Origin of the sequence: Arthrobacter cryoconiti (assembly GCF_020905375.1) — a bacterium.
Taxonomy (GTDB): domain Bacteria; phylum Actinomycetota; class Actinomycetes; order Actinomycetales; family Micrococcaceae; genus Specibacter; species Specibacter cryoconiti.
Genome location: NZ_JAJJBU010000015.1, coordinates 1 through 56,946, shown reverse-complemented (window position 1 = coordinate 56,946; position 56,946 = coordinate 1). Strand labels below are relative to the sequence as shown.

The window sequence follows — 56,946 nt, the reverse complement described above, 5'->3', positions numbered from 1 at the left end:
TCCCCACTCCAGACTTTTACGGCCGACGGCGGCGCCCCGAGCGAACATCTGCGCGCTGGGTGGAAGAAGCATCGCTTTTGGATGATCGTCGGGATGCTTTTCGTCACCGTGACGGTCACTGGTTTGGTGCTCGGGTCCTTGGGGGGACGCTCTGGCGGAGTTCTATCCATCACTAATCCAGCACCTTCAGGGGCTCAAGCCGCCGCCACCATCTTGTCCCGTGAGGGCGTGGACGTTCTCGCCACCGACTCACTGAGCGCAACCTTGGACGCCGCGGCCGCCAACGGCAGCGATGCCAGCACGATTCTTGTCTTCGACCCTAAGGGGCTTCTGGCACCTGCCCAGTTGTCAGCGCTTGCCGAAGCAGCCAAGAAGACAAAGTCTCCGATCGTGGCCATCAGGCCCGGTCCTTTGGCGGTTAAGGCCCTCAGCTCTGAACTGTCCGCCGCCGGAACCACCACTGCTGGCCAAACGCTGGAGGCCCAGTGCACCGCACCAGACGCCGCGGCGGCTGGATCCATTCTCGCCGGTACCGCCGGTGACTCTAGCGGCTCTGGCGGGACACCCCCAGCTGGCGACGGAAGTGTAAATCTGTATTCGGGCACCGTGCACTGTTTCTCGCCGGTCGGGAAATCCGGGGTTTCGGGAATCTTGGCCAGCAACGCCATGGCAGAAGTGACAGTGCTAGGAAGTAGCGCAGTCGTTAGTAATAGCGGTTTGGCTTCAGCGGGTAACGCGGCGCTAACCTTCAGGCTATTGGGTAGCAAGTCACATCTGCTCTGGTATACGGCGTCCCTGAAGGATGTACCTGTCGCGGCGCATCCACCGAGCCTGGCCGAACTCACTCCGGAGTGGATTTTTCCGGCCTCAGCCTGGCTGCTATTGGTGGCGCTGGTGGGTATGTTCTGGCGTGGCCGTCGCAATGGCCCGCTCGTCACCGAGCCATTGCCCGTCATCGTCAAATCTTCCGAGACCGTCAGCGGACGGGCCAGGCTCTACCAGGATGCCCGCGCCTTCGGCACAGCCGCACGTACCCTGCAGCATGCTACTTTGACGCGGCTGGCCCGTGCTCTCCGGCTAGGCGCAGGCGTTGAGAGTTCCACCATTGTCCGCTCCCTTGCCGAACACACAGGACGAAACCATGCGGAATTATCCGCGCTGTTAGTGGACACAGTTCCGCGCAATGACAGAGAATTTCTAACCATGGCAGCCCAACTGTCCGCCCTAGAGGAAGAAGTCGCCCACAGATGAGCACACAGCACCCCGAAGCGCAGAACGCCCAATCCCAGCCGTCGCGCCATAATGACCCGGCCGAGTCTTTGTTGGCGGTCCGCGCGGAAGTGGCCAAGGCCGTCGTGGGGCAGGAAGCAACAGTGACGGGTCTGATCATCGCACTGCTCGCTGGCGGGCACGTTCTATTAGAAGGTGTGCCAGGAGTGGCAAAGACCTTGCTGGTGCGCGCCCTGTCTACGGCGCTGAGTCTAGATACCAAGCGCGTACAGTTCACACCCGACCTCATGCCCGGGGATATCACCGGTTCCCTCGTCTACGACGCCCACACTTCTGAGTTCACCTTCCGTGCGGGTCCGGTGTTCACCAACATCCTCCTGGCAGATGAGATCAATAGGACTCCGCCCAAGACCCAAGCGGCTCTTCTGGAAGCCATGGAAGAGCACCAAGTCTCCGCCGACGGCATATCCCGGAGCCTGCCCGCGCCGTTCATGGTCGCCGCTACGCAGAACCCGATCGAATATGAAGGGACCTATCCCTTACCCGAGGCTCAATTGGATAGATTTCTGCTCAAACTGACCATGGAGCTGCCCCAACGCATGGAGGAAATTGAGGTCATACGCCGTCACAGCCTCGGCTTTGACCCGCAGAATCTTGCGGCGGCGGGAGTGCAGGCGGTAGCCGGCGCCGCAGATTTAGCACGTGCCCGCGAGGCCGTGGCCCACGTAAATGTCTCGGCTGAGGTCTTGGCCTACATTGTTGATCTAGCGCGGGCCACCCGCGCCACACCGTCTTTCCAGCTTGGTGTTTCGCCGCGTGGAGCAACGGCGCTGCTCAAATGTGCACGCGCTTATGCTTGGTTATGTGGCCGCGGCTTCATCACCCCTGACGACGTCAAGGCGCTCGCCCTACCAGCTCTGCGTCACCGTGTGGCATTGCGCCCCGAAGCGGAAATGGACGGGGTGTCAGTGGACGGAATCCTGCAATCAATTTTGGCCACTGTCCCGGTGCCGCGCTAAACGGTGGCAATTTCGGGGAGGTTTTTTCTGGTGGCACTGCTGGCTGTGGTGCCTATCATTGCGTTCCCGGGAATCACCACCTGGCTGGCCGCGGTGGGTTTTCTACTGTTGCTGGCGGTAATCGATCTGTCCTTGGCAGCCTCGCCGCGACGGGTCTCATTGCGCCGTGATATCCCAACCGGTGTACGTTACGGCGTGGGAACGACGGCGGTGCTGCGGCTGGCGAACGGCTCCTCCCGAACGTTGCGGGGCCGGGTACGTGACGGCTGGCAGCCGTCGGCGGGGGCCGCTAACCCTGTGCAAAGTGTGCGTATCAGGCCCGGCGAACGCGCCATCCTCACGGTGGCACTCCAACCCACCCGCCGAGGTGATCTGCACGCAAACCACGTCACCATCCGGTCGTTTGGACCCTTAGGCGTTGCGGCTTGGCAAACGACTATTCTGGCCCCGGGCATCTTACGGGTACTGCCGCCCTTCAACGCGAAACGTCATCTGCCGTCCAAGCTGCGCAAATTACGCGAGCTTGATGGGCGTGCTGCCGTTCAAATCCGCGGTGCTGGCACCGAATTTGATTCACTGCGCGACTACGTGCGCGGGGACGACGTACGCTCCATTGACTGGCGTGCCACTGCCCGGCGCCAGGATTTAGTAGTGCGCACTTGGCGTCCCGAACGCGATCGCCGAGTAGTCATTGTGCTCGATACCTCCCGGACGTCGGCGGCGCGGATCGGCGATGAACCCCGATTAGACTCCGGTATTGAGGCATCACTGTTGCTGGCTGTTCTGGCTGAGCGTGGCGGGGACCGAGTCAGCCTGCTCGCCTATGACCGCAGGGTACGTGCGCGGGTTTCCTCTTCCAGTAAGACGAATATGTTGAATGCCATGGTTCAAGCGCTGGCACCGCTTGCACCGGTTCTCATTGAGCTAGATGGCGCAAGCGTCCCCGGCGAGGTTCGCCGCCTCACCTCACACCGGGCGCTGGTGGTGCTGGTGACATCCCTGGACGCTGGAGCAGCCGAGGAAGGGCTGATCCCACTGGTGGCCCAATTGGCATTGAAGCATGTAGTGGTTGTGGCTTCGGTCCGGGATCCAGAGCTGGATTCGGTCCGATTGATGCGCGCCACGGCAACTCAGGCGTACCGCGCCGCTGCCGCTGAACACGAACTCAATCGACGTTCGGCCATCACCGCTCTTATCAAAGAACTCGGAGCCGAAGTAGTGGATGCCCCGCCCCATGAGCTACCGCCGGAGCTGGCCGATGCCTACATTCGTCTCAAAGCCGCCGGCTGTCTCTGAAGCCAGACAAGCTCCAAAGTGCTCCAGACTTTATGGACTCTAGCTGGTGAAGGTTTAGGCGTGGGAGATTTCAGTCAGGGCCATGGCCACTTCCAAAGTCCGATCCACCAGAATGCGAGCCTCCGTTGGCGAGAGTGTCGCCAACGAGGTTTCGGGGGTGATGCGCAGTTGGTTCAGCAACGACGCCGACAATCCCAGTCCCTTCCACGGCCGCATGATCCGCTCTACCAAGACGGAATAGGCCGCGGGTGGATGGCCGGCGCGAACGGGAACCGTGCCAGCCCACACGCCGATGCCGGATTCGATGGCGGCGGCTAGGGTTTCCCAGCGCCTCGCATCGAGGCCACTGAGTGGGACGGCGACGGCATCAACGCCACACTCCAGTGCCAGCTCAAGCGCCTTGTTCCATGATGCGTCTTGGGCCTTCTGCGTGTCGGCGCTGCCCGCTTCTTGTGAGTCTTCCGGCGAGGCAGCCGAGGATCCAAAGTTGGTCGCTAAGTTGATCGCGACTTTGGCGAAACCTGCAGTGCGTGCCGCACTCACCAGCTCCGTCCAGGTGTGCCGCAGCTCGGAGGCAGGGATTGAGCGCAATGTCCGGTAGCCGGACACCGTGGGGATGGTGCCAGCCAGCGCCCGTGCCACCTCCGGCTCGTCTAATTGGAGCGTCAGCTTAGCCCCGGGGGCGGCGGCATGGACGCGCTCTGCGTGAAGGGCCAAACCCGCGGCCAGCGACTGCGCCACATCCCGACGTGCTCCGTAGTCACGCAAGGCCCGCTCACCGTAGTGCAGATGGATGGCGGAGGCCAAAGATACCGGCCCTACAATTTGCAGTTTTAGTTCAGGGAGCACAAGTTCAGCACTCCCTGCAACGTCGGCGAGCACGTTGATGTCCGTTGAGAGCGCTGATACGGCCCGCCGGTGATCGTTCCCTGGGCGGTCCACGAATCGCCAACCGTAGGGTTGAACGTCCACTGAGAGTTCCACGAGGAGTCCTGCGGTGCGGCCAATTGGATCTGAGCCGATTCCACGGGCCGGCAGTTCCACCAAAAACGGCAGGTGTGGGGGCGTAAAAAGCCCCAATACCGTCTTTGTTGCTTCAACGGGGTCGCTACCCGGCCACGATCCCAAGGTGGTGGCCGTGACAAACGGAGTGCTCTCCGGCTCAACGGGCGCTCTGGTGTCCGGGTTAGGTGAAGGGGTCACTTCTGGTGCGCGCCGGCGTCGTCCGCGGGAGGGAACTCCGTGGAAGAGAGATCCGTGCGTGCCGGTGATGCCACAAAGCCTTGCCCGTCCAGACTCACCATTGGCAACACACCTGTGGCCGCCACCTCGGAATGACTCTGCGAGATTGCTTGGTGGTGGTGGATGACCTCGCTGATGATGAAGTTCATGAACTTCTCTGCAAAGGCCGGATCGAGATGTGCCGACTCCGCGAGAGCCCGCAAACGATGGATCTGAGCTTTCTCGCGATTGGGATCCGCCGGCGGGAGTTGGTGCGCGGCCTTGAGAATCCCCACTCGTTGAGTTGCCTTGAAACGCTCTGCCAGCAGATAGACCAAGGTTGCATCAAAGTTATCAATGCTGGAACGGATGGAAAGCAACTCCGCCAGGACGAGAGGGTCCACCTGCCCCGTGAGGGAACTGGCAGCCGGGTCAAAGTCTTCAACGGAGAGGTGGTCGTTGCCAGGTTCGCTCATGTGACCAGCTTAGGCGGTGTACAGGGCGGACGAAAACTTGTGTCCACCCTGTACACCTCAGCCCTATTTACCCGCCAGTAACGCTTGGTGCATGGCTCTGCGTTCGGCCTGCTCTGCGGGGTTCGGCACGGGCAGAGACGCCAAGAGGCGCTTGGTGTAGTCCATCTGCGGGTTACCCATAATCTGGTTGCCGATGCCCTGTTCCACCATCTGGCCCTTGTAGAGCACGCCAACCCATTCGGCCAGAATGTCCACCACAGCTAGGTCATGGCTGATAAACAGTGCCGCGAAGCCCATTTCAACTTGGATCTCGCGGAACAGCTCCAACACCTTGGCCTGGACGGAGACGTCAAGGGCCGACGTCGGCTCATCCGCGACCAGCAGCTTTGGCTTGAGCGCCAACCCTCGGGCTAGGGACGCACGCTGACGCTGACCGCCGGAGAGTTCATGCGGGAAGCGCCTGGCGTAGGTAGCTGGAAGTTGCACGGATTCCAACAGCTCTCCAACTTTCTTCGTCACGGCTGAGCCGGAGAGATCAGTATGAATAAGCAGTGGCTCGGCAACACATTCACCAATGGTCAGGTGCGGATTGAAGGACGCGGCAGGGTCTTGGAAGACAAACCCAATGTCCTTGCGCAACGGCCGGAAAGTGCGTTCCTTGTAGTCCCGCATCTCATAGCCGAGCACTTTTAGGGAACCACCCGTGGTGCGGTTCAGGCCGGCGATGGCCCGACCAATTGTGGTCTTCCCCGAGCCGGATTCCCCCACCAGCCCAAAGACTTCACCCGCGCTGATCGTGAAGGAGACCTTGTCAACAGCCCTGAATGCGGGGCTGCCCAACCGTCCCGGATACTCGATCTCCAGGTCGGTAGCACGTACCAATACTTCTTTGTCCTGAAACGCCCGCTCAGTAAAGCCCTCAGACGCTGAATTACGGCCCAAATGAGGCACCGCAGCCAGGAGTTTTTGCGTGTACTCTTCCCGGGGATTGGCAAAGAGCACTTGCGCAGTTGCCTCTTCCACCACATCGCCTTGGAACATGACCACTACACGGTCCGCTAGGTCCGCCACCACACCCATATTGTGTGTAATCAGCACAATGGAGGTGCCGTACTGGTCCCTCAAATCTCGCAGCAGCTCCAAGATTTCTGCCTGAACTGTCACATCAAGGGCGGTGGTGGGTTCATCAGCTACGATCAGCCCAGGATTCAGGGCCAGGGCAGCCGCTATGACAACGCGCTGCTTCTGGCCACCAGAGAACTGGTGAGGATAATAGTCCACCCGTTTTTCCGGTTCCGGAATCCCCACTTTGCCCAAGGCCTCAATGGCGAGTAAACGAGCAGCCTTCCGGCCTACCCGTTTGCCTTCTGGCCGGTGAGCCCGCAGACCTTCGGCGATCTGCCATCCCACCGTGTAAACAGGATTCAGTGCCGTGGAAGGCTCCTGAAACACCATTGCGACATCGCGGCCACGAATCTGACGCAACTGGTGCGCGCTGACGGCCAAGATGTCATTGCCGCTGATGATCACGGCCCCGCTGCTTTGCGCTGTCTCCGGAAGCAGCCCCAGGATGGCCTTGGCTGTGACGGTCTTGCCTGAGCCAGACTCGCCCACGATCGCCACGATCTCGCCCGGCGCCACGGTGAAGGACACGTCCTTCACCGCCAAGACGTCTGCGGAGTCGGTGGCGAACGTAACCTTCAATTTTTCGATGTCCAGTACCGCAGCGCCCGTGGCCTGCCCCTTCGGGGCTTGATGAGTGGAGTGACTCATACGTCCACCAACTCCTTCTTCTTGGCGCGGGCGTTCTTCTTACCGGCGCGCTTGCGCCCACGCAGCCGCGGATCGTTGAGGTCGTTCATGGACTCACCTAGCAAGGTCAAGCCCAGCACTGTCAGCACAATCGCCGCACCCGGGAACACACCTGTCCACCAGATACCACTCGTGGCATCTGACTGGGCATGGTTCAAGTCATAGCCCCATTCCGCCGCTGAAGACGGTTCGATCCCGAAGCCCAAAAAGCCGAGACCGGCCAACGTCAAGATGGCCTCGGAAGCATTGAGTGTGAAAATCAGTGGCAGGGTCCGGGTGGCATTCTTGTAAATGTGCCGTGCCATAATGCGTACGCTGGAGGCTCCCACCACAATTGCGGATTCCACGAACGGCTCCGCCTTCAGCCGGATAGTCTCGGCTCGGATCACCCGGAAATATTGCGGGATGAATACCACCGTGATGGAGATGGCCGCAGAAAAAATTCCCGACCACATGTTTGAACGGCCCTGACTAATGGCAATAGACATGACCATGGCCAGCAGCAACGTCGGGAACGCATAGATGGCGTCAGCCACCACCACCAAAATACGGTCCAGCCAGCCACCTAGGTAACCGGAGAGCAGACCCAAGATCACGCCGATAAAGATGGAAAGCGCGACGGCCACCACGATCACCAGGAAGGCTGTCTGGGCACCCCAGATGGTGCGTGAGAACACATCGTAGCCACCCGCCGTCGTGCCCCAAATGTGGACAGAAGACGGCGGTGCCTGGGTCTCATCAAAGCGCTGCGTTGCACCGTAGGGGGAAATCAATGGTGCCAGTGCGGCTGTCAGCAAGAAGATGGCAGTCATCACGATGCCGGCAATCAGCATTCCGCGTTGCAGGCCAACGCTTTTTTTCAGCTGCGACACAATGGGCAGGCGGGAGAAAAGTGATTTTTTATTCTCCATTATTTTTAGTACCTCACCCTCGGGTCGATCAGCGCGGCGATAACGTCCACGATGAAGTTGGTGAAGGCCACAATCACGGCGAGGAGGGCCACGATGCCCTGCACGGCGACGAAGTCGCGAGCCGTTAGATAATGAGCCAGCTGGAAGCCTAGGCCCTTCCACTCAAAGGTGGTCTCTGTCAGCACAGCACCACCGAGCAACAGCGCGATCTGCAGACCCATCACCGTGATGATGGGGATCAGCGCCGGTTTGAAGGCATGCTTGGTGAGAAGACGGTATTCGCTGACACCGCGCGAGCGCCCGGCCTCAACATAGTCCTTGCTCAAGGTGCCAATGATATTTGTGCGTACCAGACGCAAGAAGATGCCTGCTGTTAGCAGACCAAGGGCGACGGCGGGGAGCACGGAGTGCTGGGCAACATCCCAGAACGCGTCCATGTTGCCGCTACGCAGCGAATCAAGCCAGTAAATACCAGTAGGAGCGGCGAGGGAAGCCATGGCGATCTCAGTCGAGGTTCCGCCACGTCCGGCTACCGGGAACCAGCCCAGCCAGATGGAAAAAACAAGCTTAAGCAACAGACCTGCGAAGAACACCGGAGTGGCGTAGAACGCGATGGCCAGTACACGCAAGATTGCGTCTTGGTACCTATCACGCTTAGAGGCGGAAAGCATGCCAAAGGGAATACCGATGGCCAATGCTACGACCAGGGAGTTGACAGCCAGTTCAAGTGTGGCCGTGCCGTAAGTGGCGAGCATGTCCGAAATAAGCAAGTTATCAGAGATGGTGCGGCCAAAGTTGCCGGTGGCAATCTGACCCAAGTATTCAAAATATTGGATGAAGATGGGGCGGTCATAACCGGCCGCATGGATGCGCTGGGCCAGCTGGTCCGGTGCAAGCCGACCACCCAGAGCAGCCGTAATGGGGTCTCCTGTTAGGCGCATCAAGAAGAAAACCATAGTGACGAGGATAAGGATAGTGGGGAAGATCAAGGCGAAGCGGATGAGTAGATACTTACCCAGGCTGCCTCCCGCCTTCTTTTTACGAATGGGATCCTGTGCAGCGGGTTCCGCCGCTGGCAGGTCAACTAGTGCTGTCATCAATTCCTGTTTCTAGGGTGGAAATTTTTTTCAAAGTCCAAGAAGTCTGGACGGCCAAGAAGGCGGGGCATCCATGGGAGGCCCCGCCTTATTGATAGTCATGCGATCAAGTACACGCGTTACTTGGAGAGAACTCCCAAGCGGAACTTGAAGGAAGCATCCAAGGTGTCCTTGGTGCCCTTGACCTTGACGTTGGAAACAGCGACCTGCGCGCCCTGGAGCAGCGGCAGCGTGGAAAGGTCCTTGGCTTCAGCAGCCTGGATATCTTCGATCAGCTTGGTGCGCTTGGCAGGATCGTTGGTGACCAACTGCTCGCTGATCATTTTCTGAACTTCCGGGTTGCTGTAATGGTTCTTCAGGAAGTTATCCGTGGAGAAGAACGGGGTCAGGTAGTTATCAGCATCCGAGTAGTCCGGGAACCAGCCCAGCTGGTACATCGGGTAAGCATCCGCACTACGCTGCTTAGAGTAGGAGACCCACTCAGTGGACTGCAAGTTCACAGTAAACAGGCCAGTCTTTTCCAACTGTGCCTTGATGGCCGCGTACTCATCTCCTGAAGAGGAACCGTAGTGATCCGGGTTGTACTGCAGATCCAGTGTGACCGGTGTCGGTACGCCAGCGTCTGCGAGGGCCTTCTTCGCCTTCTCCACGTCCGGAGCACCGTTACCGTCGCCATAATCAGCCTTCAACGGCTCAGTGGCGCCGGTGAAACCGGCCGGGACGAACGAGTACAACGGCAGATAGGTGCCCTTGTAGACCTGGTCAGCGAGGGCCTTGCGGTCCACGGTGTCAGCCATTGCCGCACGGATTGCCAATGCCTTGCTGGCATCCGGGGTTGCCGTCTTGGCACCGAAAGGCATGGTGTCAAAGTTGAAGACGATGTAGCGAATTTCTCCACCAGGACCAATGTCCACCTTGACGTTCTTGTCGGCCTTCAGGCTCTCAATGTCAGTGGCAGTCAGGCTGCGCCAGGCAACGTCAATGCTGCCCTTTTGGACTTCCAGCTTCATGTTGTTGGAGTCGGCGTAGTACTTCATGGTCACCGAATCCGACTTGGCCGGGCCCAACAGGCCCTTGTAGTCAGCGTACTTCTTGAACGAGATGAGCTCGTTCTTCTTGTACGTGTCAATAGTGAACTGTCCGGCGAAAGCCTTGCCCTTGATGATGGTGTCATCATCGGTGACCTTGTCGGCACTGAAAACGGTGTCATCCACGATCGGACCGGCCGGGCTGGTCAACACCTGCGGGAACGTCTGGTCATTGCCGAGTTTGAGCTTGAAGACCACGGTGGTGGCATCCGGAGCGCTGACGCTTTCCAGGTTCCCCAAAAGGGTGGCCGGACCGTTGGCGTCGTTGATCTTTAGCTGGCGGTCGAAGGAGAACTTCACATCCTTGGAATCCAGATCGGAGCCGTTGGCCCATTTCAGGCCTGGCTTGAGCTTGACCGTGTACTCGGTGGGAGAGGTGAAGGAGGCAGATTCTGCAATATCCGGCTTGGGGTCAGCACTTCCCGGTGCAGAGTTGAGCAGGAACGGGTAAATCTGGTTCATCACCATGAACGAGCCATTGTCGTAGGAGCCAGCCGGATCAAGGAAAGTGACCTTGTCCGTTGTCCCCAAAACAATCGGTCCACCCGAAGAGCCAGAGCCTTCGGTGGTGTTACCACCGGTCGGGCCTGTGCATGCGGTCAGTGCCAGAAGGGAGACACCGGCAACGGCGATCACCGACCGGAATCCAAACATGTTCTTTGTCATTGGCAAACTTTCTATAGCTTCCACACATGGAACGGGTCACACATCATTGTGTGACCCGAACCACTTGTCTTATGAGACATTTCTATCAGAGTTGTTGACGGGGACCTGCATGGATTCACAAGTTGCAACCAGATGGTTATCTTAGGACTCACTCATAGGGTCCGGGTTGGAACTTTGGGTTGCGACCGAACCATCCGGCCAGCCGCGCATAGCTATCAGAGTTCACCGGCACGCGCACCTCGTGGCCGAAGGGTTTGCCGGATCCCCGGTACTCGGCTTTCATCACGCGCTGGGACCATGCCAATGATTGATCGGCTAGAGCGGGATCGAGAGATACAGGCACGCTAGTGGCTTTTGCTAGATCCCAAGAGTGGACGGTGAACTCGGCGATCTGCAGCCCAATGCGACTGCGCAGGGGCGCTTCCCCTCCCCCCGGCAAGGCGACCTGATGGCTCAGATCTGCCGCTGCCCAAGCCCGCAAAAGCACCGCAGCCCCGTCGCTGAAACGGGTGGACCAATCCGCGCCTACTGTGGCGTGCGCGTCCGCCTGGTCCACGTGGCTGCCGCGCGCCATTAGCGTAAAATTATGCAAGTCCGCAACCACCAAGTGGTGCAGCAGGTCCTGAACGTTCCATTGTGAACACGGGGTGGGCCACTGCGCCTGATTGGCGGCGATGGCGGCAATCACCTCGGCACATTGCGTCAGGGAACGGTTGAGTAGATGCAGCGGATTCGGAATTGAGTGCGGGGGCATAGCGTACCTTCCGTGGTTCAAGTCACCTTGTATGGAATCCTACGCCGTATGGAATCCTACGCCAGCCCCGTCTCTGCCCGTATGCTCAGGCCAGCTCGGGACGGGCCAGCGACCTCGCAGTATCGATCGTAGCCTGACCCAAAACGCGGGTCCCTTGGTACAGGACCACGGTTTGTCCGGGGGCAACACCGCGCAACGGCTCACCCAGCGTGACCGTGAGAGTCTGGCAGGGTCCGACGTCGTCCATCACCTCGGTGACGAAGGCGCGGGCGGGCACGGGGTCCCCATGCGCTCGAACCTGCGCGTAACAATCGAATTCGGCACCCGTGGCAACCTCGTCGATGGGCAGCCCAGCCCAGGAAACCTTGATGCCCTTGAGCTCGTCGATGGCCAAAAGTGCGTGCGAACCGACAACGACTTTGTTTTCTTTGGGCCGGATTTCCAGCACGAAGCGGGGCTTGCCATCCGCGGCAGGCGTCCCCAGTTTCAGGCCGCGACGCTGTCCCACAGTGAATTGGTTGGCACCGGTGTGATCGCCGACTTTCGCGCCATTTTCATCCACAATCTCGCCGTCCTGCATGGTGATTCTCTCTGCGAGCCAACCAGCCGTGTCACCATCTGGAATAAAGCAGATGTCGTGGCTGTCGGGCTTTTTCGCCACTGACAAACCTCGGCGCTCAGCTTCTGCACGGACTTCGGCTTTGGAGGGTGTTTCGGCAAGCGGGAACATGGAGTGCTTGAGCTGCTCATACGTCAAGACGCCCAGAACGTAGCTCTGATCCTTCGCCCAATCGGCGGCACGGTGTAACTGAGGGTTGCCGTCGGCGTCGTTGATGACCTTGGCGTAGTGTCCCGTGCACACGGCGTCGAAGCCCAGCGCGATGGCCTTTTCCAGCAGTGCCGCGAATTTGATGCGCTCATTACAGCGCATGCAAGGATTAGGTGTCCGCCCGGCCGCGTATTCGTCGATGAAGTCCTGGACCACGTCCTCCTTGAACCGTTCGGAGAAATCCCAGACATAGTACGGGATGCCGAGAAGATCACAGGCGCGCCAGGCGTCATTGGAGTCCTCCACGGTGCAGCAGCCGCGGCTTCCAGTGCGCAGGGTCCCGGGCATGCGTGAGAGCGCTAAGTGGACCCCCACGACGTCGTGCCCGGCATCAACTGCACGTGCCGCGGCGACGGCGGAGTCAACTCCGCCACTCATGGCTGCCAATACTCGCATTACTTACCTTTCATTTGGTACAAAAAATCAGTGGCTCATGGCCTACATTGTTCAAATTCCGCAACGACGGCAGGCCCCATTCACTTGCGATAGTCACCCCGGCGATTACCGCGTGCTGGCGGTTTGGATGGAGGATTGGTGCCCGGCCATCCCTGCCTGTTTAGCGCGCATGTGCGCTTGCGGCAACGCGGCCACAAAGGCGTCAACATCACTTTGGTCAGATGTATGCCCGAGGCTGAAGCGTTGCGCACCACGCGCCGTTTCCTCATCAAGACCCATCGCCAGCAAAACATGGGAGGGGCGTGGGACCCCGGCGGTGCAGGCCGAACCTGTTGAGGACTCAACGCCTGCCATGTCAAGCAGGAACAAGAGTGAGTCCCCTTCGCAGCCGGGAAAGGTGAAATGGGCGTTCCCGGGCAGCCGGCCTTCCGGGGCGATGGCGGGATCGACCCCGCGCAACAAGGCATCTGGAACCTGATCCCGGACGGCGGCGATGATGCCGTCGCGAAGTCCGGCTATTCTGGCGCTTTCTGTTTCGAGATGCTCGGTAACGTCCCGTGCGGCTGCAGCGAAAGCTGCAATGCCCGCTGTGTCGAGCGTGCCAGATCGGACTTTACGTTCCTGGCCGCCGCCGTGCTGGACGGGCGTAAGCATTACCGATCGCCCTAAGAGGAGAGCGCCGACTCCTACCGTGCCGCCGATCTTATGGGCGCTAATGGACATCGCTGCCAGCCCGGATTTTTCAAAGTTGACGGGGACTGAGCCAAAAGCTTGCACTGCATCGGAGTGGACCGGGATTTCGTACTTATCTGCGAGCGCCACAATTTCCGCGATGGGTTGGAGCGTCCCAACTTCGTTATTGGCCCACATGCAACTGATGAGGGCTACAGTGTCTGCCCCGCCGTCGACCAATTCTTTTTTGAGGGCGTCCAAGATCAATCTGCCGTCCGCGTCCACGGGCAGCCAAACGGCTTCAGCACCTTCGTGCGCGTCAAGCCATTCCACGGTTTCCTGCACTGCGGCATGTTCCACGGAGGAGACCAGTATGCGCGTGCGTTGGGGATCGGCAGTGCTACGGGACCAGAAAAGACCCTTGATGGCTAAGTTGTCAGCTTCGGTACCACCTGAGGTAAAGATGACTTCGGTCGGGTGGGCGTGCGCCGCCTGGGCAATACGTTCGCGGGATTCTTCCACGATTGCGCGGGCGCGACGGCCTGCGCCATGCAGCGAGGAAGGATTTCCGCTGCGGCTGATGGCTGAAGTGAGTGCGGCGAGGGCCGGGGCCGAAATAGGCGTGGTCGCCGCGTGGTCAAGGTACACGGGCACTGCTCAATTCTACGCCATTCGTTCAGACTTACTGTGCGCTTAGCGGAGCTCGTCTTCTATCGATGGCTACCCGGGGGTACTTAGGCGGCCAGTAATTGCGGAAGGGTTTGGCAAAAGTGCCCCGAAAGTAACCGAGGGTTGAGGTAGAGCCTGTATTTCAGCTTGGTTGCTTCGGCACGATCCTGGCGCAGCAGTGCGAGAGGTTGGTGTCCGGTTCGATGCTGTTCGAGGAATCGTCGCACCCTTCCAGGACACCAGTGAGCAGGGAGCCGTTGAGCTTGCAGACCACGCCTGTGTGATCCTTTGAAAGCCGGTGGAAGGGGCAGTTGGCCATGATGGTTCCGCCCTCACCGTCCGGCAGAGGAAAGTAGCCGGTATTTTCCAGAACCGCTTCAATACTGCCGGCTTCGGCACCCAACTTCACTCCGGCGTCGAAGGCCACCTCGGACAGTGCGTCCTGCGCACCTATACCGGAGTCAATTGAATGCTGGATGGCCGCGGCAAGCAGTTCAGCGGCCAGATCGTAGTGTCTCGCCGGGACGGAGGCCTCCACTTCATCGATGACCACCTTGTAAAGTTTCGCTGGGCGTCCGGAGCCAGGGCCGGTGCGCTCCCCCACTTTGCGGAATTCCACGGCTAAGAGCTTTTGTTCAACCAAACGGTCAAGGTGCGCCCGAATAGTGCTCTTGGGCAAATTCAAGATCACGGCGCACTCATCGCGGCTCACTGCATCCTCGCGCTCGCGCAATAGCTCGAACAGTTGTTTGCGCACGGGGTCACCCAGTGAGGCCACGGCCGACAAGCGCTGGGAGGGGCTGAGGATTTCAACGGTGGTTTCCTGATTTATCACTGCTTGCCTTGGTTTCGATAGGAACTGTGTGGATTTGTTGCGCCGGACTTGACGCTTTGAGTCTGCGCTTCTAAAGTCAAGAATACAAGATTTAGAAAGGATTTGGCTATGTCCGTTTCAAGCGCCGCCCTCCCCGAACTGCTTGCCTACAGTGACCCCGAGTTAGACGCCCAAGGTGGCATCGATCTGCCGGGCGCGCAGGCTGCCATTGCTGATTTCCTCAAGGCCATGGGCCAAGACATCACGAGTCCACACCTGCTAGAAACCCCGCGCCGTGTTGCCGCGGCCTATGCAGAAATGCTCACTCCGCGTGAAACCAATTGGACCACGTTCCCTAATGAAGAAGGATACGCCGGTCTCGTCATTGTCAAAGACATTCCCTTCCATTCCCTCTGCGAACATCATTTACTACCCTTTCGCGGCGTAGCGCATGTGGGCTACCTCCCGGGCGAGCGGCTATTTGGCCTGTCCAAGTTGGCACGTGGAGTAGAACTTTTTGCTCGCGACCTCCAAGTCCAGGAACGTCTGACCCAACAGGTGGCAGACTGGTTGGAAGAGACGCTCTCTCCTAGGGGCGTCGGGATCGTCATGGAGGCCGAGCACATGTGTATGTCACTACGCGGCGTCCACGTATCCGGTGCGGTGACACGCACGTCGGTCTTCACCGGCGAACTCGCCAAGCCCGGGCCACTGCGCGAGCAGTTCCCCCGCTAGTTCAGACGCTAGCTCCCCACAAGTCCCCCACACGGACCGCAGTCTTTTAGCTGTTTTATCCGAACATTCGTTTCCACGGAAAGAGTTTCGATCATGAGCGAACCAACCACCACCCCCGGAATGGTCATCATTGGCGGCGGACTCGCCGGTGCCACAGCAGCAGAGACCCTGCGCAAAGAAGGTTATGCCGGAGACATCACCATCGTTGCCGACGAGGCAGAGCTTCCCTACCAGCGTCCACCGCTGTCGAAGGGTTTCCTCTCCGGCAAAGAGGACGAGGATTTCCTTCTGCCCTATCCGGGAACTTGGTACACGGAAAACAACGTCACGGTGCTAACCGGTACGGCCGCAACCGCCCTCGACCCGGCCAACCATACTGTGACTCTTGCTGACGGGCGCACATTGAGCTACGCCAAACTGTTGATCGCCACGGGCGCCTCACCGCGCGTCATCCCATTCAAAGGTGTAGACCTCGACGGCGTCCACTACTTCCGCAGCAAGGCTGATTCGGTTGCCATGAAGGAACTGCTTAAGGGTGGCGGACACAATGTGGTCATGGTGGGCTCGGGCTGGATCGGGATGGAAATTGCTGCCACCGCCGCAGAGCTCGGAAACAAAGTGGCGTTGCTCGGCCTTGAGGAGGTGCCGCTGTCCACGGCCATCGGCAATGAGCTCGGCAGAGTATTCGCTTCCCGCCATGAAGAAGCCGGAGTGAAGTTCTTTTTGCCTTCTAGCGCCGAGGAAATCCAAGGTACCGACGGAAAAGTTACCGCTGTACTCACCACCACGGGTGAGAGCCTTGTGGCAGATATCGTCATTGTCGCCGTCGGCGTTGTCCCCAATATCTCCCTCGCTAAGGACGCTGGACTCACCATCAACAATGGGATCCAAGTGAGCGGTAGTCTGCAAAGCTCGGATCCTGACATCTTCGCAGCTGGCGACGTCGCTAATTCCCTGCACCCGACCACCGGCGCTTACGCCCGCTCCGAGCACTGGGCCAATGCCATCGCCAGTGGGAAAGTGGCGGCAAAGTCGATGCTCGGTAAAGCCGCCGAACTCAATGACATTCCCTACTTCTACACCGACCAATTCGACCTGGGAATGGAATACTCGGGCTTTGGGGCGCTGACCAAGGATGCTGAGCTAGTGATCCGTGGAAGCCTGGAAAAGCGCGAATTCATTGCCTTCTGGGTGCTGGAATCACGCGTAGTGGCCGGGATGAATGTAAACGTCTGGGACGTCCAGGACGCCATTAAGGACCTCATTGCCTCCCGCCGGAGCGTCGAGAACTCAAAGCTGGCCGACCTGCAAATACCGCTTGAGTCTATTTGATGGAGAGGATGACCACCCTGGGACCTTCCCCTGACGCCGCTTCACCGGCTTCGCCCTTTTACTCTCCACCGCTGCGCACTCCCGTGCACATCTTCGGGATTCGAACCCTGGACTTTAGCCGGCAAGTGGCGTTGATGGCCATTGTGAACCGCACTCCGGATTCGTTTTATGACGGCGGAGCAACGTTCGCTTTGGATGCCGCGGTTGCCGCCTCGCTGGCAGCAGTAGAAGCAGGCGCTGATTGGGTGGATATTGGTGGCGTGCCTTTCGCCCCAGGTCCGGCACTCAGTGCCAAGGAAGAAGGGGACAGGGTGGTTCCCGTCATCGAGGCAGTAGCGCAAGCCAGTGATGTCATCATTTCCGTGGATACCTTCCTCCCGGAGGTAGCCAAACGCAGCATTGCCGCCGGCGCGCACGTCATCAACGACACGACCGGGCTGGCCAACCCTGACATCGCCAAAGTGGTGGCGGAAACCGGCGCGCACCTGATCATCACGCACTCCTTGGCCAAACCACGGACCGTCTACCCACATCCCCACTATGTTGATGTGGTTCTTGAAGTGGCAGCATTTCTGCGCGAAAAGGTGGAACTGGCACTTTCCTTGGGTGTCCCGGCCGAGAAAATCATCATCGATCCCGGGCACGATTTGAACAAAAACACAGTGCATACGTTGGAGATCACGCGCCGCTTCAATGAGATCGCGGCCCTGGGCTACCCTGCTCTGGCGGCAGTGTCCAATAAGGACTTCATTGGCGAGACACTTAACCAGGAAAAGTCAGATCGTTTGGAGGGTTCACTGGCCGCAGGCGTGACGTGCATTCTGGGCGGGGCAAGGATCCTTCGCATGCACAATGTAGGCGCTAGCGCTTCTGCAATCCGCATGACGGAGGCCATCTTGGGTTGGCGGGCGCCAGCCTACCTCAACCACAATATGGGCGCGGTCAACCAACCAGCCCATCCCGCTGCCACTGCCGCCCCCACCAAATAGGAGGCTGTCATGATCGAGAGGATCTTTCCCGCATCGTCCGGCGCACCCGCCGAGGTATCAGAGGAAGAACTGCTCCACCTTTACGGCGCCCGCCCCGCTGGAGCAGACCGGCCCTGGGTCAGTTTCAACTTCGTTGCCAGCATTGACGGAGCCGCCACGGTGGACGGCCGTTCGGGGAAGCTGGGCAACGCGACCGACCAGCACATCTTCACCCTGATGCGCAGACATGCCGATGTCATCGTGGTGGGTGCCGCGACCATCCGCGCGGAAGGTTATGGTGGGGAACTCTTGAGTGCGCAAGCTCAACAGTGGCGCGTGGACCACGGAAAAACGGCGCACCCGCAGCTGGCCATTGTCTCCGGCTCCCTAAATCTGGATCCCGAGTTGGAGGTCTTCACCCATGCACCCGTAGAGCCGCTGGTGGTGACCACAGCGGGCGCACCGCAAGAAAGCAGAAGTGCGTTGTCCGGCGTCGCGCAGGTCATTAACGCCGGGGAGGACGTTTTGGATGTTGACCTCCTCGTCGGCGAACTGGCGGCACGGGGTTTGTACAACATCCATTCGGAGGGCGGCCCCACTCTCTTGAGCACCTTTCAAGCAGCAGACCGTGTGGATGAGCTCTGCTTGACGGTGGCCCCTCTTCTGGTGGGTGGTTCCGCCCCGCGGATTGCGCACTCCCACACTCACAAGGACCCTCACGACGGCGCTGGCAACCCCCTGAGCATGCAGCTGGCGCATCTACTCAAAGCCGAGTCAATGCTGTTTCTGCGTTATCTGCGCGCCAGCAAGAACCCATGATCTGACCCGCAATTAATGTCGCTTTTCCGCGTGGAAAGCGCATTCCACGACGTTTACTGCGGGCCAGTTTCGCAGAGTATGCGGCAGGAGCTCGTCAGACCGTCAGGCCGTCAGCTCGTTGGCGGTACTACTGAGAGTTTTTTCATCACGGCCGGTGTTGTGGCCGCCAGCAGCTCATCACTGGGGCAAGACAAGGAAACCAACAGGCCGGTGTCCGCTGTACCCAGCATGCGTGCCCACACAGAGCTGGCGGCTACACCCTCGGATGCGTGGGTGTCATAGCGTAGAAAAGAGATGCTCGGTCCTGGCTTGCCCGCCTGCGTTACCCAAGGAAGCGTGGCCTCCTTCAGAGAATCTTCCACGACCGACGGTATGAGATATTTGAACAGTTTTTTCGTTGACGCCTTGTCATCTCCAGCTTCGATCAGCGGGCCCTGGTTGGTGGTGGTCCAATAAGCGGCGATACAGCCGGCCGCATTGCTGTAACTGCTCTGACCCGCGACGTTGTTACTCGTCCGCGTCCACTCTGGCGCAGCTGGCGAACTGTCATAACTGCCTGGGGTTTCGCCGAAAACGTCGCTATAACCTACGGGGACACCCGGGGAGAGTGTTACCCCCGCGTCAAACGTCATATTTTTCGCCGCCACGCCCGCTGCGTCATGTCCGGCTTGGACGGTAGGCGCTGCAAAGGATTGCTGTCCAGCGGCAGACGCTGCCCCTGTGGACTCTGGGGCTGGCACCGCAATGGAACAGCCGCTGATTCCAGCGACACTTGCGGTAGCAAGGCACACCATCAGGGCAAGTGTTTGCACACCGCTTCTGCGTGTGCCACTTGTGCCAGGTCCCGTCACCATTGTTTTCACGCACACCACCTTACAGAAGTGGCAGCGTGTAGTTGGGATAACTCCACCCAGTCCGCGTTAGCCCCAGACTTGCAAAGCGCCGGGCTCGACGTCGACAGTCAGGGGAAGCATCCCAACGCGTTCGCCATCCGCATATGCGCTCAGCGAGATGGTGTCCACCCGCACCTGACGGACCCGTTCGATACGAACGGCGGGATGGCTGGTATGCCGACCGGCACGCACACTGGGTAAAATTCGCAAAAAGGTCCATCGGGACACTGGCGAGAGAACAAATAAGTCCAATAAGCCGTCGTCGTTCTGGGCATCAGGGACGATCTGCAATCCTCCGCCAATAGATGGCGCATTGGCCACTGAAATCATGAGGGCGGACAATTCGCGCGGTAGCCCATCCACGAGAAGCGCATATTTACGGGGCTTGAGAGCCAATAACTCGCGCAGAATGGCAAGGTTATAGCGCATGGGGCCACGGGGCCGGTGCCAGCTGTTGGCGCGCTCATTGACCAATGCGTCAAATCCTGCAGAGAGTGCGCACATGAACCACACCGGCTTTGTGCCTGTGGTGGAAATGCGTCCCAGATCAACGGTTCGGGGCTTATTTTGGCAAGCATGCAGGAAGCGGGCGACGGCGGCGGTCGGGTCTTTCGGGTCAAGGCCCAGTCCGCGAGCAGCATCATTGCCGGTGCCAGCCGGGACGATCCCCAACGGTACGTTGCTACCGACCAGAGCGTTCACGCCCAGGTGAACCATGCCGTCACCGCCAACCACAACCAAGGCCTGAGCCCCCGCCGCTATTTCGGCATCCACGGCATGACGCAGCTCGGCGTAATTGCGCCGGCGCAACACCGTGACGAGGTGGCCGGCAGCGCGCAGGCGCTCCACGGCCATTTCTCCGATCTGGCCGCTCGTGGCAGTCCGTGAGCCGCCAAAAGCCGCCCTTGGATTGATGGCTACGGTGATCCGCAGAGTTCGCTCTTGGGGAAGTACTTCGGACATGGTTTCAAGCTTCACCGCGGGTATCTTTTTACACGTCTCTGTGGGCGTCACGGGTAGCCCATCCTCGGGCACCGGTGGCGTGGCGTCGTCATCAGAAAAAACGGGCATAGTCATGGAAAATGCAATTATGCCAGCTTGCGCTCCTTGCGCGTTACCCCCAGCTACCGCCATTAGAATGGGGGCAAATCCCGCGCTACATCGAAAGGTCACAGTGGCCGAGCATTCCTCCACGCACTATCAGGTCCTGGGCCTGCCTAGCACTGCGACAGAACGCGAAATCAAGATTGCCTACCGCAAGGCTGCCCGTAATTCACACCCCGACCACGGCGGTGATCCTGCACAATTTCGTGTCGTGACGCAAGCCTATGAGGTCCTTAGCAACCCGGCCAAGCGGCAACTCTACGACAGGTCCTACAGAGCTGCCAGCGCGACGCCGTCGAGCTCCACGAATGCTGGCACACCCGGAGCCGGCAGCGGGGCTGGCGAGAACGACTTCGGATCCTCTGATGCCGCGTCCGGTAGCGCCTTCACCACCCACCGGTCCCCACAATCACGCAACCTTGCAGGCGAGCCTGCCGTCTATGTGCCTGATTATGGGGCTCTGGACGGCACAGTTCCGCTGCTTCCTCGCCCCATGGCCGCACAGCCTGTCCATGGGGCACCCCGTAAACGCGGGGTATTTGGTGCGTCCTCCCGGCTGGCTCGCGAAGCCCGGACAGCATCGCTGATCATGCAACAAGTGCTGCCTTCCATCCCCGCGGCACGGCTCATTAATGGACTCACCGCACCCGGCGGGAACGGCTATCTGGATCATGTGTTGATCTCCGGCTACCGGATCGCGCTTGTCGGGTCCATGCTGGTCCCCGCCGGCGCCTTCCGTTGGGACGGCACTGTACTCGTCCACGGCAGCAAGGTCGCCGCTCCCCCGCAGCTGATTCCCGCCGCGCGCGCGCTTCAGGAACTGTTCCCGGAATGTAATGTGACCGCTTGGGTCTGCGTGCACAGTAGCACCGGAAACCTCTTTGAACCCGTCATCGATTACACCAGGGGCGGAGAACCGGACGGTTCAGCCCTTGTAAACGTCGCCAACGCAGCCCGCTTTGTCCGTGAAGTTAAACAATTCCTAGCCTCCGGACCCTTGCCTAATGTTGTTGACTTATCGGTGCTTAGCCGGCTGCTTGGGGGAATGTACTGACACGGTAAGCTGAATCCGTGTTCCGTATCTTATTTGTTTCCCCAGAAATTCCAGGCAATACAGGCAACGCCATCCGCTTGGCGGCTATCACGGGTGCACAGCTGCATCTGGTGGAGCCCCTCGGCTTTGACCTCTCCGACGCCAAACTCCGCCGCGCCGGACTTGATTATCACGATCTCGCGGTAGTCACTATCCACAAGTCGTTGGATGCTGCGTGGGAGGCATTAGCTCCCACGCGCGTGTTTGCTTTTACCTCTGATGGTGAAAGTAGCTACACCGACATCGCCTACCAGCCCGGCGACGTCTTGATGTTTGGCCGGGAGTCAGTGGGGCTTTCCGCGAAAGACAAGCACTGCCCACAGGTTACTGCCCGGGTCCGCTTGCCTATGCTGCCAGCGCTTCGTTCCTTGAATCTTGCTAATTCTGCTTCGATCGCCGTGTATGAAGCATGGCGACAAAACGGCTTCGCTGGGGCCCAGATTCAAGCCTGAGCACCTTTTGGGCTACATTTTTCCAAGGAAATTTGTCAAGCTATTTTGACCTACCCATTTTGACCCACTGGAGGCATGCATGTCCGCAAGAGATCCTGGCCTGGCGTTCACCGACGGAGCATTGCAGTTCGAGTCGTGGGCACAGAAACTCTGGGACCCCATGGGCCGCGATGTCGCCGAAACTGCCGTCCTGCAGCCAGGTGAAAAGGTTCTGGATGCGTGCTGTGGGGCTGGCGCGGCCACGGTGCCCGCCGCCTTAGCCGTCGGACCCACGGGGACGGTCGACGGCGTCGACCTTTCCACCGGGCTGCTGCGCATGGCAGCAGCCAACTTGGGTGAGCGCCGGATTCTCAACACCACTTTGACTGAGGCAGACGTCACCCAGTGGCGTGGTCACCGTATTTTTGATGCTGTGCTCTGCTCCTACAGCATGTTTTTCTTTTCCGATATGGAAGCTGGCGTGGAACATCTGGTGTCCCTGCTTCGTCCTGGTGGCCGCCTGGTCACCAGCACGTGGGTGGAGGGAGCACTGGAACCATTTGCGAGCCTCATCCGGGACGCTGCGGTCAAGGAGCGCCCACGTCTTGCCGACGTCGTCCCGCTACCCAACCAGAACATGGCCAAGGTAGCCTCACCTGCATTGCTCGCCGCATGGCTGGGCGAACGTGGCTTGGAAGACGTGTCCATCTCCACGCATCCGCTGACACTTTCCGTGGATGCGGACATGGCCTGGAATCTGGTCATGGGAAGTGGCTGGCGAACACTGCTTCCGCGTGACCCCGAAGCCATTGCTCGGGTCCGCCGCGAGTTCATTCACTCCGTGGGACCACAGGTTGAAATGAACTCGGACGCACTGATCGGCATTGGCTCCGTCCCCGCCTAAGCTGTTAGCAACCAACTGACCCGCAATTGATGCTGAAAAATCGTCATTTTGATCGATTTTTGAGCATCAATTGCGGGTCAGTTGGTCGTGGGTCTAAGAGCGGCGACGCTTAATTTCCTCCACGGCTTGCGGCAGCACCTTGAACAGGTCTCCCACAATTCCAAAATCAGCAATCTCGAAGACGGGCGATTCCGAGTCCTTATTCACCGCGACAATCACCTTGGAAGTTTGCATTCCAGCTTTTTGCTGAATCGCACCTGATATTCCAACGGAGATATACAGCTGCGGCGAGACCTTCTTGCCCGTCTGGCCCACCTGCGCGGCGTGTGAAATCCAGCCTGCATCCGTCGCTGCCCGGGAAGCACCAACAGCTGCACCCAAGACATCTGCCAGTTCCTCCACCGGACCGAAGTCGCCGTCAAGGCCGCGACCGCCGGCCACCACAATGCGTGCATCTTCCAATTCTGGGCGGCCAGATGCGGTGCGCGATGTGCGCCTAATGATGCGCGCGCCCAGGCTTGCAGGTCCAAAAGTGACCTCGATACGCTCGACGACGGGCACTACTGTCTGCGCTGCAGCCCTGGCTTCCACACTGTGTGACTTAACACTGATGACCGTGACGGCAGAGGTGGCTTGCGCTTGGACCATATAAGAACCTGCTAACACCGATTTGTGGGCTAGCAACGCCCCACCCTGGTTCTCCACAGTCACAGCGTCCGTGATCACTCCCGCGTTCAGGGCCACGCCCACGCGGGCGGCAATTTCCTTGCCCGCCGGACTGTTCTCGAGCAGAACTGCCGAGGCGGACACGGACGCAGCTACTTGAGCCACAAGATCGGCTTTCGGCGCGATCAAAAAGTCTGCGAGCTCGCTCTGTTCGCTGTGCAGCACACGGGCGACTCCGTGGACGCCCAACTCAGCGGCCAGGTCCTCACTGACAGGCCCCGCCACGACCACAACAGCTTCCCCGGCACTGCGGGCTAGCGTCAGCAGTTGCTGGGAAGTGGAGTGAAGGGTTCCGGATGCGTTGATCTGGTCAATAAATACAACAATTGCAGTCATGGATGGTCCTTAGATCAGTTTCTGCGCGGCCAGGAAATCAACAAGTTGGATTCCGGCGTCGCCTGCGTCCGTGATGATGGTCCCTGCAGTCCGGGCAGGGCGCTCCGCAGCGGAGTCCACCCGGGTCAAGGACCCGATGTGTCCGACGGCGTCAGCAGACAAGCCAATATCGGCGAGGGAAAGCGTAGTAATTTTCTTCTTTTTCGCGGCGAGGATGCCCTTGAAATTGGGGTAGCGCGGTTCGTTTGCTTGATCGGTTACGGACACCAGTACAGGCAGCGTGGCTTGTATGTCTTCGGAGACGTCGTCCCCGTCCCGACGGGCAGTCACCGTGGTGCCGTCAAGTTCAAGCGATGAGGCGAAAGTGATCGCTGGCAAGCCTAGGCGGGCCGCAAGCTGAGTCGGAACAAGGGATGTTTCCCCGTCGGTGGAAGACATTCCGGTGATAATCAGGTCTACAGGGCCCAAAGTCCTGACAGCCGCCGCGAGAGCCAGCGACGTACTCCATGCATCGGAGCCAGCAAGAGCTTCGTCGCTGACGTGCACACCGGATGTGGCCCCGATCTGAAGGGATTTCTTCACGGCAGCGACGGCGGACGCCGGGCCCAAGGTAAGCGCCGTAACAAAATTGCCAGCTTTGGCGCCGCCGCGGTCATCCGTGATGGCCAGCGCAGCTTCTAGTGCGTACTCGTCCAGTTCGGAAAGGATGCTCTCGTTGCGGTCCAGACGGTGATTTTCACCGGTGAGGTGGCGGTCGAATTGCGTATCTGGGACGTATTTAACCAGAACCACTATGTTCAGTGCTGCGTTTTCCACTACTGTCCTTTGAGTCATGGGCGCAATCGTTCCCGTCCTACGCCCATGCTCCGGGCTCTCTGGCGGGATCGCCCTTGGCCTTGCCAGTTATAGCTTAGTTCTTACCAGGCCAACACCGGAATTACAGGACGGAAAGTTTACTTCAAGCGAAATTTCGACGGCGCATTGGCGCCATCTCTACGCTCGCCCACGTCATGCATACTCTTCTACCGAGGTTTCAGCCTCTGACGAAATTCCACGAAGGCTCCCAAATTCTAAGGATAAATTTTCAAGGTTAACGCGGAAGCGGACCGGCCATGGCACGAATGCCAGGGCGGTCCGCTTGCGCGCTAGTACATCAATTTCTTGTTACATCAGCGAGGAAAGCCAGCGTCTACTTGGCTGCCGGCATGGTGTCCAAAGTGACATCTTTTTCCATGGTTTTGCCATCTCTGGTAAATGTCATCTTCACGGTGGCCCCACCAGACTGCTCGCGAACAGCTGCCGTCAAAGACGATGCATCGGCGATCGGCAGCCCGGCCATGCCGGTGATGATGTCACCCTTTTGCAAGCCGGCTTTAGCCGCAGCACTGCCAGCTGTCACGTCAGCTACGGTGGCTCCGGCAGAGAACTGACTCTTGGCACCCAAAGCTGAGGTGCCACTGACTGAGACTCCTAGCTGTCCGTGAGTCGCCGAGCCGTTCGCGATGATATCGTTCGCAATCCGTTTGGCATGGTCAATCGGGATGGAGAAGCCCACACCGATGTTTCCGCTCTGGGTGCCGGAAGCTGACGAGCTGCCAGCCGAGGCGATGGCTACGTTCACACCAATGATCTTGCCTTGCGCGTCCACCAAGGCGCCACCGGAGTTACCGGGGTTGATGGCGGCATCCGTCTGAATGACGTTAAGGTTGACGCTGCCTGTCGCCGCACTGGGATTGCTCTGCCCGCCACCGGGAGGGGAGAACTGGAAACCGTTCCCACCGTTTTGATCCGGCGCTGTATCGCTCGGGGTGGAAGGCACGGCCGAGGAGGCCACTTGGATAGTGCGGTTCAGCGTGGAGATGATGCCCTCGGTAACCGTGGCGTTGAGGCCCAGCGGAGAACCAATGGCAATGACGGTGTCTCCGACATTCGTTTTGCTGGAGTCCCCTAGGGTCGCTGGCACCAAGTTTGGCGCATCGATCTTCACGATCGCCAAGTCGGACAGCGGATCTGTGCCGACCACGGAGCCGGCGAATACCTTGCCATCACTTGTCTGCACTTGGATCGTGGCATGTGCGGCAGCCCCGTCAAGAGTTACCACGTGGGTGTTGGTGAGGATGTGCCCTTCCGTGTCCAAAATGATTCCCGAGCCGGTTCCGCCGGAGCTTCCACTCGTAGCGGAAATCGTCACCACTGACGGCATGGCCTTCGCCGCGGCGGCGGAGACCTGATTCACTGACGCCGTGTTATTGATGACGAGCGGCGCGGCCGGTTGGCTGGACGATGAGGCAGTACCCGTATTTTGTGAGCCCAGGAGCACGGAAACCCCTCCCGCTGCCAAGCCACCGATCAAGGCCGCGGCAACGACGCTGGCGCTAAAGAGACCTAGACCAACTTTTTTGCGGTCCTTGGGCCGGGCGGTGACTGCTGGAGCCAGGGTGTGCGGGTAGGAGTTCGACGCCGGATACCCGGCATCTGCGTGCGTGCCACCATTGTGCTGGCCTTGCCCCTGGTCGGGCACATGAGCGTAGTTTTGGCCATAGACCGGTGCAGGAGTTGCCGGTGCCATGGGTGCCGTCGGATTTGCGCCAGAGTGATTACCTGCCCCAGGCTGGCCCGGCTGCTGGTATGGCTGCGGTGTTTGAAGTGTTTGCTGTGTTTGCGGCGGCTGCACGTGTTGGCCCGGCGCTTGCCACCGCTGTGCTGTTGGTTGCTGAGGTGCTGGGTGCTGTGCTGTTGGTTGCTCGGACGTGGAGTTCTGGGCTGTTGGGTGCTGAGGTGCTGCTGCGTAAGGCTGTTGTGCGTGCTGGGCCTCGGAAGGAATGGGTTGCGTGGAATTGAAGGGTGCGATTCGTTCAGTTGCGTTCGCATCCTGCGCAACGGGACGTCCTTGCTCTGCGGGCGCCTGCGAATCGGGCCGTCCTTGCTCTGCCGGCGCCTGCTCTCCATGTATCTGTTCGCCAGCGTGCTCTACGGTCGCCTGCTCGCCAGCGTGCTCTGGCGATTCGTGATCCTCGGGCTTGTTCGCGGGGAAGTCCGCATTGTTGTTGCCGCCCCCACCAATGTTCTCGGACATGATGTTCCCTTCATTGAAAAAATTCTTGATGAACCCTTATTGATATCCATCATGACCCTCGCGGCTGATACATTTACGAACGTTTGCTGGAAGGCTGCTGTGAAGCTCTCCTTGCCATTATCTCTTCTTTTCCCTACTTCCGGTGTCGATTGTGTCCACGCCGAGGGCGTAATTCATGGCCGTCCACAAGGCTGCCCCTCTAGAATCTAAGTCGAAGCATAAAACGTCCCGCTACTGTCTGCACACAAGGGTGAACGATGTTCAGAAGAATAAAGCTATCTTCCCAACTTCTAACTGTTCTGGGTTTAGCGGCTCTCACGGTTTTCCCTACGGCAATGGCGCAGGCCGCCAGCGGCCCTGCCGATACTGGAGTCGGTGCTGGAATCAGTGAATCGTCAACCGTGCGGGCCACCTCAGCGAATCTCCCCTCATTCGCGCACTCAGAACCCCCCGTGAGCATCCCGGGGGGAACCTACATCGTTGACAACGCCAATGTTCTCGGTAATAGGAAGGCTGAGGTCCAAGCCGCCATTGACAAGCTGGCGAAGGATCACGGTCTAACGTACTTCGTCGTCTTCGTCGATTCCTTCGACGGCCAAACCGGGCTAGCCTGGGGCACGCAAGTGGCTAACTCGAAGCAGCTTGGTGCTAACGACGCGCTCCTCGTGGTTGCCGTTTCGGATTCCAAGTACGCCCTTTTGGCTGACACCTCCGTGATCCCAGCGACGAAAAACCAGACCATCCAAAACAAGGCAATCAAGCCCCAGCTCGCCCAAAAGAACTGGGCACAGGCCGCCATCGACGGAGCAGCAGCACTCGGTGACGCGGCAGGCGGAGGATCCGGCACCGTTCCCAACCCCACCGGCGGGTTAGTAGCGCTGGGAATCGGCGGCGTCGTCGTACTGGGTGGTGCCGGGACGGCCCTTGCCATTCGCAGCAAGCGCAAAAAGGGCCTCGCAGATGCCAAAGCCAAGGGCTACGGAAATGATGGTGAGCCATTGGACGCCAATGCGGGAAAGACCGTCGAAGAACTCCGGTCCCAGGCGGGATCCTTACTTATCGCTGCTGACGATGCAATTAAGAACAGTGAACATGACATCGGGTTCGCTCAGGCATCCTACGGCGACGCCGCCATCAAGCCGTATCAAGAGGCCCTGGAAGCGGCCAAACTGCACCTCAGTGAGTCTTTTAAACTCCAGCAACAACTTGACGATGAAATCCCAGACACCTTGGATGAGCAGCGTCAATGGCTCGGTGAAATTATCAAGCGCAGCGAAGATGCCAACGCCGCACTTGACGCCGAAAAGAAGTCTTTTGACGAACTTCGGGAGCTGGAACGCACGGCGCCGCAGGTATTGGCCAAAATCCGCGTGGATGCCGCAAATTCAGCCTCATCGGTGGCCGCTGCCGAACAAACCCTGAACGTGTTGGCTGACAAGTATGCCGATTCGGCGCTGTCCACCGTGCGGGACAACGTCCAGCAAGCGAGCGAGCGTTTAGCCTTCGTCGACAGTGCCGCCGGCGACGCGGATGCCAGACTCGCCGATGGCGACACCGCCAATGCCGCACTTTCCGTCAAAGCCGCCGAAGAAGCCCTGCTCCAATGCGGCGTCCTGTTGGCAGCAATTGCCAAGACCGAGCAAGCCATCAACGACGCAGCAGCAACACTGGTAACAGCATTGCCAGAAGCACTGACGGATCTGCAACGGGCCAAATCCATGGTGGCATCGCCAGAATTTTCCCGCTACGAACCAACTGTTGCCGCAGCCGCAACCGTCTTGGCCAACGCCTCACAGAAGGCGCCTGAGGGCAAGGACGACCCAGTAGCTTTGTTGGGCGCCGTTCAGAGCGCACATGGGCAATTGGATGACCTATTGACTGGCATCCGCGACCAGCAGCAACAGGCGCTGCGCGCTCAGGCGGCCCTGTCGCAAAGTATCGCTGGCGCTCAGGCGCACATTTCAGCAGCCAATGACTTTATTCTGGCTCGCCGTGGAGGGGTTGGTTCGCAAGCCCGTACCCGCCTTTCCGAGGCCCAGCGTAATCTCGACTACGCCGTCTCAATCGCCGACTCAGACCCGAGCAACGCACTCGTCTACTCCCAACAAGCACAGTCTCTGGCCCAGGAAGCCATCCAATATGCTCAGACGGACGTTGACCATTTCAACGGCGGCGGCTTTGGCGGAGGCTACGGCAACCGTGGTGGCGCCATGAACGGTATGGGCGGCGCTATCCTCGGTGGCATCATTGGCGGATTGCTCTCCGGAGGCGGGGGCGGCGGCTTCGGAGGTGGCGGCGGCTTTGGCGGGGGAGGCGGCGGTGGCGGTGGCGGCGGTTTCGGAGGAGGCGGCGGTGGCGGCGGTTTCGGCGGGAGTGGAGGAAACTTTTAGCCTCTGGCGCCCATTCACGTTTCACAAGTCGTTAGACTCATACGAATTAGTCCTGCCAACACCAACCACAAGACCGAGTATGGATGATGTTCAAGAATAAAAATAAGGGGAAATCAATGGTAAAGCAATCAATTTTCGGCCGAATCGCACAGCTGGCCAAAGCCAATGTCAATGCTTTGTTGGACCAAGCCGAGGACCCGCAAAAAATGTTGGACCAGATGGTTCGTGACTACAAGGCGAACATCTCCGAGGCCGAGGGTGCGGTAGCCCAGACCATTGGCAACTTGCGCATGCTCGAAGACGATTACAACGAGGACATCAAGGCCGCGCAGGACTGGGGCTCCAAGGCGTTGGCAGCGAGCCGTAAGGCCGACGAATTCCGTTCAGCAGGCAATGCCGCCGACGCCCAGAAATTCGACAACTTGGCCAAGGTTGCTCTGCAGCGCCAAATCTCCTCGGAGAATGAGGCCCGTTCGGCCGAGCCGACCATTGCTGCCCAGACCGACGTCGTTGGCAAACTAAAGGTTGGCCTGACGCAGATGCAGGGCAAGCTAACCGAACTGGCCAGCAAGCGCAATGAACTCATTGCTCGGTCCAAGACTGCGGACGCACAGCTTCAGGTCAACGATGCACTCAAGAGCATCGACATCATGGACCCCACCAGCGAGGTCAGCCGTTTCGAGGACAAGATTCGCCGCGAAGAGGCAAAGGTTCGCGGCCAGAACGAACTTGCCGCATCCAGCTTGGATGCACAGTTCAACAGCCTTGAAGATCTGGGCGAGCAGACCGAGATTGAAGCCCGCCTAGCCGCGTTGAAGTCTGGCGGAACCTCTGCCCCGGCAGCGATTGAGCAGTCCGAAGACACAGTCGACGAAGCTGACTTCGACAAACTCTAGGGTTTTCAGGGCTTAGCCCACCACCATATTGCGCACTGACAGCGAAAAGGCAGCTCAGCGAATACTGAGCTGCCTTTTCGTTTGCTGTGAACGGTCAGCTCTCAGCCCCTGCACGTTACATCTGCGTGAATGCCGCCACGGCCGGATCTGCGCCCAGACGTTCCCCTGTTTCCAAAGCCGAAATCTTCTCCAGCTCCTCAGCAGTGAGACTGATAGCCGTAGCTGCCAGATTCTCGCGAATGCGTTCAGGTGTCACTGACTTCGGAATCACGATGTTGCCCAAGCCCAAATGCCAGGCCAAAACGATTTGTGCCGGGGTCGCATTATATTTTTGCGCCAATTCGTTTACGACTTCGCCGGAGAGGTCCTTGCCCTGACCCAATGGGCTGTATGCCTCCACCGCCATCCCCAGGTCGCGGCTCTTCTGCGCTAGAGCCGCCTGTTGGAAGCTCGGGTGTGCCTCGATTTGATTTACGGCGGGGACGATCGTGGAGTTAGCGAGCAACTCGTCAAGATGCTCCGGCAGGAAGTTGGAGACGCCGATTGCACGGACCAGCCCCTGCGCGTACATCAGTTCAAGTTCCTTCCACGCCTGTATGTACAAAGCTTGCGAAGGTACGGGCCAATGGATGAGGTAGAGATCGATCCAGTCAACTCCCAGTGCCTTACGGCTGGCCTCAAACGCTGCTCTGGGATTATTCTGCTCGCCGTTGCGAAGCTTGGTGGTGATAAAAATATCCTCGCGTGCCAGCCCTGATTCAGCGATGGCCTTGCCCACTCCAGATTCATTGCGGTAAGCCGCGGCAGTATCAATATGGCGGTATCCGGTAGCCAGTGCCTCAGCCACCGCTACTCGGGTCTCTTCCGGCGGGATCTGGAATACCCCAAAGCCAAGTTGCGGGATGGTGACGCCGTTATTGAGCGTCAAGTCAGGAACGGCCACATTCGGACCGGTCTGGGATTCTTCAGTCATGTTGATTCATTCCTCTTGTGATATCCACTGTAGACAACGGTTTCCTCCAGCCTAGGACGATCAGCTGATCAATGCATCAAAGGACCATGTGCGGATTCATCCTAGGTTTGACAGTCCTACCCAAACCAACCCAAAGGGATGTGCCAGGCACACAAGTAAGGGCACAATTAAGGGCACAATGGTGACATGGGTCAAAGCATAGAGTTCGGCAAGTTCCTTAAGGCCATGCGGGCCCGCCTGCAGCCTGATCCCGGTGTCACGTTCAGCGCTAGGCGCGTCCCTGGCCTGCGCCGCGAAGAAGTGGCTAGGCTAGCCGATGTCTCGACCGATTATTACACCCGGCTAGAACAGGGCCGCAACATCCATCCCTCACGCTCAGTACTCTCCTCTGTAGCCCGCGCCCTGGAACTCAACGATGCCGAATCCGCCCATATGTTTGATCTTCTAGAGAATTGCGGCGGGCAAGCGGTGGAGCCGAATTCCACCCAACGGGTCCAAACATCTCTGCTGGCACTCCTTGAGGCGGTTGGCGAGGTACCCGCCGTCGTGCTGGGACGTCGCACAGACGTACTGGCCAGCAACCGCACGGCACGGCTGCTATTCACCGACCTTTGCGCGCTTCCCCGCGAGCAGCGTAACTACACGCGCTGGATCATGCTCGACCCCGCAGCACGGGTCCTGTTCCGGGACTGGCATGGTGCCGCCTCCGACGCTGTCGCCGAACTGCGCGCAGACGTGGGGCGCCATCCGCGGGACCCTGAGGTCTCCGCGTTAGTGGGCGAACTTGCCGTCCACAGCGAAGATTTTCGACAGTGGTGGGCTCGGCACACAGTGGGGCAGAAGTCCTCCGGAACAGTGAAACTGCACCACGGTTTAGTGGGAGACCTTGAGGTCGATTTTGTGCACCTGATCATGCCCGATGATCCCGAGCAAAGCCTGCGCATCTACTCGGCCAAGCGGAACTCGCCGTCCGCGGATGCCCTCAGGCTACTCACCACCTGCTCCGAGGGAGAAAAACCACGCACCGGGCACCTCAGCCAGCCCTTGGAGGGAACAGCTCCATGAAATACACACATTTGGGCCGCAGTGGGCTGAACGTTTCCCGTCTTTGCCTAGGCACCATGAACTTCGGTCCGCACACAGAGGAAGCGGTTGCCCACCGGATCATGGACCAGGCCCATGAGGCTGGGCTGAACTTCTTCGACACCGCGAATGTCTACGGTGGCCCTGAACACCGGGGTTGGACCGAGGAGATCGTCGGCCGGTGGATTGCCAAGGGTGGCGGACGGCGGGAACGGACAGTGCTGGCCACCAAGGTCTATGGGAATATGACGGATTGGCCCAATGACTCCAAATTGTCCGCACTCAATATACGTCTGGCTCTGGATGCGAGTCTCAAACGCTTGCAAACCGATCACATTGACCTCTATCAGTTCCATCATGTGGATCGGGATACACCGTGGGATGAGATCTGGCAGGCTGTCGACACGGCAATCCAACAGGGAAAGATCGTATATACAGGCAGTTCGAACTTTGCCGGCTGGCACATTGCTGCGGCTGCGGAGGCCGCCGCGCGCCGCCCCGTCACGGGGTTGGTCAGCGAGCAGTCCATCTACAACCTCCTCCAACGCAGCGTGGAACGTGAAGTGATCCCGGCCGCTACCCATTACGGGCTGGGTATTCTGCCCTGGTCTCCCCTGCATGGGGGCCTGCTAGGCGGTGTGCTGACGAAGGAGCACGACGGCGTACGCAGGTTAGCGGGGCGCGCCGCCCAGGCGTTGGAAGAGTCGCGAGAGAAGATCGCCGCGTTTGAATCCTTAGCGGCGGAGTTGGGCCATCCCCCGGCCGATGTGGCGCTGGCCTGGCTCTTGCATCAACCGGCCGTCACCGCCCCTATCATTGGTCCGCGGACGGCTGATCAACTCACTGCCGGGCTACGCGCCTTGGATGTTTCCCTTGCGGCCGCGGAATTGGCACGGTTGGATGAAATCTTCCCTGGGCCAAAAACAGCCCCGGAAGATTATGCTTGGTGAGCAGTTGTAACGTCGATCTATACCCTTTTGCGGATGGAAAAGCACAGAAGATCCGTATTTGAGGATATAGACTCCGTGTATGACCCTTATTCGAGTATCTGAAGCAGCCCGTTTTCTTGGCGTCAGTGATGACACCGTTCGCCGCTGGCTTGATAACGGGACGCTCAAAGGGCACAAAGAAGCTAACGGCCGCATCGTCATTGACGGCATGGATTTGGCGGCCCTTGCCAAGTCACAGTCGCAACTACCCGATGACCCCACGAATGTCGGCAGTTCCGCCCGCAACCGCTTTGTCGGACTTGTCACCACCGTTGTGATGGACACAGTCATGGCCCAGGTTGAAATGCAGTGCGGCCCCTTCCGAGTGGTTTCACTGATGAGTAGCGAAGCAGTCCGGGACCTTGGACTGGAACCGGGATCCGTCGCCACGGCCGTCGTCAAGTCCACTAATGTGATCATCGAAGTACCCCAGGGGAGCAAAACACTGTGAGTATGTTTCGTAAGTCCGTCGCCATAGTTGCTGCGCTCATGCTCACCGCCTCACTGGCTGCATGTTCCCCTGGTGCGAACCCCGGTGGGACTGCGGAAAGCAGCACCCCAAATACATCTGAGGGAGCCTCCTCGCTTTCTGGAACACTCAACGTATTTGCCGCAGCATCTCTCAAATCCACGTTCACGGAGCTTGCTAAGGAGTTCCAGGCCGCCAATCCTCAGGCAAAGATCTCGTTGAACTTTGACGGTTCTTCCACGCTGGTCACCCAAATAACCCAAGGCGCTCCTGCCGATGTCTTTGCCTCCGCTGATGAGGCGAACATGAACAAGCTCACCACGGCCAACATGGCGCAGGGTACGCCCGAGATCTTTGCGACAAACATCCTCACGGTCGTCGTGCCACCCAATAACCCCGCCAACATCACCAGCTTCGCCGATCTGGCCAAACCCGGGGTCAAGGTCGTGGTGTGCGCGGCACAGGTTCCTTGCGGGGCAGCAGCCAAAACCGACGAAGCCACCGCGGGGCTGTCCATCAAGGCTGTCAGCGAAGAACTGAACGTGACGAGTGTGCTAGGCAAGGTGACTTCCGGTGAGGCGGACGCCGGCTTGGTTTACGTCACTGACGCCACGGGGGCGGGAGCCAAGGTCAAAGCGATCCCGCTGGGCCTGGACAAGCCCACCGTCAATAAGTATCCGATCGTTGCCGTTTCCTCCTCCAAAAAGCAAGAGCTGGCGAAGGCTTTCATCGCTCTGGTCACCGCAGCCCAAGGCCAGAAAATTCTCCAGGAGGCAGGTTTTGGTACTCCTTAGACGGCCTGGCCGTTGGGAATACCAGGCAGTTCCCCGTTGGATCTATGTGTTTGCTGTCCTTGGTACCTTGTTCATCCTGGTCCCGCTCGTGGGCATGGTGGCGCGCGTCAACTGGTCGCAGTTCCTGGCCCTGGTCACGTCTAGTGCGTCGCTGGACGCACTTCTCTTAAGCTTGAAGACGGCGGCCTCCAGCACCGTCGTGTGTGTGATCTTGGGGGTTCCGCTGGCGCTGGTGCTGGCCCGGGCCCAGTTCGCCGGGCAGCGCGTTTTAAGGGCACTAATCCTCCTGCCGCTAGTAGTGCCACCAGTGGTGGGAGGCCTGGCACTGCTCTACACGTTTGGGCGCGAAGGACTCATCGGTAAATCACTGAGCATTGCCGGCATCAACATTGCATTTTCCACCACTGCTGTCATCATGGCGCAGTCGTTCGTGGCCCTACCATTTTTGGTCCTCAGCCTTGAAGGCACCCTGCGCACAGCGGGCCAACGGTATGAGGCCGTTGCTGCCACCCTTGGCGCCCGTCCCTCCACCGTCATGCGCCGAATCACCCTCCCTCTAGTCCTTCCGGGCTTAGTCTCTGGCGCCGTGCTTGCCTTCGCTCGGAGCCTTGGCGAATTTGGCGCCACACTCACATTCGCCGGCAGCTTGCAGGGTGTCACCCGGACTCTTCCCTTGGAAATCTACCTCCAGCGCGAGACGGATCCTGATGCCGCCGTCGCTCTCTCCTTCGTGCTCATTGCCGTTGCTGTGCTTGTGGTGGGCCTGACCTACAGGGCCCCTGCGCACCGCCCGCGCGCCATTGTTGTTCCGGAGGGCATACATGAGTCTTGATTTTCATGCCGTTCTTGCAGAGCGCAACCTCAACGCCACGATCAGTGTGGGTCCCGTCGAAACCGTCGCTATCATGGGCCCCAACGGTGCTGGCAAGTCCTCCCTTATCCAGATTCTCTCCGGGCTTTTGAAGCCCGACGCCGGCCAGGCGACCTTGGGAGATCGCGTCCTGTTTCGCGTCGGTCCGGCTAGCGCAGACTGCAGCTCGAGCGGTACGACTCACTCGGCTCGCACAGCCAGCGCAGCCAGCAGCTGGCTGTCTCCTCATGAGCGCGGCATCGGTTTGCTCGCCCAGGACCCGCTGCTTTTTCCCCATCTGAGCGTTGCGGAAAACGTGGCCTTCGGTCCGCGAAGCCAAGGTCGCGGAAAACGCGCCGCCATGGAGTCCGCGCAAAAGTGGCTCGGCGAGGTGGACGCAGTCGAACTTTCCGTGCGCAAACCGGCTCAGCTCTCAGGTGGACAGGCTCAGCGCGTGGCATTGGCCCGGGCGCTCGCCACAGAACCCGAGTTGTTATTGCTGGACGAACCCATGGCAGCGTTGGACGTCAACACCGCACCGTTCCTGCGCAGCCTCCTCAAACGAGTCCTGGAGCACAGGTGTGCCATCATCGTCACCCATGATGTCCTCGATGCCCTCATGCTTGCAGACCGGATCATCATCATGGAGCAGGGACGCATCATCGAACAGGGCCCCACCGCCGCGGTACTGGCCCATCCACGCAGTCCTTTTGCGGCGTCTTTGGCTGGGCTGAATGTTCTTTCGGGAGCGCTGGAGGGTACAAGCGTCCAGACCCCTGATGCCGGAGCCGTGGTGGGGCGCTTGGCGACGTCGCAGGGGGCGGAGTTCCTGGCCACTCTTGGCTCGGAGTCTCCGGCGACGAGCAGGACATCGGAGCTACCGCTCGCTTCTGCTGACGGTTCGATGGCCGTTGCTGCATTCGCGCCGTCAGCTGTTTCTGTGTTCCTAGAACGTCCGCAAGGAAGTCCGAGGAATTGTTTTGCCGTGACGGTGACTGAGCTGGAACCGCATGGGGATCATATTCGAGTCCGGGCGGGACGGTTATCGGCAGATATTTCTCCCGCCGCCATGGCAGAGCTTGGCCTAGTGCCCGGTTCCGCGGTGTTCTTTGTGGTCAAGGCCGCCGAGGTCGCCATCTACCCGGCGTAATCCGGGTGAGGGGAGTTACCGGAGCTACCGGGTCCCGGATGAATCAACCGGCGCAGGGACGTCAGTCCCTCAAGAATCGTGGGGGCGGATTCGCAACATATTCATTTCCTGATCCCGTCGGCAATATTATGAGAATCATGACTAACCCCAGTTACAACAAACCACGGAACGAAACACAGTGAAAGACGGGGAGTTGCCGACCATGGAGTTCACAGAACGCACGCTGTTGCGTTCCTGGCTGGAGCAGCACCACGCCACCTCGACAGGGATTTTCATCCGCATCTTCAAAAAAGCCTCCGGTATACCCGGAGTTACCTTCGCGGAAGTTCTCGACGAGGGCCTGTGCTTCGGATGGAGTGAAAGCAAGCGCCTCGCCCTCGATGAGCTTTCCTACTTACAGCGGTTCGCGCCCCGCAAAACTCGAGGGACGACGTCAATACGGAATCTAGAGCACGCTCGTGTGCTCATAGCCAGCGGGCTCATGACCCAAGCTGGGCTCACGAGCCTGGCACTTGAAAATCTAACGGACTAACGGACTAACGGACTAACGGACTAAACATGCCTGACACTGGACGGCGCTGGCTACGGGCGAGCCGGGGCGAGCCGGGGCGAGCCGGGGCGAGCCGGGGCGAGCCGGGGCGAGCCGGGGCGAGCCGGGGCGAGCCGGGGCGAGCCGGGGCGAGCCGGGGCGAGCCGGGGCGAGCCGGGGCGAGCCGGGGCGAGCCGGGGCGAGCCGGGGCGAGCCGGGGCGAGCCGGGGCGAGCCGGGGCGAGCCGGGGCGAGCCGGGGCGAGCCGGGGCGAGCCGGGGCGAGCCGGGGCGAGCCGGGGCGAGCCGGGGCGAGCCGGGGCGAGCCGGGGCGAGCCGGGGCGAGCCGGGGCGAGCCGGGGCGAGCCGGGGCGAGCCGGGGCGAGCCGGGGCGAGCCGGGGCGAGCCGGGGCGAGCCGGGGCGAGCCGGGGCGAGCCGGGGCGAGCCGGGGCGAGCCGGGGCGAGCCGGGGCGAGCCGGGGCGAGCCGGGGCGAGCCGGGGCGAGCCGGGGCGAGCCGGGGCGAGCCGGGGCGAGCCGGGGCGAGCCGGGGCGAGCCGGGGCGAGCCGGGGCGAGCCGGGGCGAGCCGGGGCGAGCCGGGGCGAGCCGGGGCGAGCCGGGGCGAGCCGGGGCGAGCCGGGGCGAGCCGGGGCGAGCCGGGGCGAGCCGGGGCGAGCCGGGGCGAGCCGGGGCGAGCCGGGGCGAGCCGGGGCGAGCCGGGGCGAGCCGGGGCGAGCCGGGGCGAGCCGGGGCGAGCCGGGGCGAGCCGGGGCGAGCCGGGGCGAGCCGGGGCGAGCCGGGGCGAGCCGGGGCGAGCCGGGGCGAGCCGGGGCGAGCCGGGGCGAGCCGGGGCGAGCCGGGGCGAGCCGGGGCGAGCCGGGGCGAGCCGGGGCGAGCCGGGGCGAGCCGGGGCGAGCCGGGGCGAGCCGGGGCGAGCCGGGGCGAGCCGGGGCGAGCCGGGGCGAGCCGGGTTCAGGGAGCCTGAAATTGGAGCACACAAACGGAAAACCCCCGGCCAGCGGCCGAGGGTTTTCCTCATCATAGTTGCGGGGACAGGATTTGAACCTGTGACCTCCGGGTTATGAGCCCGGCGAGCTACCGAACTGCTCCACCCCGCGTTGCGTCCTCAACAGTACATGCCTTTGGCCCAAACACCAATTCGGACGGGGCGTAGGCCCCAACGTCAGCGGCCAAAGTCCGGGTGGTCAGCAAGACAATGAGGGCTTTGGCCAACTCTCTTCCCCACCCGAGCTGGCCCCACCGGACTTCCCCACCCGAGCTGGGCCAACTCTCTTCCCCACCCGAGCTGGCCCCACCGGAGTATCCCGTACCCGAACTGGCCCTACCCGACTTAGCGGTGTTTGAACTCAGCGGGACGTTTCTCCATAAACGCAGCCATGCCCTCTTTCTGGTCCTCCATGGCAAAGCAAGAGAAGATCAGGTGCCGTTCTAACTTGACGCCTTCTGCCAACGGAGTCTCAAAAGCGGCATTGATGGCGGCCTTGGCCGTCATGGTCACGGGTTTAGACATGGACGCGATGATGGCGGCTGTGGCAATGGCGTCCTCCAAGAGTGCGTCCACCGGAACCACACGTGCCACAAGCCCGGAGCGTTCAGCTTCCTCAGCACCCATGACCCGGCCAGTGAGCATCATTTCCATGGCCTTGGCCTTACCAATAGCGCGGGTCAAGCGCTGAGATCCGCCCATCCCAGGGATGACCCCGAGCTTGATCTCAGGCTGACCAAACTTGGCGTTGTCAGCGGCGATGATGAAGTCGGCAATCATTGCCAACTCACACCCGCCACCAAGCGCGTGCCCGGCCACAGCGGCCACCATGGGTGTGCGCACCTGGGCCAGCGCATCCCATACGGAGAACCAATCCAGCTGATACATCTCCACGGACGACTTCGCGGCCATCTCCTTGATGTCTGCGCCTGCGGCGAAAGCACGGGATGAACCGGTGATGACAATGGCGCCCACGCCCGGGTCGGCGTCGTACGCTTTGGCTGCGGTCAAGATCTCCTGGCCCATGGCGTCGCTGAGAGCGTTAAGGGCCTCCGGTCGGTTAAGGGTGATGATGCCTACCCTGCCGCGCTGTTCGGTCAGGATGAGGGAATACGTTTCCACGGGTAAGGTGTCCCTACTTTTCGGGGGCGGCCGCTGTGGAGGCCTCCCGGATGGAGTTGATGATTGCAGAAAAATCGGCGCCAGCTCCGCCGTCAAGGGAAAATTCGCGGTAAATCTCCTCCGCCGCGCGGCCCATGGAAGCCTGCACACCCGTAGCGTTGAGCGCCTCCACAGCTAGCCCCAAGTCTTTGGCCATAAGGGCGCCGGCGAAACCGGGCTGGTAGTCCCGGTTAGCGGGGCTTGCTGGAACAGGCCCGGGTACAGGGCAGTTGGTGGTCAGTGCCCAGCATTGCCCTGAGGCGTTAGCGGCTACGTCGAACAATGCCTGGTGGGTCAATCCCAGCTTTTCGCCCAGCACAAACGCTTCGCTGACGGCAATCATGGATACACCCAAGATCATGTTGTTACAGACCTTCGCGGCTTGCCCAGCACCGGGCCCACCGCAATGCACAATTCTCTTACCCATGACTTCAAACACTTCGGCGGCGTCGGCAAAGTCTTCCTCCGTGCCACCCACCATGAACGTCAGGGTGCCAGCCTGCGCTCCCATGACTCCGCCTGATACCGGCGCGTCGAGACTGTGATGTCCGGCGTCGAGCGCCATCTGATGAGCAGTGTGCGCATCCTCTACGGCGATCGTGGAGCATTCCAAGAACAAGGCTCCGGGCTTGGCCGCCGCAAGCAATCCTCCCCCGGGACCTTCCCCCTCATATGCGGCGAAGACGTGCTTGCCAGCGGGCAACATGGTGATGACCACATCCGCTCCGGCAGCGGCCTGCGCCGACGATTCAGCGACACTGACGCCCGCTGCCTGCGCTGCCTCCAGCGCTGCCGGCACCACGTCAAAGCCCGTGACAGAGTACCCCGCCTTTACCAAGTTGGCGGCCATCGGCCCACCCATGTGCCCGAGTCCAATAAATGCGATTGTTCTACTCATTGTTCGCCCACCAATCCATCCTGTGTTCGTGAACTTCTTGATTGTGCTTCCCAGTTCGGGCCCAGACCCAGTTCCTCCGGGCCCAAATCAGCCATCGCATGCGCAGCCACCTCGGCACCAACGTCCGCGAATGCGTCTGGATGCCAAGCCGGATTGCGGTCCTTATCTACCAATTGCGCCCGGATCCCTTCGGCAAAGTCTGGCCATCGCAGAGCACACAGGGAGATTCGCAAGTCCTGGTCTAGTCCCTCTTCTAGCGACGTCATAAGCCGGGCGCTGCGCAGTGCAGCCAGCGTTACGGTCACAGCGGTCGGTGACTTCCCTGCAATGGTCTGCGCGGCCTTCGAAGCCTCCTCAATCCCCAGCCCAGAGAGTCGCGCAAGGATAGTTTCGACGTCGTCCGCTGCATAAGCATCATCGATCCACTTCCGCTGTGCCATGAGCGCAGAGGGCGGCGGAACCTGCCCGAACCGGGCGACGGCGGCGGACGCGTCGCGCTCGCACAGCTCAGCTATTAGCTCAGCCACGTTCTCCGACTCTACAAAGTGGTCCGCTAAGCCCATCGCGATGGCGTCCGCACCGCTGAACATGGTCCCGGTCAGTGCCGCGTGCGTACCAAGTTCGCCGGGGGTCCGCGAGAGTAGGAAAGTTCCGCCAACATCGGGGACAAAACCGATACCTGTTTCAGGCATGCCGACCCGGGAGCGTTCGGTGACCACGCGGTGTGATGCATGCGCGGAAATGCCCACGCCACCACCGAGGACCACACCGTCCATGAGCGTCACGATCGGTTTCGAGTAGCGCCTAATACGGGCATTGAGATGGTATTCGTCCCTCCAGAACTGCTCGGAGGCATTCCCACCTGTGCGGGCGTCATGGTAAATCGTGACGATGTCCCCGCCTGCACACAGCCCCCGCTCACCGGCGCCGCGGATCAAAATCGTGGCGACGGCGTCGTTATCCTCCCACGAGTCCAAAGCCCGGGCCACGGCCACGACCATCCCATGGTTGAGCGCATTCATTGCCTGGGGCCGGTTCAGGACTATCTCGCCAAGCTGCCCCACCCGCTGCACTAAAACGTCGTCGTTCTCCATATGCCTGTGTTCAGCCACCTTATCCGCGTTGTCTTCCATTGAACGGCTTTAATCCTCGAGCGCCAAGCGCCCTACAATCAGGCGCATGATCTCGTTACTCCCCTCCAGGATCTGGTGAACTCGCAGGTCCCGCACGATCTTCTCCAAACCATACTCGGAGAGGTACCCGTAGCCGCCGTGAAGTTGTAGCGCCTGGTTGGCTACCCGGAATCCCGTGTCAGTGGCAACCCGTTTGGCCATGGCACACAGCTTCACGGTGTCCGGAGCGCCATGTTCAAGAGCGTCAGCGGCACGCATCAACAGGGTTCGAGCCGTTTCCAGCTCCGTGTCCATATCCGCCAGTTCAAAGAGCAGATGCTGTTGTTTGACCAGCGCAGCACCAAATGCGTGCCGCTCCTTCAGATACGCAACGGATTTTTCAAAAGCCGTCTGCGCTCCGCCCAAAGAGCAGGCCCCTATGTTGATACGTCCCCCGTTGAGACCTTTCATGGCGATCATGAAACCATCGCCTTCCTCCCCGAGCCGATTCGAAACCGGGACACGGACGTCCTCAAAAACCACTTGACGTGTTGGTTGGGCTCGCCAGCCCATCTTCTTTTCCTCAGCACCAAAGGACAGTCCGGGTGTCCCATCAGGAACCACGATCGCCGTGATGCCGTGGCTGCCGGTCTCAGCGGTGCGGGCCATCACAACGTACCAGGTGGAAGTGCCCGCGCCAGAGATGAATTGTTTAGTGCCGTTGATGACGTACTCGTCGCCGTCGCGCACCGCCCGCGTTGCCAACGCCGCTGCATCTGATCCGGCACCCGGCTCCGTCAGGCAATAGCTACCCAGCTCAGTCATGGAGGTCAGGCCGGGTAGCCAGGCAGCGCGTTGGGTCTCATTGCCGAAGGCGTCCACCATCCACGCCACCATATTGTGGATGGAAATGTAGGCAGCTATGGACGGATCAGCTTTGGCGAGTTCCTCAAAAATCAGCACGGCATCGGTCCGGCTCAGCCCGGATCCCCCGTAGGTCTCCCCCACGTAGATGCCCCCCATTCCCAGCGTCCCAGCTTCCGCCAACACATCAACGGGGAAATGCTTTGTCTCGTCCCATTCGGCGGCGTGGGGGGCCAACGCGGTGGCGGCGAAGTCGCGCACCATCTCCACTACAGCCTGTTGGTCTTCGGTGCGCTCAAACATTTCGCTCTCCTTGGCACGCGGAGCGGTGCTCCGTGATTCGTCGATGAGTCCGTATCCAGGCCTTATGGGCCGTTGCCGGAGCTTACTTGCTGACCTTGCCCATCAGCGAGGCGATCGGCCTCAAAAATAGGGGTCGGGCAGCGAACCAGGCGGCCGTCATGACCAACAAGGAAACGGCGAAGATGCCGAATCCCCACCAGTTCACGGCGTCGCTGGAAGCGTACATGTGGTTCAGATTGCGCAGGGCACCGGTGGCCAGCACCAATGTCACGTGCACAATGATGAACAGGACAAAGTAGAGCATGACCGGAAAGTGAACCATGCGCGCAGCCCCAATGGGGTAGATCCTGTTAAGCTTCGTGGCATTCTTGGGCCACGCTCCCGACATCCGGATACCGGTGATGATCGCCAGTGGTGCGGCGATGAAAACGGTCACAAAGTAGGCGATCAGCTGCAGGGCGTTGTAGTTCACCCAGCCATTTTCTGTGGGCCAATTCAAGGATAGGTATTGCAACCCCGCGGAAATGGCATTGGGAAAGACGTCCCAGCTGGTAGGAATTATCCGCATCCACTGACCGGTCGCAAAGAGCACAATGACGAAGATAATGCCGTTGAGTACCCACAGGGCATCCAGGGTCAAATGGAACCATAGATCCAAGGTGATCTTTGTGGGTGAATTCCGAGTCTTGATAAGGCCCTTGTTGTTACGAATCCAGTGTCCTGAAGGCTTCTTGGATGTCCGCACCATCCAGCCAGAACGGATGATCAAGATGATAAAGAACATGTTCAAAAAGTGCTGCCAGCCCAGCCACGCTGGCAAGCCTACGGGCGCGGATGCGGGCAGCTCTGACTGTCCCGGGTATTTTTGCATCCATGCTTTAACACTGTCCAAACCGGTGAACCATTGCGCTGCCAGCACCAGTATCAGCAGGGCTAGTACGACGCCGGCCGCTATCAAGGCGGGCTTGGCCCATTTCTTGTTGCTCCCGGGCCGTCTCTTTACGGGGGTCGACATCGTCTTAAAAACCTCTTTCGCAAAACTTCACTTAACTAGTGAGCCGGATCGGCCTTATTTCAAAGCGTTGATTGGGCGGATCCGGTTCACCGGTAGTCCGTCCGCGCCTACCCCTTATTAGCAGCGAGCGCTTCGATGAGCTGGGGTACCACTGTAAACACGTCGCCCACAATGCCGAAGTCGGCCACGTCAAAGATGGGGCAATCGGCGTCCTTGTTGATCGCAACGATGGTCTTCGCCGTTTGCATGCCAGCCCGGTGCTGAATGGCGCCGGAGATGCCCAAGGCGATGTAGAGCTGCGGGGAGACACTCACACCCGTTTGACCCACCTGCGCCGCTTGAGCAACAAAACCGGCGTCGACCGCGGCGCGGGATGCACCGACTGCCGCGCCGAGCGCATCCGCAAGCTGCTCCACAAGGACAAAGTTCTCCTTCGAGCCAAGTCCGCGCCCACCGGAGACAACAGTTTTGGCGGAACGCAGTTCCGGACGGGAGCTTGCCACGGCCGCGGCTTCAACGCCGTCAATCTTGGCGCCCACGGCAGTAGCGAGCTGAAGGGTGGTTACCTCCGGTGTTGCGGCAGGCGCACTTCCGTCGATCGCCCCTTGGCGGATTGTAATGATGGGAAGGCCGCCCTCAACTACCGACTCAACGTCGTAGGCGCCGCCGAACACTGAATGACCGGCAATGACCCTTCCGGAATCTTGCCGAACGGATACAGCATCAACCAACAGAGCCCCGCTGATTCGTACGGCCAGCCGGGCTGCCACCTCACGCCCGTCGACCGAGTTCGCTGCCAGCACGGCAGCCGGAGAAAGCGCCGCAACAGCCTGAGCCAACGCGTCCACGGCAGGGGTCCCCAGCACCGAATCGGCGCCGTCCACCACACCTTGGTACAACGCGACAGCGCCCAAACGCCCTAGCTGAGCAACCGTCTCTTCGGGCAAGGGAGCCGAGGATGCGCTCACTGCAACAGGTGTTCCGATTGCCCCTGCAGCAGCAAGGAGTCCGCGGACCGATTGCGCCACAGCGCCCTGGTTATTGACTTCAACAAAAACAATGATGTTCTCCATGCTGAACCTTCCTAGACCAAACGGTTTTCAATGAGGTAGGCGGCCAGCTGCGTTCCAGCCGTGCCTTCGTCAACGACTTTGGTTCCAGCCGCGCGCACCGGGCGTTCGGAGGTAGAAACCACCATGCTGCGCGCAGGCGTAGACGCCACTTCCAGCTCGCCCACTGACACCGTGGACACGGGCTTACGTTTAGCCGTAAGGATGCCCTTGAAGTTGGGGAAACGTGCTTCCGCGATGTTTTCGGTGACGGTAACGACCGCCGGGAGTGCTGAACTAACTCGCAGGGTGCCTTCTTCGCTGCGGCGCTCACCACTGACGGTTCCGGCGGAAAACTCTGCCACGGAGAGGGCCCCAAGTAATGGCAGGCTCAAGAATTCCGCCACCATGGCCGGGACCACGCCGCCACGTCCGTCAGTGGATTCATTACCGGCAAGGATGATGTCTGCACCCACGTCCTTCAGCGCTGCGGCAAGGACAGCTGCAGTCCGAATTGCGTCTGAGCCGGCCAAGGAATCGTCCTTGACATGAATGCCGGAATCGGCGCCCATGGAAAGAGCCTTGCGGATCGCTTTGGCCGCCCCGTCCGGCCCCATCGCGAGCACAACCACTTCGGTGGACTTGTCTTTGTCCTTCTGTTGCAAGGCGACTTCCAGTGCGCGCTCGTTGATTTCGTCAACGATGTTATCCCCCGCGTCACGGTTGAGCCAGCCTGTGGTGAGGTCTAGTGTGCGCTCTTCATAGGTATCGGGCACTTGCTTGATCAATACGACGATCTTCATCGATGGTCCCTTCACTTCAGAGGTATTGGAATCAGATTACTAGGGATACCTAGCATTTACTAGGTATCCCTAGTAAATTGTTGTTGACGCCTCGATAAGGAGCACAATGACCGACTCTTCCCCACTGCCCATAGACCCAATTGCGGAAGCCAGACGGCAGTGGCTCGTGCACGGGTGGGACAGCGCGGCAGATGGCATGGCAGCATTTTCGTCCGTGATGCGCGCCCATCAGCTCATGTACAGCAGGGTGGATTCTGTCCTCAAACCGATGGGACTTTCCTACGCCCGATTGGAGATGCTCCGACTGCTGTCCTTCTCCCGCGACGGTACGTTGCCGATGGCGAGCGCCAGCGCAAGACTCCAGGTTCACCCCACCTCCGTGACGAACGTAGTGGACAGGCTGGAAAAAGATGGACTGGTGCGCCGCGAAGCCCACCCCACCGATGGCCGGGCCACCCTTATCGTCATCACAGACTCCGGTTACACACTGGTGGAACAAGCCACCCAAGTGCTCAACGAGCAAGTCTTTGAAAGTCCGGGCATCCCTGCTGAGGACCTGCGCAGTATGACAGCAATTCTGGCCCGTTTCCGACGTGCCAGCGGCGACTTCATTGACCCGCCCGTGCGCCCAGAACCGTTCTAGATCCCCGCGCGTTTCCTCCACTTTCGCCGAGACCGACGGAGCACGCCGAAAGGGCACGTGCGCTTCGTCTCCCTCGGCGTGCTCCGTCTGTCTCAACACGGTCAGCGGCACTGCACGTCCATGTCCACGACCACGCCTTGTGAACGCAAATAGACCAAGTGACTTGCGGTCTCGGCCAGGGCCAACCGCAAAGTGAATCCACGCAACGAATCAAAGCCACGGGACCACGAAAGTTCCCGAGCCACATCCCAGACGGTAGTTGCAGTTCCTGAATCCACGACGGCGGCAACCTCCCGAGCACGCTCGTGCGTGTGTTCACGCAATTCGATCACGCGCTCCGCCAGTCCGCGGAAACGGTATTCATGGGCGGGAAGCACCTCCATCTGCGCACCCACCGCCATACCATCTAGCGACTGAAGGTAGTCGCTGATCGGATTGAGATGACTGTGAGCTTCGAGCGAGACATGCGGAGTGATCCGAGGAAGGATGTGGTCGCCGGTGAGAATGAGTTGGTTTGCCTCATCCAGCAGGACGATATGCCCGGGCGTATGCCCTGGAGTCGCCAGAACGCGGACCGCCAGCCCAGCAATGGGCAGTAAGTCCCCACTGGCCAGCCGACGCTGGGGTTTTTCGACGCTGATCAGCTGCTGCCAATCATTGGCGTCGAACGTTACCTCGTGCAGAAATTCTGCCGGCACTCCCCACGTGGCATATTGTGAACTGTCTTCGGCCACAAATTGATCGGGATCTCTACTCCAGTCCGTGGGGAACGGCTCATTTTCCCCCAATGCCACCCATGCACCTGACGCTGCCCGCAACCGGGCAGCCATCCCCAGATGGTCCGGGTGGAAATGGGTGACCACGATCCCCGTGATCCCCTCCGGTGCCAGGCCAGCCGTGGCAAGGCCGGCTTGGAGCACGTCCCAGCCTTCATCGGAGTCCCATCCGGGATCCACCAGCGCAGCTTCCCCGTCACCGAGCAGCAAATAGGCCAGCGTATACCGCATCGGGTTATCGATGAACGGAACCGGAATGGACCAGACTCCGGGACGGACTTCTTCCACCCCGGGCATTATTTTGTCCTGCCAAGCCTGGAATTGTTCGGTTCCGGTGACGGTAATCAAGCTGTCCTCCAAAGATTAAAGACACGAAAAGTAGCTACATTTGCTGACTTAGTCATACCCTGCCGGATACAACGAACCCAGAGCCTGGCCAGTAGATTTTCTGCGAGCCCAAGCATCGGCACAATGGCTGCCGCGCCCACGGCTTCCACGCCAGCGTTAGGCTCACGAGCAGCGAACGTCGCAATTCGCGGCCCGCGCTCGATGGAGCCACTTGCCTGGCCAGTGTAGATCGGGACCGTCCATTGCTGGCTCGACCGCGGTGGGCAATCCCGCGGTGAACACTCCATTAGATAGCTCAGGAAAATATCGGCTCCTCTGAAAAAGCTCCCACGATCCGTTAATAGGGGATGACCCAAGCCGTGACATGTCTTGTGCTGCCCTCCTCAAGAAAGCTATGAGCCGCTAAATACGCCCGGGCGGTGCTCCCGGAGTGCCTGCACGGCCTCCAGCAGGTCCTCGCTGTGCAGGAAGGACGTGTTCCACAAGGCGACGAAGTCCAGACCCCGGGCAATTTCTTCCTCTCTGCCATGGTTGAGCACGGCCTTGGTCCCGGCTACGGCCAGCGGTGAATTAGCCGCCATCTGCGCGGCCATGTCCAGTGCCGCAACCAACAGTGCGTCGGGATCGGCATATACATCATTGACCAGCCCGATTTTCTCGGCCCGGGTTGCCGTGATGTCTTTGGCCGTCAGTGCCAGCTCTCGCAGCTGCCCTTCGCCGATAATCCCGCGCAGACGCTGCAGGCTGCCCACATCTGCCACTATGGCCAAACGAGCCTCGCGAAGACTGAACTTTGCCTCGACGCTGGCCAGCCGGACGTCGGCAGCGGCGATCAAGTCAACGCCGCCGCCAATACACCAGCCCGAAACGGCCGCGATGACCGGCTTGCGACAGCTGGCCACGGCAGTGATGGCGGACTGAAGGCTCTTGATGGTCCCGAGTAGTTCGGTGCGGGCCGCCGCTTGGGCGCACGTGCCGGCCCCCATCCGCTCCAGCCAGCCTCCTAGCACCTCCTGCACGTCCAGGCCGGTACTGAAATGGGACCCCTGACCCGAAAGTACCACCGCCCTCACGGTTTCATCGGCGTCCAGGGCCACAAATAACTCCGGCAGTTCGGCCCAAAACGCGAGGCCCATCATGTTGCCGCGGCCGGGTCCGGTCAGCCGCACAAGTGCAACCCCGGGGGCGGTGTCCGCCTCCACTGCGAAGGCCCGCCACGCCCGACTAAAGGCCGGCCCGGCCACGGCACCGTCCATCAGTACCGCTCGCCCTTCTCTGCTTTGGCAACCAGTGAAACAGGTGGCAGGAAGCGCTCGCCGTAAGCGGCCGCCAGCTCGCGGGACCTGGTCACAAAACCCGCCAGGCCGCCGTCGTACCCGTTCATGTATTGGAGCACGCCACCTGTCCACGCAGGGAAGCCGATCCCAAGAATGGACCCGATGTTCGCATCCTCGACGCTGCGCAGCACGCCCTCATCCAGGCACTTGACAGTCTCCAGCGACTCGGCGAAGAGCATCCTCTCCACCATGTCCCGGAACGGGATTTTGGCGGATCCGCCGTACGTTTCCACCAGGCCCGCCCACAAGGACGTGCGGTGGCCATCGGCGTAGTCGTAGAAACCCGCGCCAGCCAACTTGCCTGAACGCTGGAACTTCTCCACCATCGTGTCCACCACGTCATAGCCGGCGTGGTGGTGATACTTCTGCACGCCTTGGTCGGCGTCGAGCCCGGCCTTGGTCTCCTTCTGGATCTTGGAGAGCAGCCCCAAGTTCAGTTCGTCCGCCAGTTGCAGCGGCGGGGCCGGATAGCCAGCCTGCAATCCAGCCTGCTCGATCGAAGGTGCTGCGATTCCCTCTCCCAGCATGGCCAGTGCCTCATTGATGAACGTGCCGATGACTCGGCTGGTGAAGAACCCACGCGAATCATTGACCACAATGGGGGTCTTGCGGATCTGCACGGCGACGTCAAACGCCTTAGCCAAGGTGGCGTCCGAGGTATTTGCGCCAGCGATAATTTCCAGCAACGGCATCTTATCCACGGGGGAAAAGAAGTGCAGACCGATGAAATTATCCTGCTTCCGGACACCCTGTGCCAGTTCGGTGATGGGCAGAGTTGAGGTGTTCGACCCAAGCACGGCGTCCGGGCCGACGATGTCCTGGATTTCAGCAAAGGCCGCTTGCTTCACACCCACATTTTCAAAGACGGCCTCAATGACCAGGTCACAGCCTGCCAGCTCCGCCGCCTCAGTGGTGGGGATGATTCTTCCCAGCAGCTCGTCCGCCTGCTCTTGGGTTGACTGGCCCCGGCCCACGGCTTTCTCGGTGAGGGACTTGGAATAGTTCTTGCCGCGCTGGGCCGCTTCCAGAGAGACGTCCTTGAGCATTACCTCCATGCCGCCTCGGGCACACACGTAGGCGATACCCGCGCCCATCATGCCGGCACCGAGCACGGCAACCTTCTTGGCCGTATATTTTTCAAATCCCTTGGGGCGGCTGCCCCCGGCCTTGATGTGGGCCATGTCGAAGAAGAACGCCTTGGTCATGTTGGTAGAAACCTGCCCGGTCACCACCTCGACAAAGTATCGGGATTCGATCTCCAGTGCCGTGTCGATGTCGACCTGGGTACTTTCGACGGCGGCTGCAAGGATGGCGCGCGGCGCCGGATAGGCCGCTCCCTTGAGCTGCTTGCGCAAGGTTGCGGGAAGGGACGGGAGAATTGCCGCAAAGCCGGGGCTGGCGGGGGTACCCCCGGGGATCCGGTACTTGGGTACGTCATAGGGCTGTACAGCCTCGGGGTGCTCGGCGATCCAGGCCTTGGCCGCCGGGACCAGTTCTTCAACGGTGTCCACCACCTGATCCACCAAACCGACCTCCAAAGCCTTGCGTGGCTTGTACCTCTGTCCCTGCAGCAGGACCTTCGTGACGGCGTTGGTCACGCCCATGAGGCGCACCGTGCGGACGATCCCACCTCCGCCAGGCAGCAGGCCCAACGTGACCTCGGGCAGTCCGATGACTGAGCCCCGGGTGTCAGCGGCGATCCGGTAGTGGGTGGCCAGAGCAATCTCCAGCCCCCCGCCGAGGGCTGCGCCGTTGATGGCCGCAACCACTGGCCGACCCAGGGTTTCCAGTGCTCGCAGGGGCTTCTTGATAGCCGTGCCCAGGTCAAAGATGCGTTGTGCGTCCTCGGGTCCTGCCGATACGAGGTCGTTCAAGTCCCCGCCGGCAAAGAACGTTTTTTTGGCGGAGGTGAGGATCACGCCGGTAATGGAGTCCTTCTCGGCAACGAGCCGCTCAACGGCCGCCTGCATCGAAGATGCGTAGGCGGCGTTCATGGTGTTGGCTGACTGCTCGGGATCGTCAATGGTCAAGATGACAACGCCGTCGTCGTCTTGATCCCAGCGGATAGTGCTTTTGGTATCAGTCATTGTCTTTAGACCCTTTCGATCAAGGTTGCCACGCCCATGCCGGCGCCAATGCAAAGCGTGATGACAGCCAGGCGGCCGCCGGTGCGTTCCAGTTCATCCACTACAGTCCCCAGGATCATGGCGCCGGTGGCACCCAATGGATGGCCCATGGCGATGGCACCGCCGTTAACGTTCAGCTTTTCATCCGGAATGTTCAGGTCCTTTTGGTACTTCAGCACCACGGAGGCGAAGGCCTCATTGATCTCGAAGAGGTCAATGTCATCCACGTTCAGACCGGCGGTTTTGAGCAGTTTTTCGGTGGCCGGGGTGGGCCCGGTGAGCATGATGGTGGGGTCCGCCCCCGAGGTTGCTGTGGCCACAATCCGTGCCCGCGGCGTCAATCCAAGCTGTTCGCCGATCTTGGCGCTGCCGATCAGGACCAGGGCCGCGCCGTCGACAATCCCGGAGGAGTTCGCGGCCGTGTGAACGTGATCGATCTTCTCCACAGCATGGAACTTTTGCAGTGCGACGGCGTCAAATCCGCCAGCCTCTCCCATGACGGCGAAGGCCTGGCGCAGCCCGGCCTGGGACTCGGGGGTTGATTCGGGGCGCATGTGCTCGTCACGATCCAGGACTACTAGTCCGTTTTGGTCCCTCACGGGGATGACCGAGTTGGCAAAGCGTCCTTCCTTCCAGGCTTGGGCGGCCAGCCGTTGCGAGCGCAGGGCGTAGGCGTCCACATCCACCCGGCTTAAACCTTCCATGGTAGCGATCAGATCCGCGCCCACGCCTTGGGGCACAAAGTAGGTGTCATAGTTCGTAGCCGGGTCCATGGCCCAAGCGCCGCCGTCGGAGCCGATGGGCACGCGGGACATGGACTCTACTCCGCCGGCGATGATCAGTTGGTCCCATCCCGAGCAAACTTTTTGGGCTGCGATGTTCACCGCTTCCAAACCGGAGGCGCAGAACCTATTGATTTGCAGGCCACCGACTGTGTTTGGCAGTCCCGCAGCCAGTGCCGCCGTGCGGGCAATGACCGCGCCCTGGTCCCCCACCGGGGAAACGACGCCGAGGATCAGGTCATCGATTAGGTCCTCGTCCAGGCTGGGGTTGCGTTTGCGGAGCTCGTTGATCAGTCCTACCACCAGGTCGATCGGCTTGGTGCCGTGCAGGGAGCCCTTCTTGCCACGGCCCCTAGGGGTCCTGATGGCGTCATAGACATATGCTTCCGTTGATCCTGGTTCACTCACAGCAGGCCAAGTCCTTTCGGTGGTTCTTACGGGGTTCTTCGGTGGTCAAGTGGTTTCAGGCCTGCTGCTCACACCAGGCGTGCGGCGGGCGCATGCATGGCGTCATCGAGCATGACGTCCTCTGGCTTCTTCGCCAAAAAATCACTTATTGACATACCGCCAATAGTTCAGCACTATTGACACCATGTCAATAGTTGATGCAGGTCTCTATTTTCTTGATGAAAGCGACCACCATGGCAGGCGAAACTCCCAGCACTTATTCAGCCATCACGTACACGGTGGAAAACCGCATCGCCACGGTGTCCCTGAATAGGCCGGAGGCTCGCAACGGCTACACCTTGACCATGGCGGACGAGCTTGAGCAAGCATTCAAGAAGGCCGACGCCGATCCGCGGGTCCGGGTTGCCGTCCTGACCGGCGTCGGCAGGGACTTCTGCGTCGGTGCCGACCTCAGCGGTGGCGCCTTTGACATGTCAAGCTCCGCTGCCGCCGCAGGCTGGCAGGAACCGGCCGGCCGCTGCTCGAAGACCATCTTTGAGATGAACAAGCCTGTCATCGCGGCACTGCGCGGAGTCTCGGTGGGTGCCGGAATGACCATCACGCTCTCCTGTGACATCCGGCTGGCCTCCCACGATTCACGCTTTTCCTTTCCCTTCACCCGTCGCGGGATCTTTCCGGAAGGGGCCTCTGCTTGGCACCTGCCCCGTCTGGTGGGCTTGGCCCGGGCCAAGGACTGGATGCTGACGGGTCGGTTGTTTGGTGCACAGGAAGCACTCGACGCGGGGTTGGTGACATCCCTGCATGAGCCCACCGACGTACTCGGTGCGGCGCTGGAGCTTGCCCGTGACATTGCGGCCAACACCTCCGAAGTGTCAACCGCGGTCACCCGACAAATGCTCAACCGGCTCAGCGGGTTCGATTCCCCCTACCCCGCCCACGCACTGGACTCCCGGCTCATTGCCGAGCTTGCTACAAACGTCGACGCCGTCGAGGGTGTAAGTTCCTTTCTGGAGAAGCGGCCACCGCACTTCCCGCTATCGGTTCCAGGTGACCTACCGCAATGGTTGCCGTGGGCCAGACCGGCAACCCCTGACCAGGAACCAACACCATGATCCAGACCAACCCAACAATTTTGGAGCGCCAGTCGTCAAATCTGGCAAACGGCACCCGCAGCAGCATGGCGGAACCGCGCAGACAGCGTTTGAGCCCAGACGAACGTCGCCAACAGATTTTTACCCATGCGCAAAGGCTCTTCAATGAACGTCCCTACGAGGAAGTGTCCACCACCGAAATAGCTGCGGAAGCCGGCGTGGCGCGCGGACTGATCAACCATTATTTTGGCAACAAACGGGAGCTTTATCTAGAAGTCATTCGGATCAGTTCCACCGTTTCAGAGCTTGTCGTGGCAACACTGCCCAATGGCTCGCTCGAAGAACGCATAGACATCGCCATGGTCTGGTTTCTTGATTCGCTTGCGCAATCCGGGTCCACCTGGCTCACTCTGGGTTCCGGGGGCGTAAGCCGTGATCCCGAACTGGAACGGATCCTCGTTGCCTCTGAAAACAAGTCCATTGAGCTTTTAGTCGTGGCCTGTGGTCTGGCAACCCAGTCCGAGAACAAGGAACAGATCCGGGCCATGTTCCGGGCCTATGCCCAACTTGCCCGCAGCGGCGCACGCGAATGGTTGCTCCGCAAAACATTGACTCGCGAACAATTGTCGATGTTGCTAGTTAGCACCTTGCGGGCGATCGTGGAAGAAGCAGTCCCAGCCCGCAACTCTAGGCGTTGACTTTCGCCGAGCTACTATTTTTCGGGTTTACTCCTGCCCGCTCACTGCAGGTTGGAGGTGAGTCTTGCTGCGCTGTCCCAGAATTTTTCCCACGTGGGCCGTTTGACCCAGTCATTAAGATCCAGACGGCGGCTGTTGGCGCGATAACTGTCCTCTACCAAGTGCATTTTGGCGACAAATTCGGCACTGTGAATGAGCACGGAGATTTCCATATTGAGCGAAAAAGAGCGCACGTCCATATTGGACGAACCAATCACGGCAACGTCTGAATCAATGCTGAAGTGCTTTGAGTGAAGCACTTCAGGAGCTTTGTAGAGGTAAATTTTGACCCCGGCACGCAACAAAGCCTCATAGTAGGAGCGCTGCGCGTGATAGACCATGGCCTGATCTCCGATCTCCGAGACGAACAACTCAACATCCAGACCCCTGGCAGCGGCGGTGATGATCGCCAACAGCACAGAGTCCTCGGGGACAAAGTACGGGCTTGTGATACTCACCCGTTCCGTGGCTCGGTGGATCATGGCAACAAATAGCTTCAAATTGTTGTCATTTTCAAAGCTCGGCCCACTGGGCACCACTTGCGCGTCCACCAGATGCGCTGCGGGATCAAGGATCACCGGGGAGGTATCCAGGTCCAGCAAGTCGTCGGTTTCGCTAAACCAATCTGTGGCAAACACGGCGTCGATCTCTCTCACCACCGGTCCGTGGACGCGCATCATGAGCTCGTGCCAGCGCAGGCCACGCTCTACGTTCTTCTTTTTGTTATAACTCTCGTGGACCAGATTCTGTGATCCAGCAAACCCCACACGGCCGTCGACCACCAGTAATTTGCGGTGATTGCGAAGGTCCACGCGCTGCCACTGTCCACGCCACGGTCGCAGCGGAAGCATCGCCTGGTACTGCGCACCCATGTCAGCCAATTTGGCGAGTGTCTCCTTGCGCCCAGGATTCATGACTGAAGCCAGATGATCGCTGAGGACCCGGACGGTGACTCCGCGGTCGCAGGCACGCGCCAGCGCATCGAAGAACGGCGTCGTCGCTTCGTCAAACACCAGAATGTAGAACTCCACGTGGACGTAGCTGGTTGCGCAGTCGATCTCTGCCGCCATAGCCGCAATGGAGCCCCGATAATCTGGCAGAAGTTCGACGTCGTTGCCTCCCACCATGGGCAGGGCACCGAGGGTTGTGTTCAGCGTGACCAACGAGGCCAATCCCGCAGGCCACTCATCCCGGTGTCCGGTCTGGTCAAGACCCTGTGTCCGTTCCAGAATCAGCGCGTTGATGTTGCGCTGTTTGTCGCGGCGGGCCTGCGGGAGTCGGTTAAAGCCGACGGCGAGGTATCCCAGCAGGCCCACAAACGGGATGAAGATGATGGTGAGCATCCATGCGATGGCAGTGGCAGGCCTATGCCTAGCCGAAATGAAGGCAACCGCTGTCGCCCCCAAAATTACGTGCAGTGCCAACAGTATCCAGGCCACGGCTTCACTATCCATGGACCAAGTATCGCCTATCTGCAATGGCAAGAACGCAGGCGCCCTGCGGCGCGAACACGTCATAAGAGAACTTGCCAATACTCTTTCAAGGAAATCCCGCGGTCCATTTTCATTGACGTTTAGATGAATCTAAACGAATCGGACTCAATGCACTCCGTAGACATGCTGAGAGACGCTCGGTACTCTCGAAAATAACAGAAAGTAGCCATCAGTTTTTGTCTAAGATGTTGGCGTCATCCGCGATCGCAACAGATTTACCTGCGGGCTAGAGGGCACATCACCAATATTTTGCTAGTGCAGAGGTTTGCCATGTTTGAACACTTCAACAATGCAGAGGAAACCTTCAGCTACAAACTCGGTATCGAACTGACCACGGAGGACGACGCCTTGGAAAGGCTGGAAGATATGGAGAAGACCGCGGCGTTCCGGGAACCCAAGTCCACAGCTGACGAGACAAATGAGTCTGTCGTTGAAGTGATTGTTTGCGCTGGCGCCTTGACGCAGGAAAACGCGGCCAGCAAAAATTTTTAGCACACCTATTCAGCTACGGGAGGAACTGAGCATGGCAAAAAACACGAATTCGGGCTTGAAAGAGATGCTCAAGTCCCGGCAAAACTCCTAGCGCCTTGCCAAAAACGCAGTTTTCCCAATTAACCAGTTTTCTGGCAGGCTCTTGATCGTAAGACTCAGCAGGAATTCACGAACCCGGAGGATGCAATGAGCAACGTCAGTAACGAGCCAGTTGAAATTTCCACCAAAATGCTTCCCGGTGAATGGACCGAGGAATCGATGAATGAACTCGTTGGTTCCTATCAGCAGAAAATCCGCGACATGGGAGCACCCGAGGATCAGATCAACACTTCGGTTGAGACTCTAGATGACGGTTCCGCTAACGTTCGGGTGAGCTGGCACCGCACGGGCGTGCAGACTTTTGCGAATATGGGCCAGAGCGCTGTGAGTGAGGCTGCGAATTCTCGCGGCCACGGAGAACACATCCCAGCCGGGGAAACCACGAAGGACTCCAAAGGCTTGGGCGCAATTTTAGGCGATGCGGAGCGCTCTGCCATCGATGAGCCGTCCACCCAACGCGCAGTAGACGCGCAGGAGGATACCCCAGCGCCGAATCTGGTTGTTTATACCGATGAGGAAGGGAAGACCTACGCCGAAGATGTAGGTCCCGTCGAAAAATAGTCCGGCGGTCAGCGCTACATTTCCTGCCAGCTTTAATCTTTGAACCAGCAAAAAAACACTGACAACAGGGAGATTTCAATGGGTATCGCCGATAAATTTGATGCTGCAAAAGACAAGGTGACAGGCAAGGTCGAGGAGGCCATTGGCAAAGTCACTGACGATAAGTCCAAAGTGATGGAAGGCAAGTTCGACCAGACCAAGGGAGCCGTAAAAGACAAGCTTGCAGACGCGAAAGCGCATGTGAAGGAAGACGCAGCGGACCTCCACACCGATGATACCGAAGGTGGATCTCCCACTCCGCACGGCATCTAAGCCACACGTCAACGCTGGCGAGCCACGACAGGAGTGGGGTGG

53 protein-coding genes and 1 tRNA gene (1 of these 54 only partly in view) are annotated in these 56,946 nt (G+C 59.9%); 25 read left to right on the top strand and 29 right to left on the bottom strand.

The window, feature by feature from the left end; all coding sequences use genetic code 11:
- The 3 genes in view from LOH53_RS08785 to LOH53_RS08775 are tightly spaced (at most 3 nt apart) and all read left to right on the top strand, a layout consistent with a single transcriptional unit that may run on beyond the window.
- On the top strand, positions 1-1,251 hold the 3' portion of the coding sequence (locus LOH53_RS08785; protein ID WP_230067370.1) for a DUF4350 domain-containing protein. It extends 15 nt beyond the left edge of the window; only the last 1,251 of its 1,266 coding nucleotides appear in the window; the start codon falls outside the window, past its left edge; it ends in the stop codon at positions 1,249-1,251.
- Positions 1,248-2,249, top strand: a complete 1,002-nt coding sequence (locus LOH53_RS08780) for an AAA family ATPase (RefSeq protein ID WP_230067369.1) — start codon at positions 1,248-1,250, stop codon at positions 2,247-2,249. Before LOH53_RS08785 ends, LOH53_RS08780 begins: the two co-directional genes overlap by 4 nt.
- A gap of 3 nt (positions 2,250-2,252) precedes the next feature.
- Positions 2,253-3,545 (top strand): DUF58 domain-containing protein, encoded by a 1,293-nt coding sequence (locus LOH53_RS08775; RefSeq protein WP_230067368.1) that lies wholly within the window; start codon positions 2,253-2,255, stop codon positions 3,543-3,545.
- 54 nt (positions 3,546-3,599) lie between these two features.
- Here the strand turns inward: LOH53_RS08775 and LOH53_RS08770 are convergent, their stop codons facing one another.
- The 10 genes from LOH53_RS08770 to LOH53_RS08725 all read right to left on the bottom strand — a co-directional run bounded on the left by LOH53_RS08770 (position 3,600) and on the right by LOH53_RS08725 (position 14,971).
- Positions 3,600-4,748 carry a uroporphyrinogen decarboxylase/cobalamine-independent methonine synthase family protein gene (locus tag LOH53_RS08770; protein WP_230067367.1) on the bottom strand — a complete coding sequence of 383 codons (1,149 nt, stop codon included), beginning with the start codon at positions 4,746-4,748 and terminating at the stop codon, positions 3,600-3,602.
- A complete protein-coding gene (locus tag LOH53_RS08765; protein ID WP_230067366.1) occupies positions 4,745-5,242 on the bottom strand; it encodes a chorismate mutase in 498 nt (165 codons plus the stop codon). Before LOH53_RS08765 ends, LOH53_RS08770 begins: the two co-directional genes overlap by 4 nt.
- A 63-nt stretch (positions 5,243-5,305) precedes the next feature.
- Entirely contained in the window at positions 5,306-7,015 is a 1,710-nt protein-coding gene (locus LOH53_RS08760) for a dipeptide ABC transporter ATP-binding protein (protein WP_230067365.1), read from the bottom strand.
- A complete protein-coding gene (locus LOH53_RS08755) occupies positions 7,012-7,965 on the bottom strand; it encodes an ABC transporter permease (protein ID WP_230067364.1) in 954 nt (317 codons plus the stop codon). Before LOH53_RS08755 ends, LOH53_RS08760 begins: the two co-directional genes overlap by 4 nt.
- A 5-nt stretch (positions 7,966-7,970) precedes the next feature.
- A complete protein-coding gene (locus tag LOH53_RS08750) occupies positions 7,971-9,062 on the bottom strand; it encodes an ABC transporter permease (RefSeq protein ID WP_230067363.1) in 1,092 nt (363 codons plus the stop codon).
- Between the two features lie 119 nt (positions 9,063-9,181).
- A complete protein-coding gene (locus LOH53_RS08745) occupies positions 9,182-10,816 on the bottom strand; it encodes an ABC transporter substrate-binding protein (RefSeq protein WP_230067362.1) in 1,635 nt (544 codons plus the stop codon).
- Between the two features lie 148 nt (positions 10,817-10,964).
- Positions 10,965-11,570, bottom strand: a complete 606-nt coding sequence (locus LOH53_RS08740; protein ID WP_230067361.1) for a TIGR03086 family metal-binding protein — start codon at positions 11,568-11,570, stop codon at positions 10,965-10,967.
- An 85-nt stretch (positions 11,571-11,655) separates the two neighbouring features.
- Entirely contained in the window at positions 11,656-12,795 is a 1,140-nt protein-coding gene (gene mnmA / locus LOH53_RS08735; protein ID WP_230067360.1) for a tRNA 2-thiouridine(34) synthase MnmA, read from the bottom strand.
- A 105-nt stretch (positions 12,796-12,900) separates the two neighbouring features.
- A complete protein-coding gene (locus tag LOH53_RS08730) occupies positions 12,901-14,121 on the bottom strand; it encodes a cysteine desulfurase family protein (protein WP_230067359.1) in 1,221 nt (406 codons plus the stop codon).
- Positions 14,122-14,278: 157 nt separating this feature from the next.
- Positions 14,279-14,971, bottom strand: a complete 693-nt coding sequence (locus tag LOH53_RS08725) for a helix-turn-helix transcriptional regulator (protein WP_230067358.1) — start codon at positions 14,969-14,971, stop codon at positions 14,279-14,281.
- A gap of 108 nt (positions 14,972-15,079) precedes the next feature.
- Here LOH53_RS08725 and folE point away from each other — a divergent pair, with 108 nt between their 5' ends.
- The 4 genes from folE to LOH53_RS08705 all read left to right on the top strand — a co-directional run bounded on the left by folE (position 15,080) and on the right by LOH53_RS08705 (position 18,804).
- Positions 15,080-15,685 (top strand): GTP cyclohydrolase I, encoded by a 606-nt coding sequence (gene folE / locus LOH53_RS08720; RefSeq protein ID WP_230067357.1) that lies wholly within the window; start codon positions 15,080-15,082, stop codon positions 15,683-15,685.
- Positions 15,686-15,778: 93 nt separating this feature from the next.
- On the top strand, positions 15,779-17,017 hold the full coding sequence (locus tag LOH53_RS08715; RefSeq protein ID WP_230067356.1) for an NAD(P)/FAD-dependent oxidoreductase: 1,239 nt from the start codon (positions 15,779-15,781) through the stop codon (positions 17,015-17,017).
- Between the two features lie 8 nt (positions 17,018-17,025).
- Entirely contained in the window at positions 17,026-18,006 is a 981-nt protein-coding gene (gene folP, locus LOH53_RS08710) for a dihydropteroate synthase (protein ID WP_230067355.1), read from the top strand.
- A 9-nt stretch (positions 18,007-18,015) separates the two neighbouring features.
- A complete protein-coding gene (locus tag LOH53_RS08705; protein WP_230067354.1) occupies positions 18,016-18,804 on the top strand; it encodes a pyrimidine reductase family protein in 789 nt (262 codons plus the stop codon).
- A gap of 110 nt (positions 18,805-18,914) precedes the next feature.
- Here LOH53_RS08705 and LOH53_RS08700 read toward each other — a convergent pair whose 3' ends face one another.
- Complete coding sequence (locus LOH53_RS08700; protein WP_230067353.1) at positions 18,915-19,667, bottom strand: hypothetical protein; 753 nt, start codon at positions 19,665-19,667, stop codon at positions 18,915-18,917.
- A 57-nt stretch (positions 19,668-19,724) separates the two neighbouring features.
- Entirely contained in the window at positions 19,725-20,774 is a 1,050-nt protein-coding gene (locus tag LOH53_RS08695; protein WP_230067352.1) for a diacylglycerol/lipid kinase family protein, read from the bottom strand.
- Positions 20,775-20,871: 97 nt separating this feature from the next.
- Between LOH53_RS08695 and LOH53_RS08690 the strand changes: the two genes are divergently transcribed.
- From LOH53_RS08690 to LOH53_RS08680, 3 genes are all read left to right on the top strand, one after another.
- A complete protein-coding gene (locus LOH53_RS08690; RefSeq protein WP_230067351.1) occupies positions 20,872-21,855 on the top strand; it encodes a J domain-containing protein in 984 nt (327 codons plus the stop codon).
- Positions 21,856-21,872: 17 nt separating this feature from the next.
- The gene (locus LOH53_RS08685) at positions 21,873-22,346 is read left to right on the top strand and encodes a tRNA (cytidine(34)-2'-O)-methyltransferase (protein ID WP_230067350.1); all 474 of its coding nucleotides are present in this window, start codon (positions 21,873-21,875) and stop codon (positions 22,344-22,346) included.
- Positions 22,347-22,425: 79 nt separating this feature from the next.
- Positions 22,426-23,229, top strand: a complete 804-nt coding sequence (locus tag LOH53_RS08680; RefSeq protein WP_230067349.1) for a class I SAM-dependent methyltransferase — start codon at positions 22,426-22,428, stop codon at positions 23,227-23,229.
- A 93-nt stretch (positions 23,230-23,322) separates the two neighbouring features.
- Here LOH53_RS08680 and LOH53_RS08675 read toward each other — a convergent pair whose 3' ends face one another.
- The 3 genes from LOH53_RS08675 to LOH53_RS08665 all read right to left on the bottom strand — a co-directional run bounded on the left by LOH53_RS08675 (position 23,323) and on the right by LOH53_RS08665 (position 27,367).
- Entirely contained in the window at positions 23,323-24,291 is a 969-nt protein-coding gene (locus LOH53_RS08675) for an electron transfer flavoprotein subunit alpha/FixB family protein (protein ID WP_230067348.1), read from the bottom strand.
- Positions 24,292-24,300: 9 nt separating this feature from the next.
- Positions 24,301-25,125, bottom strand: a complete 825-nt coding sequence (locus tag LOH53_RS08670) for an electron transfer flavoprotein subunit beta/FixA family protein (RefSeq protein WP_230067347.1) — start codon at positions 25,123-25,125, stop codon at positions 24,301-24,303.
- 355 nt (positions 25,126-25,480) lie between these two features.
- Positions 25,481-27,367 (bottom strand): S1C family serine protease, encoded by a 1,887-nt coding sequence (locus tag LOH53_RS08665; RefSeq protein ID WP_230067346.1) that lies wholly within the window; start codon positions 27,365-27,367, stop codon positions 25,481-25,483.
- 257 nt (positions 27,368-27,624) lie between these two features.
- On the opposite strand from LOH53_RS08665, the gene LOH53_RS08660 reads away from it, so the two are divergent.
- Positions 27,625-29,757, top strand: coding sequence for a TPM domain-containing protein (locus tag LOH53_RS08660; protein WP_230067345.1), 2,133 nt, complete (start codon positions 27,625-27,627; stop codon positions 29,755-29,757).
- 116 nt (positions 29,758-29,873) lie between these two features.
- The gene (locus LOH53_RS08655; RefSeq protein ID WP_230067344.1) at positions 29,874-30,653 is read left to right on the top strand and encodes a PspA/IM30 family protein; all 780 of its coding nucleotides are present in this window, start codon (positions 29,874-29,876) and stop codon (positions 30,651-30,653) included.
- 115 nt (positions 30,654-30,768) lie between these two features.
- Here the strand turns inward: LOH53_RS08655 and LOH53_RS08650 are convergent, their stop codons facing one another.
- Positions 30,769-31,626, bottom strand: coding sequence for an aldo/keto reductase (locus LOH53_RS08650; RefSeq protein ID WP_230067343.1), 858 nt, complete (start codon positions 31,624-31,626; stop codon positions 30,769-30,771).
- Positions 31,627-31,812: 186 nt separating this feature from the next.
- Between LOH53_RS08650 and LOH53_RS08645 the strand changes: the two genes are divergently transcribed.
- The 7 genes from LOH53_RS08645 (at position 31,813) to LOH53_RS08615 (ending at position 37,493) form a co-directional block, all read left to right on the top strand.
- Entirely contained in the window at positions 31,813-32,691 is an 879-nt protein-coding gene (locus LOH53_RS08645; RefSeq protein ID WP_230067342.1) for a helix-turn-helix transcriptional regulator, read from the top strand.
- Positions 32,688-33,659, top strand: coding sequence for an aldo/keto reductase (locus LOH53_RS08640; protein ID WP_230067341.1), 972 nt, complete (start codon positions 32,688-32,690; stop codon positions 33,657-33,659). Before LOH53_RS08645 ends, LOH53_RS08640 begins: the two co-directional genes overlap by 4 nt.
- A gap of 79 nt (positions 33,660-33,738) precedes the next feature.
- Complete coding sequence (locus LOH53_RS08635; protein ID WP_230067340.1) at positions 33,739-34,149, top strand: TOBE domain-containing protein; 411 nt, start codon at positions 33,739-33,741, stop codon at positions 34,147-34,149.
- 2 nt (positions 34,150-34,151) lie between these two features.
- Positions 34,152-34,961: a molybdate ABC transporter substrate-binding protein gene (modA, locus tag LOH53_RS08630; protein WP_268251055.1), complete on the top strand. Its 810-nt coding sequence runs from the start codon at positions 34,152-34,154 to the stop codon at positions 34,959-34,961.
- Positions 34,948-35,793 carry an ABC transporter permease gene (locus LOH53_RS08625; RefSeq protein WP_230067338.1) on the top strand — a complete coding sequence of 282 codons (846 nt, stop codon included), beginning with the start codon at positions 34,948-34,950 and terminating at the stop codon, positions 35,791-35,793. The genes modA and LOH53_RS08625 overlap by 14 nt, the downstream gene beginning before the upstream one ends.
- Positions 35,783-36,961, top strand: coding sequence for a sulfate/molybdate ABC transporter ATP-binding protein (locus LOH53_RS08620; RefSeq protein ID WP_230067337.1), 1,179 nt, complete (start codon positions 35,783-35,785; stop codon positions 36,959-36,961). Before LOH53_RS08625 ends, LOH53_RS08620 begins: the two co-directional genes overlap by 11 nt.
- A gap of 202 nt (positions 36,962-37,163) precedes the next feature.
- The gene (locus LOH53_RS08615; protein ID WP_230067336.1) at positions 37,164-37,493 is read left to right on the top strand and encodes a YdeI/OmpD-associated family protein; all 330 of its coding nucleotides are present in this window, start codon (positions 37,164-37,166) and stop codon (positions 37,491-37,493) included.
- A gap of 1,039 nt (positions 37,494-38,532) precedes the next feature.
- On the opposite strand, the gene LOH53_RS08610 is transcribed toward LOH53_RS08615, so the two are convergent.
- From LOH53_RS08610 to LOH53_RS08575, 8 genes are all read right to left on the bottom strand, one after another.
- A tRNA-Met gene (locus tag LOH53_RS08610) sits at positions 38,533-38,606 on the bottom strand.
- Between the two features lie 233 nt (positions 38,607-38,839).
- Entirely contained in the window at positions 38,840-39,616 is a 777-nt protein-coding gene (locus LOH53_RS08605) for an enoyl-CoA hydratase (protein ID WP_230067335.1), read from the bottom strand.
- Positions 39,617-39,629: 13 nt separating this feature from the next.
- Positions 39,630-40,553: a 3-hydroxyisobutyrate dehydrogenase gene (mmsB, locus tag LOH53_RS08600; RefSeq protein ID WP_230067334.1), complete on the bottom strand. Its 924-nt coding sequence runs from the start codon at positions 40,551-40,553 to the stop codon at positions 39,630-39,632.
- Positions 40,550-41,686 (bottom strand): enoyl-CoA hydratase/isomerase family protein, encoded by a 1,137-nt coding sequence (locus tag LOH53_RS08595; RefSeq protein ID WP_230067333.1) that lies wholly within the window; start codon positions 41,684-41,686, stop codon positions 40,550-40,552. The genes mmsB and LOH53_RS08595 overlap by 4 nt, the downstream gene beginning before the upstream one ends.
- Positions 41,687-41,695: 9 nt before the next feature.
- Positions 41,696-42,832, bottom strand: coding sequence for an acyl-CoA dehydrogenase family protein (locus LOH53_RS08590; protein ID WP_230067332.1), 1,137 nt, complete (start codon positions 42,830-42,832; stop codon positions 41,696-41,698).
- An 82-nt stretch (positions 42,833-42,914) separates the two neighbouring features.
- The gene (locus LOH53_RS08585) at positions 42,915-43,847 is read right to left on the bottom strand and encodes a cytochrome b/b6 domain-containing protein (protein WP_230067331.1); all 933 of its coding nucleotides are present in this window, start codon (positions 43,845-43,847) and stop codon (positions 42,915-42,917) included.
- 107 nt (positions 43,848-43,954) lie between these two features.
- On the bottom strand, positions 43,955-44,920 hold the full coding sequence (locus LOH53_RS08580; RefSeq protein WP_230067330.1) for an electron transfer flavoprotein subunit alpha/FixB family protein: 966 nt from the start codon (positions 44,918-44,920) through the stop codon (positions 43,955-43,957).
- Between the two features lie 11 nt (positions 44,921-44,931).
- Positions 44,932-45,699 carry an electron transfer flavoprotein subunit beta/FixA family protein gene (locus LOH53_RS08575; protein ID WP_230067329.1) on the bottom strand — a complete coding sequence of 256 codons (768 nt, stop codon included), beginning with the start codon at positions 45,697-45,699 and terminating at the stop codon, positions 44,932-44,934.
- 106 nt (positions 45,700-45,805) lie between these two features.
- Here LOH53_RS08575 and LOH53_RS08570 point away from each other — a divergent pair, with 106 nt between their 5' ends.
- A complete protein-coding gene (locus LOH53_RS08570; RefSeq protein WP_230067328.1) occupies positions 45,806-46,342 on the top strand; it encodes a MarR family winged helix-turn-helix transcriptional regulator in 537 nt (178 codons plus the stop codon).
- Between the two features lie 101 nt (positions 46,343-46,443).
- Here the strand turns inward: LOH53_RS08570 and LOH53_RS08565 are convergent, their stop codons facing one another.
- The 4 genes from LOH53_RS08565 to LOH53_RS08550 form a co-directional block, all read right to left on the bottom strand.
- Positions 46,444-47,466, bottom strand: coding sequence for an MBL fold metallo-hydrolase (locus LOH53_RS08565; protein WP_230067327.1), 1,023 nt, complete (start codon positions 47,464-47,466; stop codon positions 46,444-46,446).
- A 392-nt stretch (positions 47,467-47,858) separates the two neighbouring features.
- A complete protein-coding gene (locus LOH53_RS08560) occupies positions 47,859-48,710 on the bottom strand; it encodes a crotonase/enoyl-CoA hydratase family protein (RefSeq protein WP_230067326.1) in 852 nt (283 codons plus the stop codon).
- 11 nt (positions 48,711-48,721) lie between these two features.
- On the bottom strand, positions 48,722-50,890 hold the full coding sequence (locus LOH53_RS08555; protein WP_230067325.1) for a 3-hydroxyacyl-CoA dehydrogenase NAD-binding domain-containing protein: 2,169 nt from the start codon (positions 50,888-50,890) through the stop codon (positions 48,722-48,724).
- 5 nt (positions 50,891-50,895) lie between these two features.
- Entirely contained in the window at positions 50,896-52,119 is a 1,224-nt protein-coding gene (locus tag LOH53_RS08550; RefSeq protein WP_230067324.1) for an acetyl-CoA C-acetyltransferase, read from the bottom strand.
- 218 nt (positions 52,120-52,337) lie between these two features.
- Between LOH53_RS08550 and LOH53_RS08545 the strand changes: the two genes are divergently transcribed.
- Together LOH53_RS08545 and LOH53_RS08540 are read left to right on the top strand one after the other, a co-directional pair.
- Entirely contained in the window at positions 52,338-53,231 is an 894-nt protein-coding gene (locus tag LOH53_RS08545) for an enoyl-CoA hydratase-related protein (RefSeq protein WP_230067323.1), read from the top strand.
- A complete protein-coding gene (locus tag LOH53_RS08540; protein WP_230067322.1) occupies positions 53,228-53,908 on the top strand; it encodes a TetR/AcrR family transcriptional regulator in 681 nt (226 codons plus the stop codon). Before LOH53_RS08545 ends, LOH53_RS08540 begins: the two co-directional genes overlap by 4 nt.
- A 41-nt stretch (positions 53,909-53,949) precedes the next feature.
- Here LOH53_RS08540 and cls read toward each other — a convergent pair whose 3' ends face one another.
- Complete coding sequence (gene cls, locus LOH53_RS08535; RefSeq protein ID WP_230067321.1) at positions 53,950-55,401, bottom strand: cardiolipin synthase; 1,452 nt, start codon at positions 55,399-55,401, stop codon at positions 53,950-53,952.
- A 309-nt stretch (positions 55,402-55,710) separates the two neighbouring features.
- On the opposite strand from cls, the gene LOH53_RS08530 reads away from it, so the two are divergent.
- From LOH53_RS08530 to LOH53_RS08520, 3 genes are all read left to right on the top strand, one after another.
- The gene (locus tag LOH53_RS08530; RefSeq protein WP_230067320.1) at positions 55,711-55,932 is read left to right on the top strand and encodes a hypothetical protein; all 222 of its coding nucleotides are present in this window, start codon (positions 55,711-55,713) and stop codon (positions 55,930-55,932) included.
- Positions 55,933-56,118: 186 nt separating this feature from the next.
- Complete coding sequence (locus LOH53_RS08525) at positions 56,119-56,592, top strand: hypothetical protein (RefSeq protein WP_230067319.1); 474 nt, start codon at positions 56,119-56,121, stop codon at positions 56,590-56,592.
- Between the two features lie 78 nt (positions 56,593-56,670).
- A complete protein-coding gene (locus LOH53_RS08520; RefSeq protein WP_230067318.1) occupies positions 56,671-56,904 on the top strand; it encodes a CsbD family protein in 234 nt (77 codons plus the stop codon).
- The last annotated feature ends 42 nt before the right edge of the window (positions 56,905-56,946 follow it).

What these genes read in the sequence shown, in the direction of transcription:
- LOH53_RS08740 (WP_230067361.1), bottom strand. Translation starts at nt 11,570, where the DNA reads ATGCCCCCGCACTCAATTCCGAATCCGCTGCATCTACTCAACCGTTCC.
- LOH53_RS08715 (WP_230067356.1), top strand. Translation starts at nt 15,779, where the DNA reads ATGAGCGAACCAACCACCACCCCCGGAATGGTCATCATTGGCGGCGGA.
- mmsB (WP_230067334.1), bottom strand. Translation starts at nt 40,553, where the DNA reads ATGAGTAGAACAATCGCATTTATTGGACTCGGGCACATGGGTGGGCCG.
- mnmA (WP_230067360.1), bottom strand. Translation starts at nt 12,795, where the DNA reads ATGCGAGTATTGGCAGCCATGAGTGGCGGAGTTGACTCCGCCGTCGCC.
- LOH53_RS08580 (WP_230067330.1), bottom strand. Translation starts at nt 44,920, where the DNA reads ATGGAGAACATCATTGTTTTTGTTGAAGTCAATAACCAGGGCGCTGTG.
- LOH53_RS08760 (WP_230067365.1), bottom strand. Translation starts at nt 7,015, where the DNA reads ATGAGTCACTCCACTCATCAAGCCCCGAAGGGGCAGGCCACGGGCGCT.
- cls (WP_230067321.1), bottom strand. Translation starts at nt 55,401, where the DNA reads ATGGATAGTGAAGCCGTGGCCTGGATACTGTTGGCACTGCACGTAATT.
- LOH53_RS08635 (WP_230067340.1), top strand. Translation starts at nt 33,739, where the DNA reads ATGACCCTTATTCGAGTATCTGAAGCAGCCCGTTTTCTTGGCGTCAGT.
- LOH53_RS08660 (WP_230067345.1), top strand. Translation starts at nt 27,625, where the DNA reads ATGTTCAGAAGAATAAAGCTATCTTCCCAACTTCTAACTGTTCTGGGT.
- LOH53_RS08620 (WP_230067337.1), top strand. Translation starts at nt 35,783, where the DNA reads ATGAGTCTTGATTTTCATGCCGTTCTTGCAGAGCGCAACCTCAACGCC.
- LOH53_RS08585 (WP_230067331.1), bottom strand. Translation starts at nt 43,847, where the DNA reads ATGTCGACCCCCGTAAAGAGACGGCCCGGGAGCAACAAGAAATGGGCC.
- LOH53_RS08520 (WP_230067318.1), top strand. Translation starts at nt 56,671, where the DNA reads ATGGGTATCGCCGATAAATTTGATGCTGCAAAAGACAAGGTGACAGGC.
- LOH53_RS08640 (WP_230067341.1), top strand. Translation starts at nt 32,688, where the DNA reads ATGAAATACACACATTTGGGCCGCAGTGGGCTGAACGTTTCCCGTCTT.
- LOH53_RS08750 (WP_230067363.1), bottom strand. Translation starts at nt 9,062, where the DNA reads ATGACAGCACTAGTTGACCTGCCAGCGGCGGAACCCGCTGCACAGGAT.
- LOH53_RS08555 (WP_230067325.1), bottom strand. Translation starts at nt 50,890, where the DNA reads ATGACTGATACCAAAAGCACTATCCGCTGGGATCAAGACGACGACGGC.
- LOH53_RS08525 (WP_230067319.1), top strand. Translation starts at nt 56,119, where the DNA reads ATGAGCAACGTCAGTAACGAGCCAGTTGAAATTTCCACCAAAATGCTT.
- LOH53_RS08645 (WP_230067342.1), top strand. Translation starts at nt 31,813, where the DNA reads ATGGGTCAAAGCATAGAGTTCGGCAAGTTCCTTAAGGCCATGCGGGCC.
- LOH53_RS08755 (WP_230067364.1), bottom strand. Translation starts at nt 7,965, where the DNA reads ATGGAGAATAAAAAATCACTTTTCTCCCGCCTGCCCATTGTGTCGCAG.
- LOH53_RS08595 (WP_230067333.1), bottom strand. Translation starts at nt 41,686, where the DNA reads ATGGAAGACAACGCGGATAAGGTGGCTGAACACAGGCATATGGAGAAC.
- LOH53_RS08670 (WP_230067347.1), bottom strand. Translation starts at nt 25,125, where the DNA reads ATGACTCAAAGGACAGTAGTGGAAAACGCAGCACTGAACATAGTGGTT.
- LOH53_RS08695 (WP_230067352.1), bottom strand. Translation starts at nt 20,774, where the DNA reads ATGACTATGCCCGTTTTTTCTGATGACGACGCCACGCCACCGGTGCCC.
- LOH53_RS08615 (WP_230067336.1), top strand. Translation starts at nt 37,164, where the DNA reads ATGGAGTTCACAGAACGCACGCTGTTGCGTTCCTGGCTGGAGCAGCAC.
- LOH53_RS08655 (WP_230067344.1), top strand. Translation starts at nt 29,874, where the DNA reads ATGGTAAAGCAATCAATTTTCGGCCGAATCGCACAGCTGGCCAAAGCC.
- LOH53_RS08530 (WP_230067320.1), top strand. Translation starts at nt 55,711, where the DNA reads ATGTTTGAACACTTCAACAATGCAGAGGAAACCTTCAGCTACAAACTC.
- folP (WP_230067355.1), top strand. Translation starts at nt 17,026, where the DNA reads ATGACCACCCTGGGACCTTCCCCTGACGCCGCTTCACCGGCTTCGCCC.
- LOH53_RS08650 (WP_230067343.1), bottom strand. Translation starts at nt 31,626, where the DNA reads ATGACTGAAGAATCCCAGACCGGTCCGAATGTGGCCGTTCCTGACTTG.
- LOH53_RS08680 (WP_230067349.1), top strand. Translation starts at nt 22,426, where the DNA reads ATGTCCGCAAGAGATCCTGGCCTGGCGTTCACCGACGGAGCATTGCAG.
- LOH53_RS08665 (WP_230067346.1), bottom strand. Translation starts at nt 27,367, where the DNA reads ATGTCCGAGAACATTGGTGGGGGCGGCAACAACAATGCGGACTTCCCC.
- LOH53_RS08675 (WP_230067348.1), bottom strand. Translation starts at nt 24,291, where the DNA reads ATGACTGCAATTGTTGTATTTATTGACCAGATCAACGCATCCGGAACC.
- LOH53_RS08545 (WP_230067323.1), top strand. Translation starts at nt 52,338, where the DNA reads ATGAAAGCGACCACCATGGCAGGCGAAACTCCCAGCACTTATTCAGCC.
- LOH53_RS08540 (WP_230067322.1), top strand. Translation starts at nt 53,228, where the DNA reads ATGATCCAGACCAACCCAACAATTTTGGAGCGCCAGTCGTCAAATCTG.
- modA (WP_268251055.1), top strand. Translation starts at nt 34,152, where the DNA reads ATGTTTCGTAAGTCCGTCGCCATAGTTGCTGCGCTCATGCTCACCGCC.
- LOH53_RS08745 (WP_230067362.1), bottom strand. Translation starts at nt 10,816, where the DNA reads ATGACAAAGAACATGTTTGGATTCCGGTCGGTGATCGCCGTTGCCGGT.
- folE (WP_230067357.1), top strand. Translation starts at nt 15,080, where the DNA reads ATGTCCGTTTCAAGCGCCGCCCTCCCCGAACTGCTTGCCTACAGTGAC.
- LOH53_RS08590 (WP_230067332.1), bottom strand. Translation starts at nt 42,832, where the DNA reads ATGTTTGAGCGCACCGAAGACCAACAGGCTGTAGTGGAGATGGTGCGC.
- LOH53_RS08765 (WP_230067366.1), bottom strand. Translation starts at nt 5,242, where the DNA reads ATGAGCGAACCTGGCAACGACCACCTCTCCGTTGAAGACTTTGACCCG.
- LOH53_RS08575 (WP_230067329.1), bottom strand. Translation starts at nt 45,699, where the DNA reads ATGAAGATCGTCGTATTGATCAAGCAAGTGCCCGATACCTATGAAGAG.
- LOH53_RS08780 (WP_230067369.1), top strand. Translation starts at nt 1,248, where the DNA reads ATGAGCACACAGCACCCCGAAGCGCAGAACGCCCAATCCCAGCCGTCG.
- LOH53_RS08705 (WP_230067354.1), top strand. Translation starts at nt 18,016, where the DNA reads ATGATCGAGAGGATCTTTCCCGCATCGTCCGGCGCACCCGCCGAGGTA.
- LOH53_RS08570 (WP_230067328.1), top strand. Translation starts at nt 45,806, where the DNA reads ATGACCGACTCTTCCCCACTGCCCATAGACCCAATTGCGGAAGCCAGA.